At 60.4% G+C, this 55693-nt stretch carries 52 protein-coding genes and 1 tRNA gene (1 of these 53 cut by a window edge); 27 read left to right on the top strand and 26 right to left on the bottom strand.

Annotated features, from left to right (window positions below):
- Together hpt and AB4Z13_RS07945 are read left to right on the top strand one after the other, a co-directional pair.
- Window positions 1-369, top strand: the 3' portion of a protein-coding gene (hpt, locus tag AB4Z13_RS07950; RefSeq protein WP_007825075.1) for a hypoxanthine phosphoribosyltransferase. The gene continues 174 nt to the left of window position 1, outside the view; 369 of the gene's 543 nt are visible here — the last part of the coding sequence; the start codon falls outside the window, past its left edge; the stop codon is at window positions 367-369.
- A gap of 119 nt (window positions 370-488) precedes the next feature.
- The gene (locus AB4Z13_RS07945; protein ID WP_112545534.1) at window positions 489-848 is read left to right on the top strand and encodes a response regulator; all 360 of its coding nucleotides are present in this window, start codon (window positions 489-491) and stop codon (window positions 846-848) included.
- 55 nt (window positions 849-903) lie between these two features.
- On the opposite strand, the gene AB4Z13_RS07940 is transcribed toward AB4Z13_RS07945, so the two are convergent.
- From AB4Z13_RS07940 to argH, 4 genes are all read right to left on the bottom strand, one after another.
- On the bottom strand, window positions 904-3537 hold the full coding sequence (locus AB4Z13_RS07940; protein ID WP_439016722.1) for a TIGR02302 family protein: 2634 nt from the start codon (window positions 3535-3537) through the stop codon (window positions 904-906).
- Window positions 3538-3705: 168 nt separating this feature from the next.
- Complete coding sequence (gene lysA / locus AB4Z13_RS07935; RefSeq protein WP_439016721.1) at window positions 3706-4974, bottom strand: diaminopimelate decarboxylase; 1269 nt, start codon at window positions 4972-4974, stop codon at window positions 3706-3708.
- A 12-nt stretch (window positions 4975-4986) separates the two neighbouring features.
- Entirely contained in the window at window positions 4987-5181 is a 195-nt protein-coding gene (gene lptM, locus AB4Z13_RS07930) for an LPS translocon maturation chaperone LptM (protein ID WP_113319692.1), read from the bottom strand.
- Window positions 5182-5321: 140 nt separating this feature from the next.
- Window positions 5322-6725: an argininosuccinate lyase gene (gene argH / locus AB4Z13_RS07925; RefSeq protein WP_439016720.1), complete on the bottom strand. Its 1404-nt coding sequence runs from the start codon at window positions 6723-6725 to the stop codon at window positions 5322-5324.
- Window positions 6726-6751: 26 nt separating this feature from the next.
- On the opposite strand from argH, the gene tlpA reads away from it, so the two are divergent.
- Window positions 6752-7414, top strand: coding sequence for a thiol:disulfide interchange protein TlpA (gene tlpA / locus AB4Z13_RS07920; RefSeq protein ID WP_439016719.1), 663 nt, complete (start codon window positions 6752-6754; stop codon window positions 7412-7414).
- 181 nt (window positions 7415-7595) lie between these two features.
- Here tlpA and AB4Z13_RS07915 read toward each other — a convergent pair whose 3' ends face one another.
- The 7 genes from AB4Z13_RS07915 to AB4Z13_RS07885 form a co-directional block, all read right to left on the bottom strand.
- Window positions 7596-8477 carry a 3-hydroxybutyryl-CoA dehydrogenase gene (locus tag AB4Z13_RS07915; RefSeq protein ID WP_310384840.1) on the bottom strand — a complete coding sequence of 294 codons (882 nt, stop codon included), beginning with the start codon at window positions 8475-8477 and terminating at the stop codon, window positions 7596-7598.
- 147 nt (window positions 8478-8624) lie between these two features.
- Window positions 8625-9554 carry an electron transfer flavoprotein subunit alpha/FixB family protein gene (locus AB4Z13_RS07910; RefSeq protein ID WP_113319689.1) on the bottom strand — a complete coding sequence of 310 codons (930 nt, stop codon included), beginning with the start codon at window positions 9552-9554 and terminating at the stop codon, window positions 8625-8627.
- A gap of 24 nt (window positions 9555-9578) precedes the next feature.
- Window positions 9579-10340 (bottom strand): electron transfer flavoprotein subunit beta/FixA family protein, encoded by a 762-nt coding sequence (locus tag AB4Z13_RS07905; protein ID WP_439016718.1) that lies wholly within the window; start codon window positions 10338-10340, stop codon window positions 9579-9581.
- A 183-nt stretch (window positions 10341-10523) separates the two neighbouring features.
- Window positions 10524-11309, bottom strand: a complete 786-nt coding sequence (locus AB4Z13_RS07900; RefSeq protein WP_113319687.1) for a rhomboid family intramembrane serine protease — start codon at window positions 11307-11309, stop codon at window positions 10524-10526.
- 37 nt (window positions 11310-11346) lie between these two features.
- Window positions 11347-11925, bottom strand: a complete 579-nt coding sequence (locus tag AB4Z13_RS07895; RefSeq protein ID WP_439016717.1) for a cob(I)yrinic acid a,c-diamide adenosyltransferase — start codon at window positions 11923-11925, stop codon at window positions 11347-11349.
- Window positions 11926-11939: 14 nt separating this feature from the next.
- The gene (locus AB4Z13_RS07890; RefSeq protein WP_112571731.1) at window positions 11940-12143 is read right to left on the bottom strand and encodes a twin transmembrane helix small protein; all 204 of its coding nucleotides are present in this window, start codon (window positions 12141-12143) and stop codon (window positions 11940-11942) included.
- An 18-nt stretch (window positions 12144-12161) separates the two neighbouring features.
- Complete coding sequence (locus tag AB4Z13_RS07885) at window positions 12162-12995, bottom strand: SDR family oxidoreductase (RefSeq protein ID WP_439016716.1); 834 nt, start codon at window positions 12993-12995, stop codon at window positions 12162-12164.
- A gap of 68 nt (window positions 12996-13063) precedes the next feature.
- Here AB4Z13_RS07885 and AB4Z13_RS07880 point away from each other — a divergent pair, with 68 nt between their 5' ends.
- Entirely contained in the window at window positions 13064-14035 is a 972-nt protein-coding gene (locus AB4Z13_RS07880) for a YihY/virulence factor BrkB family protein (RefSeq protein ID WP_439016715.1), read from the top strand.
- On the opposite strand, the gene gluQRS is transcribed toward AB4Z13_RS07880, so the two are convergent.
- On the bottom strand, window positions 14000-14881 hold the full coding sequence (gene gluQRS, locus AB4Z13_RS07875; protein WP_439016714.1) for a tRNA glutamyl-Q(34) synthetase GluQRS: 882 nt from the start codon (window positions 14879-14881) through the stop codon (window positions 14000-14002). The genes AB4Z13_RS07880 and gluQRS overlap by 36 nt on opposite strands.
- Between gluQRS and AB4Z13_RS07870 the strand changes: the two genes are divergently transcribed.
- Together AB4Z13_RS07870 and AB4Z13_RS07865 are read left to right on the top strand one after the other, a co-directional pair.
- Entirely contained in the window at window positions 14880-15566 is a 687-nt protein-coding gene (locus tag AB4Z13_RS07870; protein WP_439016713.1) for a DNA-3-methyladenine glycosylase family protein, read from the top strand. The two genes, gluQRS and AB4Z13_RS07870, sit on opposite strands and share 2 nt — an antisense overlap.
- A 112-nt stretch (window positions 15567-15678) precedes the next feature.
- Entirely contained in the window at window positions 15679-16236 is a 558-nt protein-coding gene (locus tag AB4Z13_RS07865; protein ID WP_007825539.1) for an HNH endonuclease, read from the top strand.
- 70 nt (window positions 16237-16306) lie between these two features.
- Here AB4Z13_RS07865 and AB4Z13_RS07860 read toward each other — a convergent pair whose 3' ends face one another.
- Together AB4Z13_RS07860 and AB4Z13_RS07855 are read right to left on the bottom strand one after the other, a co-directional pair.
- Window positions 16307-16822, bottom strand: coding sequence for a disulfide bond formation protein B (locus AB4Z13_RS07860; protein ID WP_439016712.1), 516 nt, complete (start codon window positions 16820-16822; stop codon window positions 16307-16309).
- A gap of 22 nt (window positions 16823-16844) precedes the next feature.
- Window positions 16845-17435, bottom strand: coding sequence for a YqaA family protein (locus tag AB4Z13_RS07855; RefSeq protein ID WP_113183918.1), 591 nt, complete (start codon window positions 17433-17435; stop codon window positions 16845-16847).
- Between the two features lie 199 nt (window positions 17436-17634).
- On the opposite strand from AB4Z13_RS07855, the gene AB4Z13_RS07850 reads away from it, so the two are divergent.
- Window positions 17635-17934 carry a hypothetical protein gene (locus tag AB4Z13_RS07850; RefSeq protein ID WP_439016711.1) on the top strand — a complete coding sequence of 100 codons (300 nt, stop codon included), beginning with the start codon at window positions 17635-17637 and terminating at the stop codon, window positions 17932-17934.
- 21 nt (window positions 17935-17955) lie between these two features.
- Here AB4Z13_RS07850 and AB4Z13_RS07845 read toward each other — a convergent pair whose 3' ends face one another.
- On the bottom strand, window positions 17956-19701 hold the full coding sequence (locus AB4Z13_RS07845) for a cation:proton antiporter domain-containing protein (RefSeq protein ID WP_439016710.1): 1746 nt from the start codon (window positions 19699-19701) through the stop codon (window positions 17956-17958).
- A 158-nt stretch (window positions 19702-19859) separates the two neighbouring features.
- On the opposite strand from AB4Z13_RS07845, the gene AB4Z13_RS07840 reads away from it, so the two are divergent.
- Window positions 19860-20156 (top strand): hypothetical protein, encoded by a 297-nt coding sequence (locus AB4Z13_RS07840; RefSeq protein ID WP_442205954.1) that lies wholly within the window; start codon window positions 19860-19862, stop codon window positions 20154-20156.
- Between the two features lie 119 nt (window positions 20157-20275).
- Here AB4Z13_RS07840 and AB4Z13_RS07835 read toward each other — a convergent pair.
- Together AB4Z13_RS07835 and AB4Z13_RS07830 are read right to left on the bottom strand one after the other, a co-directional pair.
- Window positions 20276-20360 (bottom strand) — tRNA-Leu (locus AB4Z13_RS07835).
- Window positions 20361-20445: 85 nt separating this feature from the next.
- Window positions 20446-21741 carry an MFS transporter gene (locus AB4Z13_RS07830; RefSeq protein WP_439016708.1) on the bottom strand — a complete coding sequence of 432 codons (1296 nt, stop codon included), beginning with the start codon at window positions 21739-21741 and terminating at the stop codon, window positions 20446-20448.
- 126 nt (window positions 21742-21867) lie between these two features.
- Between AB4Z13_RS07830 and AB4Z13_RS07825 the strand changes: the two genes are divergently transcribed.
- On the top strand, window positions 21868-22440 hold the full coding sequence (locus AB4Z13_RS07825; protein WP_439016707.1) for a TetR/AcrR family transcriptional regulator: 573 nt from the start codon (window positions 21868-21870) through the stop codon (window positions 22438-22440).
- 59 nt (window positions 22441-22499) lie between these two features.
- On the opposite strand, the gene AB4Z13_RS07820 is transcribed toward AB4Z13_RS07825, so the two are convergent.
- Entirely contained in the window at window positions 22500-23294 is a 795-nt protein-coding gene (locus AB4Z13_RS07820; protein WP_439016706.1) for a class I SAM-dependent methyltransferase, read from the bottom strand.
- 247 nt (window positions 23295-23541) lie between these two features.
- Window positions 23542-24522: an aldo/keto reductase gene (locus AB4Z13_RS07815; protein ID WP_439016705.1), complete on the bottom strand. Its 981-nt coding sequence runs from the start codon at window positions 24520-24522 to the stop codon at window positions 23542-23544.
- A 223-nt stretch (window positions 24523-24745) separates the two neighbouring features.
- Between AB4Z13_RS07815 and AB4Z13_RS07810 the strand changes: the two genes are divergently transcribed.
- Window positions 24746-26383 carry an AMP-binding protein gene (locus AB4Z13_RS07810; protein WP_439016704.1) on the top strand — a complete coding sequence of 546 codons (1638 nt, stop codon included), beginning with the start codon at window positions 24746-24748 and terminating at the stop codon, window positions 26381-26383.
- Here the strand turns inward: AB4Z13_RS07810 and AB4Z13_RS07805 are convergent.
- The 3 genes from AB4Z13_RS07805 to secA all read right to left on the bottom strand — a co-directional run bounded on the left by AB4Z13_RS07805 (window position 26380) and on the right by secA (window position 31948).
- On the bottom strand, window positions 26380-27657 hold the full coding sequence (locus tag AB4Z13_RS07805) for a GNAT family N-acetyltransferase (protein ID WP_439016703.1): 1278 nt from the start codon (window positions 27655-27657) through the stop codon (window positions 26380-26382). The genes AB4Z13_RS07810 and AB4Z13_RS07805 overlap by 4 nt on opposite strands.
- Window positions 27658-29073, bottom strand: coding sequence for an oligosaccharide flippase family protein (locus tag AB4Z13_RS07800; RefSeq protein ID WP_442205953.1), 1416 nt, complete (start codon window positions 29071-29073; stop codon window positions 27658-27660).
- A 157-nt stretch (window positions 29074-29230) separates the two neighbouring features.
- Entirely contained in the window at window positions 29231-31948 is a 2718-nt protein-coding gene (secA, locus tag AB4Z13_RS07795) for a preprotein translocase subunit SecA (protein ID WP_113319667.1), read from the bottom strand.
- Window positions 31949-32196: 248 nt separating this feature from the next.
- On the opposite strand from secA, the gene AB4Z13_RS07790 reads away from it, so the two are divergent.
- The 6 genes from AB4Z13_RS07790 to AB4Z13_RS07765 all read left to right on the top strand — a co-directional run bounded on the left by AB4Z13_RS07790 (window position 32197) and on the right by AB4Z13_RS07765 (window position 36453).
- Window positions 32197-33081, top strand: a complete 885-nt coding sequence (locus AB4Z13_RS07790; protein ID WP_113319666.1) for a peptidylprolyl isomerase — start codon at window positions 32197-32199, stop codon at window positions 33079-33081.
- 231 nt (window positions 33082-33312) lie between these two features.
- Window positions 33313-34554, top strand: a complete 1242-nt coding sequence (gene argJ, locus AB4Z13_RS07785) for a bifunctional glutamate N-acetyltransferase/amino-acid acetyltransferase ArgJ (RefSeq protein WP_113319665.1) — start codon at window positions 33313-33315, stop codon at window positions 34552-34554.
- The gene (locus tag AB4Z13_RS07780; RefSeq protein ID WP_439016701.1) at window positions 34535-35341 is read left to right on the top strand and encodes a GNAT family N-acetyltransferase; all 807 of its coding nucleotides are present in this window, start codon (window positions 34535-34537) and stop codon (window positions 35339-35341) included. The genes argJ and AB4Z13_RS07780 overlap by 20 nt, the downstream gene beginning before the upstream one ends.
- Window positions 35338-35751, top strand: coding sequence for an 8-oxo-dGTP diphosphatase MutT (gene mutT / locus AB4Z13_RS07775; protein ID WP_439016700.1), 414 nt, complete (start codon window positions 35338-35340; stop codon window positions 35749-35751). The genes AB4Z13_RS07780 and mutT overlap by 4 nt, the downstream gene beginning before the upstream one ends.
- Before the next feature lie 126 nt (window positions 35752-35877).
- Entirely contained in the window at window positions 35878-36216 is a 339-nt protein-coding gene (locus AB4Z13_RS07770; RefSeq protein WP_007825505.1) for a hypothetical protein, read from the top strand.
- Between the two features lie 69 nt (window positions 36217-36285).
- Window positions 36286-36453 carry a Flp family type IVb pilin gene (locus AB4Z13_RS07765; protein WP_007825504.1) on the top strand — a complete coding sequence of 56 codons (168 nt, stop codon included), beginning with the start codon at window positions 36286-36288 and terminating at the stop codon, window positions 36451-36453.
- A 13-nt stretch (window positions 36454-36466) separates the two neighbouring features.
- Here the strand turns inward: AB4Z13_RS07765 and AB4Z13_RS07760 are convergent, their stop codons facing one another.
- A complete protein-coding gene (locus AB4Z13_RS07760) occupies window positions 36467-37351 on the bottom strand; it encodes a methyltransferase domain-containing protein (RefSeq protein WP_439017283.1) in 885 nt (294 codons plus the stop codon).
- Window positions 37352-37443: 92 nt separating this feature from the next.
- Here AB4Z13_RS07760 and AB4Z13_RS07755 point away from each other — a divergent pair, with 92 nt between their 5' ends.
- From AB4Z13_RS07755 to AB4Z13_RS07740, 4 genes are read left to right on the top strand one after another with little or no spacing between them, the layout of a single operon-like run.
- A complete protein-coding gene (locus AB4Z13_RS07755) occupies window positions 37444-38205 on the top strand; it encodes a ComF family protein (protein WP_439016699.1) in 762 nt (253 codons plus the stop codon).
- 32 nt (window positions 38206-38237) lie between these two features.
- Window positions 38238-38495, top strand: coding sequence for a glutaredoxin 3 (grxC, locus tag AB4Z13_RS07750; protein WP_007825499.1), 258 nt, complete (start codon window positions 38238-38240; stop codon window positions 38493-38495).
- A 9-nt stretch (window positions 38496-38504) separates the two neighbouring features.
- A complete protein-coding gene (locus AB4Z13_RS07745; protein ID WP_113319663.1) occupies window positions 38505-39362 on the top strand; it encodes a carbon-nitrogen hydrolase family protein in 858 nt (285 codons plus the stop codon).
- Window positions 39359-39787, top strand: a complete 429-nt coding sequence (locus tag AB4Z13_RS07740; protein WP_037101528.1) for a DUF1178 family protein — start codon at window positions 39359-39361, stop codon at window positions 39785-39787. The genes AB4Z13_RS07745 and AB4Z13_RS07740 overlap by 4 nt, the downstream gene beginning before the upstream one ends.
- 43 nt (window positions 39788-39830) lie before the next feature.
- Here the strand turns inward: AB4Z13_RS07740 and ubiG are convergent, their stop codons facing one another.
- Window positions 39831-40577: a bifunctional 2-polyprenyl-6-hydroxyphenol methylase/3-demethylubiquinol 3-O-methyltransferase UbiG gene (ubiG, locus tag AB4Z13_RS07735; protein WP_113319729.1), complete on the bottom strand. Its 747-nt coding sequence runs from the start codon at window positions 40575-40577 to the stop codon at window positions 39831-39833.
- A gap of 168 nt (window positions 40578-40745) precedes the next feature.
- Entirely contained in the window at window positions 40746-41246 is a 501-nt protein-coding gene (locus AB4Z13_RS07730) for a BA14K family protein (protein ID WP_310384776.1), read from the bottom strand.
- 408 nt (window positions 41247-41654) lie between these two features.
- On the opposite strand from AB4Z13_RS07730, the gene AB4Z13_RS07725 reads away from it, so the two are divergent.
- The 7 genes from AB4Z13_RS07725 to clpB all read left to right on the top strand — a co-directional run bounded on the left by AB4Z13_RS07725 (window position 41655) and on the right by clpB (window position 53174).
- The gene (locus tag AB4Z13_RS07725; protein ID WP_007825494.1) at window positions 41655-42929 is read left to right on the top strand and encodes an aspartate kinase; all 1275 of its coding nucleotides are present in this window, start codon (window positions 41655-41657) and stop codon (window positions 42927-42929) included.
- A 90-nt stretch (window positions 42930-43019) separates the two neighbouring features.
- Complete coding sequence (gene ptsP, locus AB4Z13_RS07720) at window positions 43020-45287, top strand: phosphoenolpyruvate--protein phosphotransferase (RefSeq protein ID WP_439016698.1); 2268 nt, start codon at window positions 43020-43022, stop codon at window positions 45285-45287.
- Window positions 45288-45315: 28 nt separating this feature from the next.
- The gene (gene prfA / locus AB4Z13_RS07715) at window positions 45316-46395 is read left to right on the top strand and encodes a peptide chain release factor 1 (protein ID WP_439016697.1); all 1080 of its coding nucleotides are present in this window, start codon (window positions 45316-45318) and stop codon (window positions 46393-46395) included.
- Window positions 46392-47261 (top strand): peptide chain release factor N(5)-glutamine methyltransferase, encoded by an 870-nt coding sequence (gene prmC, locus AB4Z13_RS07710; RefSeq protein ID WP_439016696.1) that lies wholly within the window; start codon window positions 46392-46394, stop codon window positions 47259-47261. The genes prfA and prmC overlap by 4 nt, the downstream gene beginning before the upstream one ends.
- 345 nt (window positions 47262-47606) lie before the next feature.
- Window positions 47607-48314: a DUF4167 domain-containing protein gene (locus tag AB4Z13_RS07705; protein ID WP_439016695.1), complete on the top strand. Its 708-nt coding sequence runs from the start codon at window positions 47607-47609 to the stop codon at window positions 48312-48314.
- 192 nt (window positions 48315-48506) lie between these two features.
- On the top strand, window positions 48507-49913 hold the full coding sequence (locus AB4Z13_RS07700) for a DUF1214 domain-containing protein (protein WP_439016694.1): 1407 nt from the start codon (window positions 48507-48509) through the stop codon (window positions 49911-49913).
- Between the two features lie 657 nt (window positions 49914-50570).
- Window positions 50571-53174, top strand: a complete 2604-nt coding sequence (gene clpB / locus AB4Z13_RS07695; protein WP_439016693.1) for an ATP-dependent chaperone ClpB — start codon at window positions 50571-50573, stop codon at window positions 53172-53174.
- A 70-nt stretch (window positions 53175-53244) separates the two neighbouring features.
- Here clpB and AB4Z13_RS07690 read toward each other — a convergent pair whose 3' ends face one another.
- A complete protein-coding gene (locus tag AB4Z13_RS07690) occupies window positions 53245-55188 on the bottom strand; it encodes a M23 family metallopeptidase (protein ID WP_439016692.1) in 1944 nt (647 codons plus the stop codon).
- Window positions 55189-55693 lie beyond the last annotated feature (505 nt).

Raw genomic sequence — 55693 nt, 5'->3', positions numbered from 1 at the left:
GATACCGGCCTTGCTCCCGAGGTCGAATTCATCACGCTCTCGAGCTATGGCGCGGGCACGGTTTCGCAGGGCGTACGGATCGTCAAGGACATCGACAGCGACGTGAAGGACCGTGATGTCCTGCTGATCGACGACATCCTCGAATCCGGCCGTACGCTGCGGTTTGCCAAGGAATTGCTCTATGAGCGCGGCGCGCGCAACGTGACGATCGCCGTACTGCTCGACAAGCGGGTCAAGCGCAAGGAAGAGCTGGAAGCGGACTATGTCGGCTTCGAATGCCCCGACTATTTCGTCGTCGGCTACGGTATGGACGTTGCCTATGCTTTCCGCGAGCTGCCCTTCGTCGGCGTGGTTACCGGTGACGCGTAAGGCGTCCTGCTTCAAGACGGCTTGTTAACCATTCCGTCGATCCGCCGCGCGTGTTTACCGATCGCTAGGGAACGGCGTGCGATCTCGGTCGCGGGGCATGACGACGGAGCAATGCACAGATGGCAAAAATTCTGATCACGGAAGACGAGGATTCCCTTCGTACTTTCGTAGCCCGGGCACTACGCCTTGACGGTCATGAGACCGATGAAGCCGCCGACGGGGCGGAAGGGCTGGAAAAGTTGAAGGGCGGCAGCTACGACCTGCTGCTTTCAGATATCCGTATGCCGGTCATGGACGGCATCGAACTGGCGCATCAGGCGAAGGACGCCTTTCCGGCGCTGAAAATCCTGCTGATGACGGGCTATGCCGAACAGCGCGAACGGGCCGACGACCTCGCTGAAAAGATCATCGATGTCGTGCCGAAGCCGTTCGCCTTGCCAGACATCCGCAAGGCCGTGGCACGGGCGCTAGTGGCCTGACGTTTATGGCCCGGGCGTGCCTCCGAGGCACGCCAAAAGCCTCATCCTCCCAGCATCACTGAATATCCAGCAGCCGTTCGAGATATTGTCGCTCAATCGCCTGGGTCGGATTGTTGCCGAGCTTTTCGCGGATAGCGTCCAGAATCTCTCGGGCGCGCTGAACGTCGATCTCGTCGGGTATCTTCACATCGTTGTTCATGTCCGGCCCGAGGTCGGTCTGGCGCGGGCGGCCGAGCGGATCGCGGCCGTTCTGGTTGCCCTGGCCGAGTTGGCCGTTCGGGCCCTGCTGTCCTTGTTGACCCTGCTGCGCCTGCATCATCTGGCTCATCATGTCACGTGCGCCCTGTCGCAGGGCTTCGAGAGCCCGGCCCTGGCCTTCCACGGCGCTGCTGCCGTTGCCCTGGCCGAGGTCACGGCCGGCACCTTCCATCTCGCGCTGTGCCTGACCGAAGCCTTCGCCTGGCTTCATACCCATATCGCCAAGGCTCTTCTGCAGTTCCTGCAACTGCTTGCCGAGTGCATCCTGCTGGCCACGGAGCTGCTTTAACGCTTCGCGCAGTTGCTCGGCCGTCATCTGGTCGCCGGGCTGTTGGCCTTGCTGCTCCTGCTGGCCCTGCTGTTGTTGCTGCTGGCCTTCCTCGCCCGGCATCATGTCGTCCATGTTGGGATCGCCGCGCTGCATGCGGTCGCGAAGCTGCTGGTCGAGGCGGAAAGTCTCGTCCATCAGCTTCTGCTGGTCGCGCAGGATCTGGCCGAGCTTGTTCATCTGCTGCGTCAGCTGGCTGTTTTCCTGCTGCTGGCCGCGCTGCGGACGGGCCGTCTGCAGGTTGTTCATCAGCCGCTGCAGGTCGGAGAGCATCTGCTGGGCGGCATCGCGATTGCCGGAGCGTGCCAGGTTTTCGATCTGGTCCATCATGCGCTGCAGATCCTGCTGGCGCAGGAAATTCTGGGCATTCTGGTTCGGCTGCATTGGCATGTTCTGCAGGCGCTGGGCGAGCTCGTTCATATAATCCTGCATCGCCTTGCGCAGCTCATCCATCAGTTTCTTGATTTCGGCATCAGGAGCATTGCGGTTCAGCGCATCGGCAAGGTTCTGCTGGGCGTCGCGCAGTCGCCGTTCGGCCAGCGAAAGATCACCTTCCTCGATGCCGAGGGCGATGTCCCAGAGATATTGGGCTGTATCCTTGAGCTGCTCATCACCCTTGGCGAGCTTCATGCGGGTCAGCGCGGACTCGATCAGCAGGTAATGGGTGGTGTTCGGGATCGTCTCCTCGGGCCGGATTGTCAGGGCTTCGTTGAGCGCGATCGCCTCGGGCATCTTGCGGGTATCGAGAGCGAAGGTCTGGCGCTCTTCGGCGACAGCCGCAGCCAGCGGCTCGCTGAACGGACGCGACGGCATGATCATCTCATAGGGCGGGCTGCGGCCCGTCTGTCCGGCAGCATCCTTGGCGACGAGGGTGATGCGCACGCGTTTGCCGGCCAGCGGATGTTCGGTCAGGTTCTTGCTCGTCAGGCCCTTGCCGTCACGCGCGTTGCGGCGGGGAATGTCCAGCCGGAACTCCGGCAGCGGGTAGAGCGGTGTTGCGGCCGGATCGGATTCGACCGGCACGATCTCGGCATGAGCCTCCTGCACGCCGTAATCGTCCTTCACCGTGAAGCCGATTTCCAGCGCGCCGTTGACGGCGCGGCGCGGCATGCCGTCGAAGGCGATTTCCGGCGCCTTGTCGGGCAGCACGTCGAAATTCCAGGTGCGGTCGTTTGCCTGCAGTGCGCCATTCTCCTCAAGCTTCATGATGTGCGTCTGCGCCATCAACTGAGGTGCGACTGGAGCGCCCGAAACCTGTTGGGCATCGGCATTTGTGGCTGGCTGCTGCGGCCGGGTGTCTTCCTGAACAGCGATTTCCTGGCTTTCGCCATTGGCCTTCCTGAACAGCACCTTCTCGGCCGATTGGCCGCCGCTGACGCGCACCGTCAGGCTGGAAAACTGCGGAACACCGATCGGCGCCTGTTCACTGCCATCGGCCGTCAGATAGATCGGCGCGCGGCCAGTATAGGAGGGCGGGGTCACCCATGCGTCGACACGCACGGCCGGATTGCTCGTAACCTGTGCAGGTGCAGGCTGAAATGCATCGGCGACAGAGCCGCCGTTGATGGACAGCGAATAACCGAAGGCGGTGACAACAAGCAGCGCTGGAATTGCACGCAACGCGAAGCGGTCGTGCCGGGCGATATCGGGTCGCGGCAGGCCGGCGTCCAATGTCGCGATCTTCCGCGCCATGCGCGTCTGGTGTTCACGCCACAGGGCGCGGGAGAAAGGCGTATCGAAGGCGGGCTCATCCCCCTGCACCATGACTGGCTGGTGCGGCAGGCCGTTACGCTCTTCCAGCATGCGGTCGGCATCGACAACCTGTGGCCAGCGAAGATTACGGAACGGCAGCAGGGAAACAAGGAAGCCAGCGGCAAAGGCGATCAGCAGGAGGATGCGCAGCCAGTCCGGTACAAAGCGGAAGAAGCCGAACCAGGAGACCGAGAGATAAATCGCGATGACGGAAAGGGCGGGCACCAGCAACGGAAGGACCTGCTCGGCAAAAAGCACGATCCGGGCCAAGAAACGCTTTGCCGCCACCAGCCGCGCAAGAGAGGGTTGAAGCGCGAATGCGCCTTTCTTCTGCCTTGCGGGGCTTGTCATCAATCCGGTCTCCGCGATCTGGTGTTCAGGGAACAGAGGGCGCTTCCGGCGATTGCTGGGCAATACGCTCACGAAAGAAAAGGATAACACTCTTTGTGGCGAAGGCGAGGGCGAGCACCGGTCAATACCGGTTTTTCGCGTGTGGTCGCCAAAAAGTGATTGCGACTTTTAGTCCAGCCAAGCCGGAACGGAATCGAGACCGATCAACTCCGAATAAGTGCGGCGAGGACGAACCACATGGAATTCGTCACCCTTGACCAGTACTTCAGGCACCAGAAGGCGGCTATTATAGGTGCCAGCCTGGACCGCGCCATAGGCGCCGGCCGTGCTGACGGCCAGGAGGTCGGCCGGCTTCGGGGTCGCCATTTCCCGGTCCAGAGCGAGGTAATCGCCGGTCTCACAGACGGGGCCGACGACATCGGCGCGGATGCGCGGCGCGTTGGCGGCCGAAATCACCACGGGGCGGATCTCATGATAGGCCTCATAGAGTGTCGGGCGGATAAGGTCGTTCATCGCGCCGTCGACGATCACAAAGGTCTTCTCGCCGCCATCCTTCACGTAGATGACTTCGGTCACGAGGATACCGGCATTGCCGACGATCAGGCGGCCAGGCTCGGTAATGATCTTACAGTTCAGCGCGCGAAGCTGGTTCTTGACGATCGCGGCATAGGCGTCCGGCAGTGGCGGCGGGTTGTTGTCGTCCTTGTAGGGAATGCCGAGGCCGCCGCCGATATCGACGTGGTGGATGTTATGGCCGTCGGCGCGCAACGTGTTGACCAGATCGTGCAGCAGCTTGAAGGCATCGTCGAAGGGCTGCAGCTCGGTGATCTGGCTGCCGATATGCATGTCGATGCCGGTTACTTCGATGCCGGGCAGGCTGGCGGCGCGGGCATAGATGGCGCGGGCGCGCTCCCAGGAGATGCCGAACTTGTTTTCCTTCTTGCCGGTCGAAATCTTCGCATGGGTGCGGGCATCGACATCGGGATTGATGCGGAAGGAAACGGGCGCCTTCTTGCCGGCGCGCACGGCACGCTGATTGAGGACTTCGAGTTCCGGTTCGGATTCGACGTTGAAGCAGTAGATGCCGGCTTCGAGTGCGTAATCCATCTCATTCGGTGTCTTGCCGACGCCGGAGAACATGATGCGATTGGCGGGAATTCCGGCGGCAAGCGCGCGGCGCAACTCGCCCTCGGAAACCACGTCGATGCCGGCGCCGAGCCGGCCGAGCGTCTTCAGCACGGCCTGGTTCGAATTGGCCTTCATCGCGTAGCAGACCATGGAATCGACATCGCCGAAAGCCTCGGAGAAGACCCGGTAATGGCGCTCGAGCGTTGCTGTCGAATAGACGTAGAAGGGCGTGCCGACCGCCTTGGCGATCTCGGGAACGGGAACGTTCTCGGCGTAGAGAATGCCGTCGCGGTACTCGAAATGGTTCACGGTAGCCGGGCCTTAGAGAAGGGGATCGAGAATGAAGGGCTTATCGACGGTGCCAGGCTGTTTCGTCGGCTTGGAAACATCGCCACCCTTCGTCGCGTTGGCGCTCGGCGGATCGAGGTCGCCCTTGCGGCCGCATCCGGCAACGGCAAGGCCGATGACGGCAAAAACCACCGTAAGGCGGATGAAATGCGGCAAGCTCATCTGCATGAATATCCTCATATCGGGCACGGGGCACTGGCTGGCATCTTCATAGCGAAGTTTATCAGCCTTGTGCACCCCGATTGTTGAAGCTTCGGCCTGTGTGCATTTCCGGGCGGCGGACGGTCTCCATTTCGCCCGGAAATGACTTAATTGCGAGCGCGCCAATAGGCGATCTGCTTCCTGACTTCCGAAGGTGCCGTACCGCCGAAGCTTTTGCGGCTGGCGACCGAAGCTTCGACCGTCAGCACGTCATAGACCTTGTCGGTGATGGCGGGATTGATCGCCTGCAGATCGGCAAGCGGAAGCTCCGAGAGATCGCAGCCCTTGCTTTCGGCAAGTGCGACAGCACGGCCGGTGACATGGTGGGCGTCGCGGAAGGGAAGGCCCGCCTCGCGCACTAGCCAGTCGGCGAGATCCGTCGCGGTCGAATAACCGGATCCGGCAGCCGCTTTCATTCTGACAGTGTTGATCGTCATGTCGCGCACCATGCCGGTCATGGCGGCAATCGCCAGTTCTAGGTTTTCGGCGGCGTCGAAGACCTGTTCCTTGTCTTCCTGCATGTCCTTGGAATAGGCGAGCGGCAGGCCCTTCATGATCGTCAGCAGGGCGATCAGCGAGCCGTTGATGCGACCGGTCTTGGCGCGCACCAGCTCGGCCGCATCAGGGTTCTTCTTCTGCGGCATGATGGAGGAGCCGGTCGAGAAGGCGTCGGAGAGGCGAACGAAGCCGAATTGCGGCGTCGACCAGATGACGATTTCTTCGGCGAGGCGCGAAAGATGCACGGCGCAGATCGCGGCAATCGCCAGGAATTCGATGGCGAAATCGCGGTCGGAAACGGTGTCTATCGAGTTGCGGGTCGGCTCGCGGAAGCCGAGAGCCTTGGCCGTCATGTGACGGTCAATCGGATAGCCGGTGCCGGCGAGCGCTGCCGCACCGATCGGGCTTTCGTCCAGATGTTCAATCGCATGGCGAACGCGCGAGCGATCGCGGCCGAACATTTCCACATAAGCCATGCAGTGGTGGCCGAAGGTGACCGGCTGGGCGGTCTGAAGATGCGTGAAGCCGGGCATGACGCTGTCGGCATGTTCTTCGGCGCGGTCGAGGAAGGCGGCGATCAGGTTGGTCAGCATGGCCTCGGTTTTCTGCAGCTCTTCTTTCACCCAGAGGCGGAAGTCGAGCGCTACCTGGTCATTGCGCGAGCGGGCAGTATGAAGGCGACCGGCGGCGGGGCCGATCAGGGTCGCGAGCCGGGCCTCGACATTCATATGGATGTCTTCGAGCTGACGAGAGAACTCGAAATTGCCGCTTTCGATTTCTGACAGGATCGTGTTTAGCCCGTGAACGATCTTGTCCTTATCGTCGGCAGAAATGATGCCCTGATGGGCGAGCATCGTGGCGTGGGCGATCGATCCGCGGATATCCTGGGCAAACAGCTTCTTGTCGAAACCGATCGAGGCATTTATCTCCTCCATGATCGCATCGGGGCCGGAGGCGAAACGTCCGCCCCACATCTGGTTGGAGGATTTGGTGTCCGTGTTGTCCTCGGCCATGGAAGATGCCCGTCCTGGAGAATGAAATGACGACGAAAAAACCCTTCGGCCTGCCGTCGGTGAAACTGATCGCAATCGCTGCCGTTGCTGGCATTGTTGCCGGTGCGGCAGCGGTATACGTGAAGGAGACGGGCATTGGCAATGGTATCGGCGATACGGCTTCGGCCGAGTGCCCGCTGACGAAGGAGCGCGCCGCCAATCTGACGCCGCTCATGAAGGGCCAGGTTGCCGCAATGGTTGCCGCCAACCAGCCGAAGAAGCTTGGAACCGTCGCCTTCAACGGCCCTGACGGTAAGCCGATGACGCTCGATCATTTCTCCGGCAAGACCGTGCTTCTCAATCTCTGGGCCACATGGTGCGTGCCCTGCCGTGAGGAGATGCCGGCGCTGAATGCGCTGGAGAAAGAGATGGGCAGCGACAAGTTCCAGGTCGTGCCGGTCAATATCGATACCGGCGACGACGAAAAGCCGAGGGCGTTCCTCAGTGAAATCGGCGTCGATGCGCTACAGCTCTATCGCGACAACACGATCGGCGTCTTTAACAGCCTGAAGAAGGAGGGCCTGGCCTTCGGTCTTCCGGTGACGCTCCTGCTTGATGACAAGGGCTGCCTGATCTCAGCCATGAATGGCCCGGCTGCCTGGGACAGCGAGGATGCCAAGGCGCTGATCAAAGGTGCGGTGGGTTCGTAAGAGCGGCCGTCAGGAGTCGCCGGCGCCGCGAATGAGGAAGACGCCTGCAAGTCCGATCAGGACGCCGCACTGCAGCAGGAACATCGGCAATTCGCTCGACATGGCATTTTCCTTCCGTTCGACGGAAGGAAAGCATGTCTCGGGCGTTTGTTCCATTCACCCGTTCTGATGACGGACGAGCCTAGCGCGTCGGAACCGGCGTTTCGCCACGATAATCGTAGAAGCCGCGACCGGATTTGCGGCCGAGCCAGCCGGCTTCGACATATTTCACAAGCAGCGGGCAAGGGCGGTATTTGCTGTCGGCGAGGCCGTCATGCAGCACCTGCATGATCGAGAGGCAGGTATCGAGCCCGATGAAATCGGCAAGCTGCAGCGGCCCCATCGGATGGTTGGCACCGAGCTTCATGGCGGTGTCGATCGCATCGACCGTGCCGACGCCCTCGTACAGCGTATAGATCGCTTCGTTGATCATCGGCAGCAGGATGCGATTGACGATGAAGGCCGGGAAATCCTCGGCGACTGTGACCGTCTTTTCCAGCGAAGCGACGAATTCCCGGGCGGCAGAGAAGGTTGCTTCCTCGGTCGCGATGCCGCGCACCAGCTCCACGAGCTTCATGACCGGAACCGGGTTCATGAAATGGATGCCCATGAAGCGCTCGGGGCGGTCTGTCGCGGACGCAAGACGTGTGATCGACAGCGAGGAGGTGTTGGTGGCAAGGATAGCTTCCGGCTTCAGTACCGGACAGACCTGCGCGTAAATCTTGCGCTTGACACTTTCATCCTCGGTCGCCGCCTCGATCACAAGATCGGAGGGAGCGAGATCGTTGACATCGGCTGAACCGGTGATGTGCGCAAGCGCTGCGCTGCGCTCTTCATCCGTCATCTTGCCGTTCGTCACCTGACGCGCAAAATTGCCGTTGATGGTGGCAAGGCCGGACTCGATACGATCCTGCGACAGATCGTAGATGTGAACCTTGTATCCTGCGGCGGCCGAAACATGCGCGATGCCGCAGCCCATCTGGCCCGCACCAATGATACCAATATTCTTCAACACCGCGCTCATCTCCAACCCCCGCCCGGCATACACCCCCGCGCTGCCGGTATTTTTATATGAAATTGCCGGACGAAAGATCGCCCGGCAAAAGTAGTAGACCGATAGAAGACAATTTTCCAGTCATTCGCAAGTGCGAAAAGAAGGCAATCTGCCCGATCAGAGGGCTTTTTCGAGCTCCGGCAGGACATCGAAGAGATCGGCGACAAGTCCATAGTCGGCAATCTGGAAGATCGGAGCCTCCTCGTCCTTGTTGATCGCGACAATGACCTTTGAGTCTTTCATGCCGGCGAGATGCTGGATAGCGCCTGAGATGCCGCAGGCGATGTAGAGCTGCGGGGCGACGACCTTGCCAGTCTGGCCGACCTGCCAGTCGTTCGGGGCGTAGCCGGCATCGACGGCGGCGCGCGATGCACCGACGGCAGCACCGAGCTTATCGGCGACCGGCAGGATGACTTCCTTGAACTTTTCGGCTGAACCGAGCGCACGACCGCCGGAAATGATGATCTTGGCGGAGGTCAGTTCCGGTCGCTCGGAGGCCGACAGTGCGTCGGACACGAAATTCGAAAGGCTTGGACCAGAAACCGCCGGAATTACTTCGACGGTAGCCGAGCCGCCCTCGGAAGCGGAGGCGAAAGAGGCAGTGCGCACGGTGATGACCTTCTTGGCGTCGGTCGCCTGCACCGTCTGGATCGCATTGCCGGCATAGATCGGGCGCTTGAAGGTGTCGGGCGAAACCACTTCGATGATTTCAGAGACCTGGGCGGCATCGAGCAGCGCCGCGACACGCGGCATAACGTTCTTGCCGGTGGAGGTGGCAGCGGCGACGATGGTGTCATAGCTGCCAGCCAGCGAAATGATCAGGTCGGCGAGCGGTTCGGCAAGGTTGTTGGCGAGCTCGTCGCTTTCGGCGAGCAGCACCTTGGAGACGCCGGAAAGCTTGGCAGCCGCGTCGGCGGCTGCCTTTGCGCCCTTACCGGCGACGAGGATGTGAACATCTCCGCCGATCTGAGACGCAGCCGTCAGGGCCTTGGCAGTCTGGTCGGAAAGGCTCGCGTTGTCGTGGTCAGCCAGAAGAAGAATGGCCATTATCGTGTTCTCCCTTTCCAGATCTCAGAGTACGCCGGCTTCGTTCTTGAGCTTGTCGATAAGCTCGGCGACCGATTTCACCTTCACGCCTGCCTTGCGGCCGGATGGTTCTTCCGTCTTCAGCACCTTGAGGCGCGGCGCGGTGGAAACGCCGAAATCAGCCGGGCTCGTCTTGTCGAGCGGCTTCTTTTTCGCCTTCATGATGTTCGGTAGCGTAGCATAGCGCGGCTCGTTCAAGCGCAGGTCGGTCGTCACGACGGCCGGAAGCTTGACCTTGATGGTCTGCAGGCCGCCATCGATCTCACGGGTGACCGTCGCCGTTGCAGATTCTCCAGCGCCGGCGATCTCGACCTTGGAGGCGAAGGTCGCCTGGGCGGAGCCGAGAAGGGCTGCAAGCATCTGGCCGGTCTGGTTGGAATCATCGTCGATTGCCTGCTTGCCGACAATGATGAGGCCTGGCTTTTCAGCGTCTGCAACGCCCTTGAGGATCTTTGCGACTGCGAGCGGCTCGACAGCGTCATCGGTTTCAACGAGGATGGCGCGGTCGGCGCCCATGGCGAGCGCGGTTCGCAAAGTTTCCTCGGCCTTGGCCGGGCCGATCGAGACGACGACCACTTCCTCGGCCTTGCCGGCTTCCTTCAGGCGAAGGGCCTCCTCAACCGAAATCTCGTCGAACGGGTTCATCGACATCTTGACGTTGGCAAGGTCGACGCCCGATCCATCCGGCTTGACACGGATCTTCACGTTGTAATCGACAACGCGCTTGACTGGGACGAGAATTTTCATGGGGTCCTTCCTTCGAACAGAGATGGGCCTTCAACAGAGACTTCTGGGAAAATGCGCGCTTGGACGCTGCTCCGATTGTCGAATGGCGACATGGATACGCGTTTTTCCTCCAAATACAACGCTTCCGTGACGCAGCCAGCCGATTTGGATGGCAATATATTAACGTTTACGTTCACGTCAATATTAAAGCTTGTCCCGTCCCCAGGGCAGGCGCGGCGGCACGGGCATGCCGGAGGCGGTGACACGGATGGGGACCGGCCGATCGCGAACGGCACGTGGTGTGACGATCTGCCGGTCGAAGAGCGGCACGCCTGGCCGGCGCAGGATGAAAATGAGCAGGGCGCCAGCGATAATGCCGCCGACATGCGCGCCCCACGAGACATTCCCGTCAGGATCGATCAGCAGCATGAAAAACTGCTGACCAACCCAGAGCAGGAGTGGGATGAAGGCCGGTAGCGGTAGTGGCACGCGGAAGAAGACCAGCACCCAGACCCGCACGCGCGGATGCAGCATCAGATAGGCCGCCACCACGCCGGAAATTGCGCCCGATGCACCGACGAGGGGCGCTTCCGATGTCGTCGACAGCAGGCCGTGGCAAAGGGCACCGGCCGCAGCGCAGGCGAGGTAGAAGACGAGGAAGCGCAGATGTCCCATTGCATCCTCGACATTGTCGCCGAAGACCCAGAGGAAGATCATGTTGCCGGCAAGATGCCAGAAGCTCGTATGGATGAAGGAATAGGTGATGTACGTAGCGGCTTCCGGCACGATCTCCAGTCCCGGCGCCAGCATCGCATGGCCGAAGATGATAGCCGGGATATAGCCGAGGCCGATGGTTGCCGCCTGCGCGACCTGATCGCTTTCGACTGCCGTGAAGATCCAGGCGGCTATGTTTGCCGCCATCAGGCCGAGTGTGACCCACTGAACCTTAATGTGTTTCAGCGTATTGGCATCGTGCAGCGGTATGAACATGAAGGCCTGCCCCCGGGCGATCGTGACGGCTGCGAACCTACCTGTTTTTTCCGGGAACCCAAAGCACATCTGCCTTGCCACCATTATTTGCATGACGGGCGGCTACGAACAGGAAATCCGAGAGGCGGTTGACGTATTGGAGTGCTGCGGCGTTGACGATTTCTCCGTCGCTTCGGGCAAGCGCCACCATCAGCCGTTCGGCGCGGCGCGCGATCGTGCGGGCGAGGTGCAGATGGGCGGCCGCAGCGCTGCCGCCGGGCAAAACGAAGGATTTCAGCGGCTGCAGGTCGGCATTCAGCCCGTCGATATCCTGCTCCAGCCGTGTGACCTGGCTTTCGACGACGCGCAGCGGCTCGTAAGCCGGCGGCTCAGCGGTTTCAGGCGTGGCGAGATCGGCGCCGAGATCGAAGAGGTCGTTCTGGATCAGCGCCAGCATGGCGTCGAGTTCGGCCAGGTCTGCCGTATGCAGCCTTGCGACGCCGATGGCCGAATTGGTTTCGTCGATGGTTCCGTAGGCCTCGACGCGCAGGTCGTGCTTGGCGCGGCGTGGACCGGAGACCAACGCGGTCGTGCCGTCATCGCCGGTTCTGGTGTAGATCTTGTTGAGCTTTACCATCGGCGGCTCGCAGATCAGCTCGGGCGTCCGCCGCCGGTCAGCCAGAGCGTCAGCATGATCAGGACGACGGCGATCGCCTGCAGCAGCACGCGCAGCTGCATCAGCTTGTTGGAAAGGTTCGCATCGCCACCTTTCATCATGTTGAACAGGCCGCGGATCAACACAAGAGCGACGAGGCCCATGACGATGATCGCGATGACATAGGTGACTGTGGACATGGCAGTCTCTTTTCTTCTTCAGTCCGTCCAGCGCATCAGGCGGTAGAAGAGATTGGCCGGAAGCAGCCTCTTCAACAATATGCCCTGTTTAGCCGGAATCGTTACGGGATAATGTGGCTTCGGATTTTTCGAGTTCAATGCACGCGTCAATACTGCATAGACCGCCTCGGGGCCAAGTTTGTGGCGGTTGACCGGACCTGAGCCTTCAAGGCGGGCAAGCTGTCTGCGGTATTCGACCGCATGGGGCGAGTTTTCCAGGTCGACATGTTCTTTGATCTTTGCCAGCGCGTTTGCCGTAAAGCGGCTGGTGATCGGTCCCGGCTCAATCAGGCTCACATGAATGCCGCTTCCCTGCAGTTCCATGCGCAGGGTGATGCTCAAGCCTTCGAGCGCGAATTTCGACGCCGTGTAGGCGCCGCGATAGCGGTAGGGCAGGAGGCCGAGAATCGAGGAACATTGCACGATGCGGCCCTGGCCGCGCCGGCGCATGAAGGGAATGACCAGCCTGGTCAGCTCGTGCCAGCCAAAAACATTGGTCTCGAACTGGTCGCGCAGCGCCTGCGTCGACAGATCTTCCACCGCTCCCGGCTGCCCATAGGCGCCATTGTTGAACAGTGCATCGATCCTGCCTCCGCTGCGCTCGGCCACTGCACCCACCAGTGCCGAGATCGTCTCAGGCTGTGTGTAGTCCATCAGGAAAGCTTCGATGCCGTCTGCTTCAAGCGACGACAGATCCTCCACCTTGCGCACTGTGGCGAAGACACGCCAGCCGTCCGCTTTCAGGGCGCGCGCGCAATAGGCGCCGATGCCGGAAGAGCATCCGGTCACGACGATGGTGCGCTGATCGGCCATTCAATGATTCCTGTACAAAGTGGGACTCGTTTCCCATATTCGCAGGAAGGATACAATTGGGAAGCTGAATGCCGAAATTCCTGCGCACGCTGTACGATGTGATCTATGATGCCATCTGCCACCTCATCGACGATGACGGTTTTGCTATGGCAAGCCATGTAGCGCTTTCCAGCCTGCTTGCAGTCTTTCCCTTCCTGATCTTCGGCACGGCACTCGCCAATTTTCTTGGTGCCGACCAATTTTCGACTTATGCGATCCACTTCATCTTTGACACTTGGCCGGAGGCAATCGCCAAACCGCTTTCGGATCAACTTATCGAAGTTCTGACAATCCCCCGTGGCGGTCTTCTCACGATCTCCGTACTGGCGGCCGCTTATTTCGCTTCGAATGGCGTAGAGGCACTGCGCATCTCTCTCAACCGCGCCTACCGGGTGCAGGAAACCAGGCCGTGGTACCTGACACGTCTTTTCAGCCTCGGTTATGTTCTTGTTGCGGTCATTATTGTAGCCGCCATCAGTATCTTGCTCGTCGCCGTTCCCGTCGGTCTCAATTATGCGCGCGATTGGCTCCTGCATAACGACACTCTCGAAGTGCTTCCAGAAGTCGTGCGCCAATGGTTGCCAACGGCCGTCGACACGCTCGAAATCGTCTTCGGCTGGCGTATTTATGGAACACTGGTGCTCCTGACACTCGGCCTTTTGGTCGTCCATCTCTGGCTGCCTTCGGGCAAACGCCGCGTGTTCGACGTCGTTCCGGGTGTATTTCTGACCCTGCTGCTTTGGCTCGCCGGCGCACTGATCTTTGCTTATTATCTCGCGACCTTCGCCAATTACACCGCCACCTATGCCGGCCTGGCATCCGTCATGATCGTGCTGATCTTCCTCTACATGGTGGGCGTCATCTTCATCGTCGGTGCGGAGATCAATGCGGCATTGATGAAGTTTAGGGTGTTGCGCAATTTCTCACGCACCTTTTCGGTGGTCGGGCGTGACCGCGTTGCCGATTCAAAGCCCGACAAGGCGGCGAATACCGGCAGCTGACAGCCCCTTCGCACGTAGTTCCGCCAGGCCGGTATCGCCCTGGCTTTTGGAAAGCTTCCGGCCCTCTCCATCCACGACGAGGCGATGATGATGATAGGCCGGTTGCGGCAGGTTGAGCAGCCTCTGCAGCAACCTGTGCACCGAGGTGGCGTGGAAAAGGTCGAGTCCACGCACGACATGGGTCACGCCCTGCAGCGCATCATCGATGACGACCGACAGATGATAGCTGGAGGGCGCATCCGAGCGCGAGAGAACGACATCGCCCCAGGCGGCAGGCTCGGCCAGGATTTCACCTTTTCTTTCGTCGCCGGTTTCCGTCCAGAACAGCGGTTCGCCGATCAGATCCATTGCCCGGTGCATGTCCAGACGCCAAGCATGTTTCAAGCCGGAGGCCAGCATTGTGCCGCGCTCGTCCTCGCTGCGGTCGCGGTCGTCAGCTGGATAATGCGGTGTGCCGTCGGGATCACGCGGCCAGGGGCGGTTGACCCGCTCGTAAGCCGCAACGCGGGTTTTGACCTCACCGCGCGTCAGGAAGGAGGGGTAGACCAGTCCGCGTTCGATCAGCGAATCAAGGGCTGCCTGATATTCGGAAAAATGTTCCGACTGGCGGCGCACCGGCTGCTCCCATTCGATCTCAAGCCATTGGAGATCGGCGTAGATGCCGGCTTCGAATTCGGGTGTGCAGCGCGTCAGATCGATGTCTTCAATGCGCAGCAGCAGCCGGCCTTCTATGGCTCTTGCCATGTCGTCGTTGAGGAAAGCCGACAGCGCGTGACCGAGATGCAGAGGCCCATTTGGGCTCGGGGCGAAACGGAAGACGGGTTTTTGACGCGGAGTCGTGATCATGCTTTCTTCTGACATGGATTTGAAGCGATCGCGAGGCAAGGTGCGGGTCATCAGCAATGGAAAGGATATTGAAGAGGGGCTTGCCGCTCTTCTTGTTCTCGATCCACGGCTCGTGGCGATTGCCAGGGAGGCCGGCCCTGTCCCACTGAGGCTGCGCGAGCCGGGCTTTGCCGGCCTTGCTCATATCATCGTTTCGCAGATGGTATCGCGCGCCAGCGCCGAGGCGATCTGGCGGCGCATGCAGCCGGCGAGCGGACTGCTAAGTGCGGAATCCTACATATTGCTTCATCCCGATGCCTGGCGCGAGTTTGGGCTATCGCGCGCCAAGGCCGATACGCTGACGCGGATTGCGCAAGCGGTCGCATCCGGACGAATCAATCTGCAGACCCTGGTCCAAAAACCGCCTGGCGAAGCGCTCGCAGAACTGACGGCTCAGAAGGGAATCGGGCCATGGACGGCAGAGGTCTATCTGATGTTCTGCGGCGGCCATGTGGACGTATTTCCGGCGGGTGATGTGGCGCTTCAGGCGGCGGTCGCTGCGGCATTCGGTCTCGCTGAACGCCCGCAAGCCAAAGTACTTACAGGGCTTGCAGAAATCTGGTCACCCTGGCGTTCGGTCGCAGCCCGGCTTTTCTGGGCTTATTACGCCGCAAAAATGCGTCGCGACGTGCTGCCGATCGGCTAACGGACACTCTCCCTCAATTTGCCTTTATCCCCTGAATTTATTGGACTTCACAATCCTGTAACAACCGGCCTAATATACAGGTGCAGATGCCGAATCGATCCAGGAGGGCTCCTTGACGATTGCAGTCTCACCACAGGCCCTGCCAGCGCTCGTCCTGAACGCTGACTACCGGCCACTGAGTTATTACCCCTTGTCGCTCTGGTCCTGGCAGGACGCGATCAAGGCGGTATTTCTCGACCGTGTGAACATTATCGCGGAATATGAGCATGAGGTTTCCTCACCGAGCTTCTCGATGCGGCTGCCGAGTGTCGTGTGTCTAAAAACTTACGTTCAGCCGTCCCGCAATCCCGCCTTCACCCGCTTCAACGTCTTCTTGCGCGACAGGTTCGAGTGCCAGTATTGCGGCGCTCATGACGATCTGACCTTCGACCACGTCATCCCGCGCGCTCATGGCGGCGAGACGACCTGGGAGAATGTCGTGGCGGCCTGTTCGCCCTGCAATCTGCGCAAGGGCAGCAAGCTTCCGAAGCAGGCAAGCATGTTCCCTGCGCAGAAGCCGTACCAGCCGACCGTGCAGGATCTGCACAATAACGGCCGGCTCTTCCCGCCGAACTATCTGCATGACAGCTGGCTCGACTACCTCTACTGGGATACCGAGCTGCAGCCGTGATGCATTGGTTCGAAGTCCTGGGTTTACGCAGTCGTTAGCTGCGCATTTCTGCGCGACGTGCTTTAAGCGCTTACGCGGTCTTCTTCACGCTCCAGAAGGCGAAGGCTGCGAGGATCAGGCTTGCGATCACATTCCAGCCCGCAAAGGACAGGCCGAGAACGCGCAGCGCCGCATCCGTGCAGGACGGCCCCTTGATCGTGTTCAGCTCGCCCAGCAGATCGCCGGCATTGGTGGTCATGCTGTTTGCGGTGGTCGAGCAGGTGGCCGGGCCTGCCCAGAAGTGCCATTCCACGCCTGCGTGATAGACGCCCATGCCGGCGCCGACGAGCATCAGGATGCCGACGGCAAGAATGATGGCGCGCGTCATCCAGTTCGGCAGGCCGATGAGGGCGGCCACCGCGCCGACGATCGCGATCGGAATCCCATAATAATAGGGCTGGCGCTGCAGCAGGCAGAGCGCACAGGGAATATAGCCGCCAATATACTGGAAGCCGAGGGCCGTTCCGACGACCACTGCCATGGCAACGGCAAGCAGCAGCGAGAGGGTGAAGCCAGGGCGGGCAAACGGCGAGGTGGTGGCATTCATGGCGGAACTCCGCGAAGTTGGCTCAGTGGGCAAAGTATCGGTAGGCGATATATAGCACGATCACGACCGCCGCGCCGATGCCCACGATCTGGCCAAGGCGCTTCTCGATGAAGTGGCGGATCGGCTCGCCGTAACGACGCAGCAGCCAGGCAAGGAACAGGAAGCGGGCGCCGCGGGCGATGATCGCCGAAACGATGAAGAGCGGCAGGCTGACATGGATGACGCCTGATAGAATCGTGACGATCTTGATCGGCGGCAGATGCGCGAGACCCGAGGTGACGAGCAGCAGCAGGATCGTCTCGTAAGTGACGTAGGATTTCATCTGCTCGAATTGATCGAGCTTTCCATAGAATTCCAGAACCGGGCGTGCCACGGTTTCGTAGGCAAAATAGCCAAGCGCCCAGCCGGCGATGCCGCCCAGCACCGATGCGACAGTGGCGACGAGTGCATAGCGATAGGAGCGTTCAGGCTTGGCAAGCGCCATCGGCAGGAAGAGCACATCAGCGGGAACCAGAAAGACGGAGCTTTCGACGAAGGCGATGACGGCGAGCCAGACTTCGGCTGATTTCTTCGAGGCCAGAGACATGGTCCAGTCGTAAAGTCTGCGGAGCATCCGTTCCCTTTCTCTGTTGCGACGCACAAAGCATTAGGGGGCGATCATGACGCTGTAAATGCTCGGGCTGTGCCTTCGCGGCGTTCGCGCTGAAAATTTTCGTGATCTGATGCAGGCATTCCCTCCCAAGATCTTGCGGGATGGCAAAAGCGCCAAACTACGTCAGGCTGGGTTGTCGTTCGACGAATCCGGGCATGTCATGAAATTCAGGGTCATAGAGGGCGGGCTGAGTTCCGCAGGGGAGCGGGATAGGCAAGCGAGCGGTCGGGGGCCGGAGCGCGAGGATATCAGGCGTGAGGCGGCTCGTCGTTTGAACGCCAGCGGCTATCACCGTTCCCGCATTATGGAAGCAGCCGGCGTGCCGATGCCACCGGCGTTCCAATATTTCGCCATGCAGATCGATTTCGCTGCAGATGCTATCTGCCGCCTCGATCCCATCCCGGCCGATTTTCGTTCTGATCTTTACTGGCCGAAGCTGGATGAAACGGCGACAGCGTGATCGAGTTTGCGCTCCGACCGCTTACGACAGGTCCATGGATTTTTCCCACTGCTGGCGCATGACGTTCATTTCGGTGCGCTTCTGCGCCATTTCGCTGACGATGGCGCGAAGGTTGGGGTGGCGAGACATGAACATGTTGAAGTCACGCCGCTCCAGCACTTCGAACTGGCAGAAATCGACGGCGATGACATCGGCCGTGCGGCGTCCGCCGCTCAGCAGCGCCATTTCGCCGAAGAAGGCGCCGGGCTCAAGCCGCACCGCGCCGCTTGCCAACCGCACCTCCACCGCGCCGGAGGAGATGAAATACATGCTGTCGCCGCGGTCGCCGCGGCGGATGACGCGTTCACCGGGCGAGGCGAGTTTGGGGTTGAACAGCAAGAGCAGTTCCTCAAGCGCATCCTCGCCAACTTCGGAGAAAAGCGGGAAGGTCTCGACCAGCTGCTGGATACGCAGATGATGCTGGCGTGCGCGCTCCTCGCCGAGCGCCCTGATCTTTTCCAATTCCCGTGCCAGGGCGTCCTGGTTTTTCCGGCCGTAGCTTTCATGTAGGCGCGGCCATTTCACCCTGATCTTGCGGTTCAGCTTCTCGGCCACGAAGATGACGAGCGGGTTCAGCGTGATGGAAAGGATTGCGGCGGCAAGGATCAGATCCTGTCCTTCATGTGGCAGGAGCCCGAGCGAAACGCCGAGGCCGGCAAGGATGAAGGAGAATTCGCCGATCTGGGCAAGGCCGCCGGCGGCCGTCAGGCCCATGCCGATCGGATAGCGCAACAGGACGACAATACCGAAAGAGATGATTGCCTTGCCGACGATGATCAGTGCCAAAGCACTGATCACAGCCAGAGGATGCTGCACAATGATCGACGGATCGAAGAGCATGCCGACGGAAACGAAAAACAGCACCGAGAAGGCATTCTGCAGCGGCAGGGAATCGGCGGCGGCGCGATGGCTGAGATGGGATTCGCTCATGACTACGCCGGCGAAGAAGGCGCCGAGCGCGAAGGAAACGCCAAAGATTGCCGCCGAACCGAAGGCAATGCCGAGCGCGATGGCGAGCACGGTGAGCGTGAAGAGTTCACGCGAGCCGGTGCGGGCAATCAGCGTCAAAAGCCAGGGCACGATGCGCGGCCCAAGGAAGATCGCCATGGCGGCAAAGGCTGCGACTTTGAGCAAGGTGAGTGCGATGGTGACCGAAAGCGGCAGGTCGAGGCCATGCGAGGCAGTGTCGCTCGCATGCCCGCCCAGAAGTTCGGCGAGGGCCGGCAATAGCACGAGCGCCAGTACCATCGCGAGATCCTCGACGATCAACCAGCCGACGGCCACGCGCCCGCCGGCGGTATTGACGAGGTTGCGCTCTTCCAGCGCTTTCAGGAGCACGACCGTACTGGCAACCGAAAGGCTGAGGCCGAAGACGATGCCGGCGCCGAGGCTCCAGCCCCAGAGTTCGCCGAGGCCGACGCCGAGCAGGGTGGCAAACAGGATCTGGCCAATCGCGCCCGGCACGGCGATGCCGCGAACGGCCAACAGGTCGGATGCGGAGAAATGCAGACCGACGCCAAACATCAGCAGGATCACGCCCATTTCGGCGAGCTGGCTCGCAAGCTCCGTGTCAGCCACAAAGCCCGGTGTGAACGGTCCCATGAGAATGCCGGCGAAGAGATAGCCGACCAGTGGCGGCAGCCGCAGCCTGTCGGCGCAATAGCCAAGAACCGCCGCAAAGACGAAGCTTATGGCTACCGTCGCAATCAATCCCGCTTCCTGATGCATCAGCCCTCTCAAAATGCCTCGCGGCCGGCACTTTAGGATGAAGCACCGGCAAAGTTAAAGAGTTGATTTGGATGGATTAGACCTAAATGGCCGGCTTTTTGAGCCGAACCACTAAGCTCCCGTGTCGTTGCCTATACATGACGACAAGGAGAAGAGAGATGCGAAAGATCATCATCAACTGTGCAATCGCTGTCCTTGCCCTGGGCTCGGCCGCAGCGCCTGCAATGGCAGGCAGCGTGACGGTCATGCGCGAGCGTGCCTATGACGGTTATGACAACTATGACCGTGACCGGGCTCGGCCCGGCGTTACCATCAGTGATCGCGGCATTACGTTCGGCGCGGTGCGCGAACGGGATCGCTGGCGCGATTGGGACCGTGACCGTTGCGTCACGCGCAGCGTGACCCGTCAGACAGATGAAGGCACTGTCACAAAAACGGTCAGACGGTGTGATTGAACAGCAGGCTGAGGGGCCGGCATCCCACTCCGCCGGAACTTCGGCATCGTCTGCCAAGGCTCATGCCCTCGCCCTCTGGGGCGTGGGCGAAGTTTAAAATCCATTTATTTAGAGATATTTGGTGCCCCATGCCGGGGTCGAACCAGCACTTCTTTCGAAACTCGATTTTGAGTCGAGCGCGTCTACCAATTCCGCCAATGGGGCAGCGAAATACGAGGCGGCTGTCTAACATGCGTTCGCCCGCGCGTGCAAGACGGCGGGCGAAGTTTTGGCGTTTGGAAATCGAGGTTTAGTGGGCGACTGCCTCACTTGGGGCAGTGAGGCTGGATTTCTTCAGTGTGATCGCGAGGACCGAGGCCAGCAGGCAGAAGGCGCCGGCAATGAAGAAGGCCGGCAGGTAGCTTTCCAGGGCCGTGCGCGACAGGCCTGCGCCATAAGCCGCGGTGGCAGCACCAAGCTGATGACCGGCAAAGACCCAGCCGAAGACGAGGCCGGCTTTTTCACGGCCGAAGCGGTCGGCGGCGATCTTGACAGTCGGCGGCACGGTGGCGATCCAGTCCAGGCCATAGAAGACGGCGAAGATGGACAGGCCGTAGAAGCTGAAATCGCTGAAAGGCAGGAAGAGCAGCGAGAGGCCACGCAGGCCGTAGTACCAGAAGAGCAGCCAGCGATTGTCGAAGCGGTCGGAGAGCCAGCCGGAGCCGATCGTGCCGAAGAAATCGAAGATGCCCATGACGGCGAGAACGCTGGCGGCTGCGACCGGCATGATGCCGAAGTCGCCGCAGAGTGTGACGAAATGCGTCTGGATGAGGCCGTTGGTGCTGAGCCCGCAGATGAAGAAGGTGGCAAACAGGATCCAGAAGGTCGAGGTCGTCGAAATGTCCCTGAGAACCGTGATCGGCGTTACAAGCGCTGCGCCGAGCGTGCCTCGGGCCGGGGCCGGCGCAACCTGGGTTTCGCCGACCGAGGGCAGGTTTACGTCCGAGGGGCGGTCGCGCATGAAGAGCAGCACGAGAAGAGCGGCGACCATGATCATGGCGCAGACGAAGAAGACGGTGGCACGCCAGCCGTAGCGTTCGGTCAGCTCCGCCATCAGTGGCAGGAAAACGAGCTGGCCGGTTGCCGAACTTGCCGAGAGCATGCCGACGACAAGGCCGCGATGCTTGACGAACCAGCGTGTGGAAATCGTGGCTGCCAGCACCATGGCCGTCAGCCCGGTTCCGAAGCCGACGACGATGCCCCAGAGCGCCAGCAGATGCCAAAGCTTGGTCATGAACAGCGAGCCAACGAAGCCAGCGCCGATGAGGGCCAGCGCAAAGACGATGACCTTGCGGACGCCGAAATAGTTCATGAAGGCTGCCGCAAACGGACCCATCAGGCCGAAGAGGATCAGGCGGATGGCAAGGGCGGAGGAAATCTGCGAGGTTTCCCAGCCGAATTCGTCCTGCAGCGGCTTGATGAGGACACCCGGCGCGCCCATTGCGCCGGCGGTTACCAGCATGGTCAGGAAGGTGGCGCCAACGACCACCCATCCATAGTGAATGTTTCGCCGGGCAAGGGATGATGCAAGGACTGCAGAGACCATGGGCAAATTCCGTTTGTGACGTGAGGACCATATAGAAGGCCGCTTTACATGACGGCCATCATATTTGTTGCGTATTGATGATGGACATCATATAAATTGTCAAGCGACCATTTCCGGAGACGAAAAATGCGGGTCAGCCGCGAGAAATTTGCAGAAAACCGCGAGAAGATCCTGACGGCGGCCAGCGTGCTCTTCCGCGAGAATGGGTTCGATGGCGTCGGCGTCGCCGACATCATGAAGGCTGCAGGCCTTACGCATGGCGGTTTTTACGGCCATTTCGAATCGAAGGACGACCTTGCTCTGGAGGTCAGCCGCAAGCTGATCGAGCGTGTGGAAGAACGTTGGCTTGAGCTGATCGCCGCTGAACCAGACAAGCCGCTTCAGGCGCTGCTCGATCACTACATCCATTGGCGCACGGTTGATGATCCCGGCGGAAGCTGCGTGTTCGCCTCGTTGATCCAGGAAGTCAGCCGCAGCGAAGGTGCGGTTCGTGCGACCTTCAGTGAGGGGTTGTCCGCGCTGGTCGATGTGCTGAAGGAGGTGGTGCCGGGTGCGACCGAGGAAGAGCGCCGCGCCAATGCGACATCGACGCTTTCATCGATGATGGGCGCCGTCATTCTTGCCCGCGCGGTCGAGGATCGGGCGCTCGCCGAGCAGTTTCTGGTCACGATGCGCCGCAAGCTCGACCCGGCGCAGTAATCCCAAAGCATTCACGCAATTCCGGACGCAAAACCGCTCCGCGCTTTTACTGGAATTGCTTAGTTTCGGAAGGCGATCATCGCATGGCCCTCGACGATTTCGGTGAAGGTGCCGTCCGGCGCCAAAGCGGCGAGCTCGCTGCGGAAAGCTGCCTCGAATTCCTCTGTCTTGTCGCCTAGCGCCTGTGGAGAGGTGACGGACATGGAAAAGGCGCGGCCGATGATATCCTCCGTCCCGATTACCCGTTCGTTGACGATGCCGATACGTTCAAGGCTGCGGAAGGGGGAGCGCAGCAGGACCGCCTCATGCGGTCCGAATTCCGGCGTGCGGCGTAGTTTACGCTCGGCGCTTTTTTCCGGCGAATAGGTCTCCGACAGCTGATGCAGCACATCACGCCAATCCGGTGTCGCTGCGATATGCCTGTCGGAGAAGAGAACGACAGCTCCGCCCGGCGCGATGAGCTCGTCGAGCGCTACCAGCGTCGCCGGGCGGTCCATCCAATGGAAGGAGCGGCCCAGGACAGCAAGTTTCAGCGGGGCCAGATCCGGGTTGAGATCGTAAGAGGAGCCCTGGATGAGCCTCATGTTCACGGCGGCTTCGGCCGCATTTTCGCGCGCGGCATCCAGCATTTCCGGCTCGGGATCGACCCCGATCACATCAGCGCCAGCGAGGCGTGCGAAGGCGACGCCGAGCGGTCCTGGTCCGCAGCCGAGATCGAGCACACGATCGCCGGGTTTCAGGCCGGTGCGTTCGGCGACGCGTTCGATCAGCCTGTCCGGATAGGGGACACGGAAGCGGTTGTAGTAGACGGCAGTGGTACGAAAGCGGGGGGCTTCGAAAGGAACGATAGTCATGCGGACGGTCCTCTGTTTGCCGCAAACCGCTAAGGCTCAACTGTGACCGGCTCGTGATGGTTTCTTGGATCGCACACGCGTGGCCTCGAACGAGGCGACGTTTTCGGCCACCCAACGCCAGAGCGGCATGATCTGCTTCAATAGGTCGCGGCCGAACTCACACAGCGGGCAATCGCCTGGAAGTCCGGATATCGGGAAAGGAATGAGCCTCCTCCACATCGGCGGAGAGAGGCTATCACGCGGCGGCTTATTTGAAGCCGGCGACGTTATGCGGGATGTAGGGTGCTTCGAGTGCGGCGATATCATCGGCGCTGAGTTTCACAGTCAGCGCGCCGACGGCGTCCGTCAGGTGTTGCGCCTTGGAAGCGCCGATGATCGGGGCGGTGACTGCGCTCTTCTGTAGGATCCACGCGGTGGCGACCTGCGCGCGGGAAACGCCATGGGCCCTGGCGATTTCGGCAACCTTTTCGACGATCTTGCGATCGGCCTCTTCGGCCTGCTTATAGAGCGTCTTGCCGAATTCATCGGTTTCGCTGCGGTTGGTCTTCTCATCCCAGTCACGGGTCAGGCGACCGCGGGCAAGCGGGCTCCAGGGAATGACGGCGATCTTCTGGTCCTCGCAGAAAGGCAGCATTTCACGTTCTTCCTCGCGGTAGAGCAGGTTTACGTGGTCCTGCATGCTGACGAATTCCGTCCAGCCATTGAGGCGCGAGGTGTAGAGCGCCTTGGCGAACTGCCAGGAATACATGGAAGAAGCGCCGATATAACGCGCCTTGCCTGATTTCACGATGTCATGAAGGGCTTCCAGCGTTTCCTCGATCGGTGTCGTATAGTCCCAGCGGTGGATCTGGTAGAGGTCGACGTAATCAGTGCCGAGGCGGCGCAGGCTGTTGTCTATTTCGTCGAAGATCGCCTTGCGCGACAGGCCGGCGCCATTCGGCCCGGGCCGCATGCGGTTGAAGACCTTGGTCGCGAGTACGATATCCTCGCGCTTGGCGAAATCCTTGATGGCGCGGCCGACGATCTCCTCGGAGGAACCATTAGAATAGGTGTTGGCCGTGTCGAGGAAATTGATGCCGAGATCGATCGCCTGTTTGAGGAGCGCGCGGCTTTCCTCTTCCGGCAGGCTCCAAGCGTGATTTCCGCGGTTGGGATCGCCATAGGTCATGCAGCCGAGGCAGATCTTCGAGATTTCGAGACCGGTCTTCCCGAGTTTTACATATTCCATGAAAGTGCTCCGCGATGATTTTCAGCGACTCCCCAGGCGCATGCACATGATGTAGCGCAGAAATCGCCGAAGTCTCAGCGAGCCTGACGGAGAATGTGTTTTGCAGTTAGCGCAATAATACCTGATGAGCGGGCCGAATGTCGTCTTATCCTTGCGGATTACACCGCTTGCGCATTCGGTCGGTGAGGTGTTAGCTGGTGCAGCATTTTACCGGATCATGCCCATGAAACTGCCGCCCGGCGATCGATATGACACGCTCTACCGCGATTTCTCCTGGCAGATATCAGAGGGTTTCAATATCGGCCGCGCCGTGTGCGACGATTGGGCCGCGCGTGATCCTGATCGCGTCTGCCTCGAACATTTCAGTCCCGACAGTCACCATCTGTCATTGACCTATGGCGAGCTTGCCGCCCGCTCCTCATCCTTCGCCAATGCGCTTTCAGCACTTGGTATCGGCCGGGGAGAGCGTGTAGCGCTGCTCCTGCCGCAATCCTTCGAGACGGTCATTTCGCATGTGGCTATTTACAAGATGGGCGCAATCGCGCTGCCGCTCGCGTTGCTTTTCGGTGTCGAGGCGCTGGAGTACCGGCTGAAGGCCGCAGGTGCGACAGCCGTCGTCACCAATGGTTTCGGGCTTGGACGCATCAACCAGATCCGCGACCGACTGCCTGACGTCAAACATGTCATCAGCGTCGATGGGGCCTCCGCGAGCACGCTCGGCTTTGCCGATCTGGTTTCCGCCCATTCTTCCACATTCGAAATTGTGCAGTCCGGCCCCGACGAGCCAGCGCTGATGATCTTCACGTCGGGCACCACGGGGCCGCCGAAGGGCGCGCTGCATGGCCACCGTGTTCTCGCCGGCCATATTCCCGGCATGCAGTTTGCCCATGAGGGTTTCCCGCGGGCCGGAGACAAGGTCTGGACGCCGTCTGACTGGGCATGGGCCGGCGGGCTGCTCAATGCGCTGCTGCCGAGCCTGCTGCTCGGCGTGCCTGTTGTTTCCTCGCCGGCACAGAAATTCGATGCGGACATGGCCTATCGCATCATGGCCGAAATGAAGGTGCGTAATGCCTTCATTCCGCCGACGGCACTCCGGCTCCTGAAATCCGTCGAGGAGCCGCGTTCGAAATACGATCTCGTGCTGCGCACCATCGGTTCGGCAGGTGAATCCCTGGGGCGCGAAACCTATGAGTGGGTGCGCCGTACGCTCGGCATTACCGTCAATGAATTTTACGGGCAGACGGAGTGCAATTTCGTGCTGTCTTCGAGCGCTGCCTTCGGGGTGACGAAGGCTGGTGCGATCGGGCGCGCTTCGCCCGGCCACAGGGTTGCTGTTGTCAGCGACGAGGGCGACGAAGTGCCGGTCGGCGAGCAGGGGCAGATCGCCATTGCCAGTCCCGATCCGGTGATGTTCCTCGGCTACTGGAACGACCCCGATGCGACCAGCAGGAAGTACGCCAAGGGATGGATGCTGACCGGCGATATCGGCCGGCAGGATGCGGAGGGCTACGTCACCTTTGCCGGCCGTGACGACGACGTCATCACCTCGTCCGGGTACCGCATAGGGCCGGCGGAGATCGAGGACTGTCTCGTCGGCCATCCGGCCGTGCAGCTTGCCGCTGCCGTCGGCAAGCCAGATGCGCTGCGTACGGAGATCGTCAAGGCCTATATCGTGCTTGCGCCAGGCTACAGCCCGAGTGCGGAGCTGGCAGCGGAAATCCGGGACTGGGTGAAAACCCGGCTTTCGATGCACGAATATCCGCGCGAGGTCGAATTCGTCGATGCGCTGCCGCTGACAACCACAGGCAAAGTCATCCGCCGGCTGTTACGGGAAAAGGCTGCGGCGGAAGCTGAAAACTAACCCCGGCCGGCAAGCGACATGATCTTCTCGCGGAGCATCTTCGCCATGTTGCGGGTACTGCGGTACATGTGAAGCTGGGCCGCGACCTGTCGCATGTCGCGGTCGCCGTTCTGGGTGAGGCCGATCACCAACGTGCCCATCTCCTCGCGTTCCTGCCAGAAGCGGCTCATGATCGGATGATCGGAGACGGCGCAGGAATCCGAGCGCACGACATTGGCATCGTCAAGATGCCATTCGGTCAATTCGCTCATCAACAGCTTGCCCGGCGAATAGCGGGAGTAGTTTTCGTCATAGGCGGTCTTCCAGGTATAGGCCTCGCCGCCCATCATAAGCACGACCACGGCGGCGATCGCCTTGCCGTTAATGTCGATCGTGTGGATGCGCACGGCATCGACTTCCGCCAGATTGGAGACGGCCTCGCGGGCGAAGGCGGTGTGATAGCGGTCGGTCACCAGCGCGCTGCGGCGCTTGCCCTTCCAGCCGCCGGCTTCCAGCGCCAGGAATTCCTCGAAACGCATGTGGATTTCGCGCGGCTGGCGGGCGACGGTGTGGACGACATTGCCGAGCTCTTCGAGCAGCCGCCACTGGCGGCGCATCTCGCGCTGGTGAGAGGAAGATACGGTGCGGCCGAGATAAACCATGGCATCGTCATCACTCTGCAGCATCGGCCGCTCATAGGGATTGGCGACGGTCAGCGGCAGATTGCGGCTGAGCGCAACGGCCTTTGCCATGCGCACGAAGATGCCGTTCAGCCGGACGTCCGGCAGCACCAGTGTGCCCGGCAGGCCGAGGTCCGGCGTGATCAGGCCTTCGAAGAGGTTGTCCAGCGTCTCCGCCGCATCCTCGGCGTCGACCAAGGGGGTACCGAGCGGACCGAAGCTGTTTGCCCAGCCGCGGATGATCGACGGGCCGACGGCGAAACCGGGTTTGTCGACAGAGAAGGGCATGAGCAGGCGCATGCGGCTGCGATGTTCGTTCTCGTCGCGGATGATCGCGAAATTGACCTGCCGGTCTTCCAGCCGCGGCATGGCAGGCGCCAGGAAACGGCCGCTGAAGAAGACGTTCGGCTCCATCGCACGGTTGGAGAGGAAGTCCAATTCTTCCTGCAGATCGTAACCCAGCTTACCGGGGTAAAGGCAGAGCTCGCGCCCCAGCCGGCCGATTTCGATCCGTGCTTCAGCCTGCGGGGCTTCGAACTTGAGAGCGGCAAGATCGTGAACCATGCGGTTCGCGTTGCTGTCGGTGCTCTCGGTGATGGGTGGTACACGCACCATCTATCGGGCTCTCATTTCTGGCGTTGCGGCGGAAGGGGTTGCGAAGGCGAAAAGCGTAAAGCCGAGTGCGCGGCGCACGAAGACATGCAGCAGGATCGCTTCCACGGCCATTGCGGAGGCCGTGGCGATCGCCGTGCCGACGATGCCGTAGTGCGGGATCAGCAGGATATTAAGGCCGACATTGGCGGCGAGCGCTCCAGCATAAAGGGCGACGCAGAGGTTCTGCTTGCCTGCCATCATCAGGAGCGTCTCGGCGGGACCGACCAGAGCCTTGGTGAGGATACCGGCCAGCAGGATCGCCATCAGCATATAACCGGCCGTGAATGCGCCGCCGAAAAGCGACAGCAGCAGATGCCCGGCCGCCAGGACCGCGAGACCGACGGCGAGAGCAGGCCAGAAGGTCCAGCGGGCAGCATCGATAGCCGCAACCGCGAGATCGGCCCGGTTGCCTTCGGCGATAATCGAGGAGAAGCGCGGGCCGGAGGCAGCTTTCACCGAGAAATTGATGAAATGCACCAGAGCCATGGTCTTGGCCGCTGCAAAATAGATCGCGACGTCATGCGGCTCCAGGAAGATGCCGACGATCACGACATCGGAATTGGTCAGCAGGAAGCTCACGCCCTCGATCAGGAAGATCGGGAAGGCAACACCCAGCCATTCCACGAAATCCACCTTGCGGGGGCCGGCATCGTAATGCTTGCGCATCCGATAGAGGGTGGCGGCATATTGGCCGAGTGCGGTGACGAAGGTTGCCGCGAGTGCCGCCTGCATGGCGGTGACTGCCGTGTGCGGTGCGCCGAAGAAGATCGCAGTCAGCATGAAAAGGATGATGAGGATCGGCCTGACAATATAGACCGGGCTGAGCGCCATGACGGGCCAATGATTGGCCCGTGACGTGCCTTCAAGGATATCGCCGAGCGCGATCATCGGCATGGCCATAAGGCCGAGGAAGATCGGCACCAGATAATAGCTCTCGATTCTGTCGCCGAAGAAATGCAGACCGAACATGCCGGCGATGAGAACGGTCGTACCCGAGAGCAGCGCGAAAACGCGCGCGGTGCCGGTGAGGCCACGGATTTCGGCGAAGGCGCCGGCGGCGCGATATTGCGGCAGGAAGCGGACGATCGCGGTGTGGAAACCGAGGCAGGAAAGATCACCGCAGAGGACGACCAGCACCCACACGAAGACGAAGATGCCGTATTCATATTCGCCCATCAGCCGGGCGAGCACGATTTGCGACAGGAAGGCGAGGGCCGCGCTCAGGATGCGGATCGAGAAGGCGATCAACGCCATGCGCTGTGCGGCTGCCTTGTCGCCCCGTTCGGTCAGCACGGCGGCGAGCATACGCAGCACGCGGCCGGCGATCGGCCGCAGCCCCGCGGGCAGCATTTTTTCCGCTGTTTCTATGACCGCCATTTTAACACGCAAAACTCTAAGGGCAGGGCATTCGCACCGGCAAGTCTTGCCAGATCAGAGTTAAGAAACGGTATGCCCAACGAGGCGGCATTGCCTGCCACTGTGATCCATAATTGGGCGGAAATACCAAGAAAAATGGCGCCCGAAGGCGCCATTCTCAGACCTGTTCGAAAGCACCATGGCAGTGCTTGTATTTTTTGCCCGAGCCGCAGGGGCAGGCCTCGTTACGGCCGACCTTACCCCAGGTCGATGGATCGTTGGGGTTGCGGTTTTCCGGCGGGACGGTGACTTCAAGCGCCTGATAGGTCGTATTTGTAAACTCATCCTCGCCGGTCGTCGGATCGAGGTGATGGGCCTGCATGACAGGCGGTTCCGGCTGCGGCGGAGCCTGCTGCACCAGCTCGACGCGCATCAGCTGTGCCGTGACGGCCTGACGCAGGTTGTTGAGCAGCGCCTGGAAGAGCTCGAAGGCTTCCGACTTGTATTCCTGCAGCGGATCGCGCTGGGCGTAACCGCGGAAGCCGATGACGGAACGCAGATGGTCGAGGTTGACGATGTGCTCGCGCCACAGATGATCGAGCGTCTGCATGACAACCTGGCGCTCAACATAGTGCATGATATCGGGACCGAAGCGCTCGACCTTCTCGTTGAAGGCGGCGTTGGTGGCTTCCGTCAGGCGTTCGCGGATATCGTCTTCGCCAATGCCTTCTTCCTTCACCCAGTCCTCGATCGGAAGGTCGAGGTTGAGGATGTTGGCGGCCTGCGTCTTCAGGCCGACGGCATCCCACTGCTCGGCGTAAGCGCGTTCCGGAATGTGGGTCGTGACCAGATCGTCGACCACTTCGCGACGCATGTCCGATACGGTCTCGGAAATGTTCGGCGCTTCCATCATCTCGACGCGTTGTTCGAAGATGACTTTGCGCTGGTCGTTCAGAACGTCGTCGTACTTCAGAAGGTTCTTGCGGATGTCGAAGTTGCGAGCTTCGACCTTCTTCTGCGCGCGTTCCAGAGCCTTGTTGATCCAGGGATGGACGATCGCCTCGCCCTCCTTGAGACCCAGCTTCTGCAGCATGCTGTCCATGCGGTCGGAGCCGAAGATGCGCATCAGGTCGTCCTGAAGCGACAGGTAGAACTTGGAGCGGCCGGGGTCACCCTGACGGCCGGAACGGCCACGCAGCTGGTTGTCGATGCGGCGGCTTTCATGGCGCTCGGTGGCGACGACGTAGAGACCGCCTGCCGCAAGCGCCTTTTCCTTGAGCGCCCTGATTTCTTCGCGGATCGCCGCGACCTTTGCGTCGCGCTCCGGGCCTGGCTCGACTTCGGCAAGCTCATGGTCGATGCGCATGTCAAGGTTGCCGCCGAGCTGGATGTCGGTACCGCGGCCGGCCATGTTGGTGGCGATCGTCACGGCGCCCGGCACACCAGCCTGGGAAACGATATAGGCTTCCTGCTCGTGATAGCGGGCGTTTAGAACCTGGAAGTTGGAGAAGCCCTGCTTGCGCATCAGCTCTGCCAGAGACTCCGACTTCTCGATCGAGGTTGTACCGACGAGCACCGGCTGGCCGCGCTTGTGGGCGTCCAGGATCTCGGTGATGATCGCCTTGTACTTCTCCTCGACGGTCCGGTAGACCTCGTCGTCTTCGTCGATACGCAGGATTGGCAGGTTGGTCGGCACCTCGAGAACGTCGAGATTGTAGATGTTGCCGAATTCTTCCGCTTCCGTCTGGGCCGTGCCGGTCATGCCGGCAAGCTTGTTGTACATGCGGAAGTAGTTCTGGAAGGTGATCGAGGCCAGCGTCTGATTTTCCGGCTGGATCTGCACCTTTTCCTTGGCTTCCAGCGCCTGATGCTGGCCTTCCGAATAGCGGCGGCCCGGCATCATTCGGCCGGTGAATTCGTCGATGATGACGATTTCGCCGTTGCGGACGATGTAGTCCTTGTCGCGCTGGAACAGCTTGTGGGCCTTCAGCGCATTGTTGATGTGATGAACGATCGCCACATTCTCGATGTCGTAGAGCGAGGCGCCCTTCAGGAGGCCGGCCTGCTTCAGCAGGTTTTCCAGCTTCTCGGTGCCGACTTCGGAGAAGTTTGCCGAACGTTGCTTTTCATCGATCTCATAGTCTTCCGGCGTCAGCAGCGGAATGTAGGTGTCGATGGTGTTGTAGAGGTCGGAGCGGTCGTCGAGCGGGCCGGAGATGATGAGCGGCGTGCGCGCTTCATCGACCAGGATCGAGTCCACTTCGTCGACGATCGCGAAGTTATGGCCGCGCTGCACCATCTGGTTCGTCTCGTATTTCATATTATCGCGCAGATAATCGAAGCCGAGTTCGTTGTTAGTCGCGTACGTGATGTCGCAGGCATAGGCGTCGCGGCGCTCCTCGTCGGAAAGGCCGTGGACGATGACGCCCGTGGTCAGGCCGAGGAAGCCGTAGAGGCGGCCCATGTTCGCCGCGTCACGCTGAGCGAGGTAGTCGTTGACGGTGACGACATGCACGCCCTTGCCGGCAAGCGCGTTCAGATAGACCGGCAGGGTAGCGACGAGCGTCTTGCCTTCGCCGGTCTTCATTTCGGCGATGGCGTTGGAATGCAGGATCATGCCGCCGACGAGCTGTACGTCAAAAGGTCGCATGCCGAGGACGCGGCGGGAGGCTTCGCGCACGACCGCAAAGGCCGGGATCAGGATATCGTCCAGCGTCTTGCCTTCTGCAAGGAGCGCGCGGAACTCCACCGTCTTTGCGGCAAGCTGCTCGTCCGTCAGCGCCTTGGTCTTCTCCTCAATAGAGTTGATTGCGGCGACGTTCGGCTGGAAGGATCGCACGCGGCGATCGTTGGCTGAGCCAAATAACTTGCGGGCAATACCGCCAAAGCTGACCATATGACTGGCCCTTTCTGAATATTCTTCCCCGACGTTTCTTATTCGCTACCCAGCCGAAAAACAGGCGCACGCTTGAAAACGCCCGGAAACTGTTCTGGACGCGAGGTTGCGTGACAGATAAGAGGGGGGGCAAATGATGTCAACGGATTTGGCTGATATAGAAAGGCCACATTCCGGTGTTGAAGGCTGTTTTCGGGCTGGATTCACGAAAGCTGAAGCCGGCGGGTATAATTGTGAAGGGTTATTTGATGTTGAGCACCAACAAACTTGCTGCGCTGGCGTTTACGGCCTTCGTCGCCTTCCAGGCTCCGGCCTATGCCGATGATGCCGTCGTCGCCAAGGTCGGCAATCTGGAAATCCACCAGTCGGAACTCGATCTGGCTGTGGCCAATCTCGACCCGCAGCTTGCGCAGCTCCCTGACGACCAGAAGAAGGTAGCCGCCCTCTCTGCCGCCATCGATGTGAAGCTGCTTGCTGCCGATGCCACCGCCGAGAAGCTCGACCAGACGGACGACTTCAAGAAGCGCATGCAGTATCTGACCGACCGTGAACTTCACAACGCCTATTTCAAGAAGCATGTCGTTGACACCGTAACCGATGCCGACGTGAAGGCACGCTACGACAAGGAAGTCGCCGCCCTGCCGAAGCAGGAAGAAGTTCACGCCCGCCATATCCTCGTCAAGACCGAAGACGAAGCCAAGGACGTTATCAAGCAGCTCGACGCCGGCAAGGACTTTGCCGAGCTCGCCAAGGAAAAGTCCACCGATCCGAACAAGGATGACGGCGGCGACCTCGGCTATTTCAGCCGTGGCCGCATGGTCAAGGAATTCGAGGATGCCGCTTTCGCGCTTGAGAAGGGCACCTATTCCAAGACCCCTGTGAAGACCGACTTCGGCTATCACGTCATCAAGGTCGAGGATAAGCGCGACGCTCCGCCGCCGGCATTCGAGCAGGTGCAGGACCAGGTTCGTCAGCTCGTCATGCGCGACAAGTATCTTGCGCTCCTCAACCAGGCCAAGGCTTCCTCCAAGGTCGAGATCATGGACGAAACGCTCCGCAAGGGTTACGAAGACGCGAACAAGCAGCCTGAGCCGGGCGCTGCTCCGGCACCGGCCCCCGCGCCGCAGCAGTAATCATCAGCATCTGGGCCCGGTTCTTCCGGGCCCTTCATTAGATCCGGATGATTTTGGGCCTGATCGGCCTAAAATCTGAATCCGGATCTAAATCAAAAAATAGAGCATGACGTCGTCCGAAAACCGCTCACACTTTTCGGCATCATGCTCGAACATCGTTTGTTGTCGCATTTCCGGACGGCGGACCGGTTTCCATTTCGCCTGGAAATGCTCATTGGCAGGTCGCATCTCATGTCCGCTACCGTTTCTCCGCTTGCCCCGAAAACCTTTGCCTCGCTGCCCGCGCTTCGCGGCGTGCGCATGGCGACCGCTTCTGCCGGCATCAAGTACAAGAACCGGACGGACGTGCTGATGATGGTCTTTGATGCGCCGGCTGCCGTTGCAGGCGTCTTCACCAAATCGAAGTGCCCCTCCGCGCCCGTCGATTTCTGCCGGACCAACTTGCCGCATGGCACGGCACGCGCCGTCGTCGTCAATTCCGGCAATGCCAATGCCTTCACCGGCCTGAAGGGCCGCGCTGCGACTGAGCTCACCGCAAAGTCGGCCGCCGCTGCCGTCGGCTGCGGCGAAAATGAAATCTTTCTTGCGTCGACCGGCGTCATCGGTGAACCGCTCGACGCCACCAAATTTGCCGGTGTGCTCGACAAGATGCACGCCGATGCGACAGGCGATTTCTGGTTCGAGGCCGCCAAGGCCATCATGACCACTGACACCTATCCGAAGGTTGCGACCCGCACTGCCGAAATCGGCGGTGTGAAGGTGACGATCAACGGCATCGCCAAGGGAGCCGGCATGATCGCGCCCGATATGGCGACCATGCTTTCCTTCGTCGTCACGGATGCCGATATCGCGTCTTCCGCCCTGCAGTCTTTGCTGTCTGCCGGTGTCGAGCCGAGCTTCAACTCCATGACCGTCGACAGTGACACCTCGACCTCGGACACGCTGATGCTGTTTGCGACAGGTGCCGCAGCAGCCGACGGACAGGCCCGCATCACGAGCGCGGGCGATCCGCAGCTCGGTGCATTCCGCGCAGCCCTCAACGAGCTCCTCAAGGATCTGGCGATCCAGGTCGCCCGCGACGGCGAGGGCGCCACGAAGATGCTTGAAATCACCGTGACCGGCGCCGAGAGCGATGCTGCTGCCAAGACGATCGCCCTTTCCATCGCCAATTCGCCGCTGGTCAAGACGGCGGCTGCAGGCGAGGACGCCAACTGGGGCCGTATTGTCATGGCCGTCGGCAAGGCCGGTGAAATGGCCGATCGCGACCGGCTCGCCATCTGGTTCGGCGATGTGCGCGTTGCCGTCAACGGTGAGCGCGACCCCTCCTATTCCGAGGATGCGGCCTCCGCCGTGATGAAGAAGCAGGATATTCCTGTCAAAGTTGATATTGGCCTCGGCTCCGGCAAGGCTACGGTCTGGACCTGCGACCTCACCAAGGAATATGTTGCGATCAATGGCGACTACCGGAGCTGATCGTTCGTTGATGCAGGCATCCCTTCCGAAGCAGAACCTGCCGCTAGTCCGGCGGCTGGAAGCCGTGGGCTTTCGCGCCTGGCCGGCCGCTTCCGTACAATATGACGGAAGCTGGCAGGTTCGCCTGACGGCGGGCCATCCCTCCAACCGCCTGAACTCCATTGTGCCGCTCGATCCCTCCGACCATCGCGATGTCGAGATCAGGCTGGAGAAGGCAAGCCGCAAATTCGAGGCCTATGGCCGTCCTGCCGTCGTGCGTGAGACTCCACTTGCCTCGCCTGTTCTGATCGACCTGATTAGGGAGCAGGGATGGAAGCGTTTCGATGAAACGGCCGTCATGGTCTGCGATCTCTCGCAGGCCGATCTGCCCGATACGCTCGATCATCTTCCGACCCACGATGTTGGCCGGTTCGTTGATGCCAATCTCGCCGTCGATCAGGCGCAGCTTTCTCTGAAACCGGCGCTTGCCGAGATCATCTCGGCAATCAAGCCGCCATCCGGCCTTTTCATGATCGAGGATACCGTCCAGGGCTCGCTGGCAACGGTCCTTTGCGTGCAGGACAACGATCTTGCGGGCATCATGTCGCTTTCGGTCGCTGACAGCCATCGCCGCAAGGGGCTCGGCATCGAGATCCTGACTTCGGCACTGCGCTGGGCGCGGATGCGCAGCGCCCGTACCGCCTGGCTGCAGGTGAAGCTCTCCAACGCACCGGCGATTGCTCTCTATGAGCGTCTCGGCTTCCGTGATGCCTATCACTATTGCTATTGGCAGGAGCGCTGCGAATGAGCGACGCCGGAAGGAAGCTGCTCCTGGTCGCAGCCTGTGCGCTGATCGATGCGGACGGGCGTATCCTTCTGGCACAGAGGCCGGAAGGCAAGTCTCTTGCCGGCCTGTGGGAATTCCCCGGCGGTAAGGTCGAACCCGGCGAGACGCCGGAGGAAACGCTGGTGCGTGAACTGAACGAAGAGCTCGGCATTTCGACGAAGGTGGCGTGTCTTGCGCCGCTGACCTTCGCCAGTCACAGCTATGATACGTTCCACCTGCTGATGCCGCTTTATGTCTGCCGCCGTTACGAAGGCGTTCCGCATGGCCGTGAGGGCCAGGCAATCAAATGGGTGCGCCCGCAGGCGCTGCGCGATTATCCGATGCCGCCGGCCGACGAGCCGCTCATCCCGGTACTGCAGGATCTACTTTAGCTTTTGCTGATTATTGAGGCGAAACGTCGATTTCGCCTGTGGATATTAATCGATCATTTAGCACCTTCTGGCAATGATCGGCCTCACTCAAGCAACTGGCGTGTGTGTATTTAAGGGCTTGACGTCATGGACGACGATTTCTGGAAAGCTGTGCGCGAAAAGGAACGTGCTTCTTCGTCTGCTTCACGCAGGACGGGGGCGCTCAATATTGCCCTTCTCTTCGGTACAGCCGTAGTGGCGCTGACCCTTATCCTGACGCCGATGCTGGCGGATTCTTCCAAGAAGAGCGTGCTCGCCAGCGCGCCGGCGGATTTCGACACGATCACCACCGGCTCTATCCCGAAGACCGAGAATGGCCCGAAGAGCGAGAACGGCAAGCGCTATACAATCCGCCGCAGCGTGCTCCAGGATACGCCTGGTTCGGTCTGTGTCGTCCAGGGCTACGGCGTCGGCGCCGGCTGCTGAGGAAATGAAGCTCCCGTCCCTGGGGGCCATGAGTTTCATTGCAGTCTTGCGCGCAGAAGGGTTGGGTTGATGAATTTGCTGAAGAAATTTCTGGCAGACAGAAGCGGTGCGACGGCGATCGAATATGGATTGATTGCAGCGCTGATGGCGGTTGCCCTCATTGGGGGCCTGGGTGTGTTCACCAATGGCCTGCGCGGCGTGTTCAACACCGTCGAGAATAACCTGACGATCAACTGAGCTATTCGTTAGCTCACTGCCTGAGCTTCTGCTCTTCCACCTTCAGTGCGTCAGCAAGCCGCGCCTTGGCCGTTCCTGGCTTCAGCGGCTGCTGCTGGCTTTCATGCGGTGCCCATCCCGACACATAGATCACTGAAAATGTCGCGCGGATGCGGCCGTCGGGGTCCGAATAGCGCTCGGCATAGATTTCAGCGGTGCGCAGGAAGAAGGCGCGCGTCAGCGGCTTGCGGCTGCGCGCAACGAGCGGATTGGCCATGCCCATCGCTCTCAGGTCGCGCATCAGCGGAAAAATTGAATCATAGCGTACCGTATAATTCTCCGCGTCGATGACGGGCAGCGCAAAGCCTGCGCGCTGCAGCAGACCGCCCACATCGCGGACATCGGCGAAGGGGATGACGCGCGGGCTTGCACCGCCGGTCATCTCGATCTCGGTCGCGAGCAGCGCCTCGCGCAGTTCCTGCAGCGTACCGGCGCCCGGAATGGCGGCCAGGAACAGGCCGTCCGGCTTCAACGCGCGGCGGATCTGGATGAAGACGCCGGGTGTGTCGTTGGTCAGGTGCAGGTTGAGCGGTGCAATTACCAGATTGGCCGATTGGGGCGCGAGCGGCACGTCTTCGAGCGGTGCTTCGAGAAAAGGTTCGCCCGGCGCGACATAGTGCATGTCGCTTTCCACGCGGGTGAGGCTGCCGACCTTGCCGGTCGCGATCGCCGCACGGGCGGCCGCGCCCGTGGTGCCGTGCAGTTCCACCGCGTGTTCGAAGCTGCGCTCCACGACGGCCAGGCGATCTGCCAGTTCCTCGGCGGCGATATCGAGCAGGAAGCCCGCTTTCGGGTCGTTATTTGCGAGCGCGCGCCGACGGTTCGCGGCGATCTGCGCCTTGTCGAAGATGATATCCATGGCGATGTCCATATTCCCCTGTCCGGCAGGCGGCAAGGCGATTTTCCTTTGGCTCGCGACGCGCTAGTCTGCCTCATATGGGGACGAGCGAGATGAAAAGTGAGACGGGGCGGATATTCGCGCAGCTTCTGCGGCCCGTTTCCATGCTTGCCGATCTTGTCTATCCGCCGTCCTGTGCGGCTTGCGGTGTTTCGACAGGCGGCCATCGCGGGCTCTGTGCCAAATGCTGGTCCGAGGTCCGCTTCATCGAGCGGCCCTATTGCGAGGTGCTCGGCCTTCCCTTTTCCCATGATCTCGGGGCCGGCATTCTGAGCGCAGAGGCGATCGCCAATCCGCCGCCCTTCGATCGGCTGCGTTCAGCAGCCGCCCTCGACCATGCCGTTCGCACTCTTGTACACGGCCTCAAATACCGCGATCGAACCGATCTCGCGCCGATGATGGCCGGCTGGATGCTGCGCGCGTCGGACGGCATGGTCGAACGCTGCGATGCCGTCATTCCGGTTCCGCTTCATCGCACCCGCATGGTCTCGCGCAAATTCAACCAAGCCGCGGAGCTTGCCCGACATTTGGCGGGGCTTGCAGGAAAACCGCTGTTGCCGGGGACGCTTCTGCGTGTGAAGCGTACCAGCCAGCAGGTTGGTCTTGGTATACGGGCGCGCGAGGACAATGTCCGTGGCGCTTTTGCGGTCGCCGCGGGCAGGGAAAGCGATGTCTTCGGTAAACGCATCGTGCTTGTCGACGACGTCTTTACGACAGGGGCGACGGTTGGTGCGGCAACGCGCGCGCTGCGAAAGGCGGGGGCTGCCGATATAACGGTTTTGACCTTTGCAAGGGCTATTGCAGAAACTATATGACAGAAAGAAAACAGCACTGTCTGGAGACCTTCATGGTACCCGTTGCCATCTATACGCGTCAATTCTGCGGCTATTGTGCACGCGCCAAATCTCTTCTTGAAGAGAAGGGCGTCGACTATGTCGAACATGACGCGACCTTCTCGCCCGAGCTTCGTCAGGAAATGCTTGGCAAGTCGAACGGCCGCACCACCTTTCCGCAGATTTTCATCGGCAGCACGCATGTCGGCGGTTGCGACGATCTCTACGCGCTCGATCGGGCAGGCAAGCTCGATCCGCTGCTGGCGGCCTGAGGAAGAGCGATGAGCTTCACAGCCGCCGCCATCCAGATGTGTTCCGGTGTCGATCCGGAGCGGAATGCCGCTTCGATGGCGCGCCTCGTCCGAGAGGCTGCTGCAAAGGGCGCAACTTACGTGCAGACGCCTGAAATGACCGGCATGTTGCAGCGTAACCGCGCTGCGGCAAAGGAAGTGCTGCGTGACGAGAGCAATGACATCATTGTCAAAACCGGCTCGGCGCTTGCGGCCGAACTCGGCATCTTCATGCATGTCGGCTCGACGGCGATTGCGCTCGACGATGGCAAGATGGCCAATCGCGGTTTCCTCTTCGGACCTGACGGCAAGATCCTGAACCGTTACGACAAGATCCACATGTTCGATGTCGATCTCGACAATGGCGAGAGCTGGCGCGAAAGTGCGGCTTACAGACCGGGTTCGGAGGCGCGCGTTCTGTCGTTGCCGTTTGCCGAGATGGGGTTCACCATCTGTTACGACGTGCGTTTCCCGCAGCTTTTCCGAGCGCAGGCGGTTGCCGGTGCCGAAGTGATGACCGTTCCGGCCGCTTTCACGAAGCAGACAGGCGAGGCGCATTGGGAAATCCTGCTGCGGGCGCGCGCCATTGAAAATGGTGTCTTCGTCATCGCCGCAGCGCAGGCGGGCCTGCATGAAGACGGACGCGAGACATTCGGCCATTCGATGATCATCGACCCCTGGGGCAAGGTGCTGGCGTCCGCCGGTCCGACCGGCGAGGCGGTCATTTTGGCGGAGATCGATCCGGCGGCTGTGAAAGCCGCCCATGACAAGATTCCGAACCTTAAGAACGGCCGGGAGTTTTCCATCGAGAGGATTGCGGGGGAAATTACAGGAGGCGTAGCAGCTTGATCCGCTATTCCCTTATTTGTGAGAATGCCCACGAATTCGAAGGCTGGTTTTCTGAAGGCGCCGATTTTGACCGGCAGGTCGCAAGCGGCTTTCTGACCTGCCCTGTCTGCAATTCCGCTTCCATCTCCAAGTCACTCATGGCTCCCTCCGTCTCGACCGCGCGCAAGAAGGAAGAGATGCAGACAGTCGCGATGGACACGGCCCGCCGCGAAGCCTTCCTGAAGCTCAAGGAAGCTGTCGCTGCGATCAAGGCGAATTCCGAGGATGTCGGAACCCGATTCCCCGAGGAAGCTCGCAAGATCCACTACGGTGAGGCGGATGCCCGCGGTATCATCGGCCAGGCAACGCCCGACGAAGCTGAAGCGCTGGTGGAAGAAGGCATCGAGATCGCTGCCCTGCCGGTCTTGCCCGAAGACGTGAACTGATATGCGGGCGGCCGGTCTTTTATAATTTTGGCCTGCGGCGCGATCAGGCCGGCCGTTTTGCCAGCAGCATGTAATTCACATCCATGTCCTTCGACAGGTTCCACTGGTTTGCCAGCGGATTGAAGAAGACGCCCGTGCGATCGACAATCTCGAGACCGCTTGCGGCAAGCGGCTTTTCCAGTTCTTCCGGGCGTACAAGCTTCTCATACTGATGCGTGCCGCGCGGCAGCCAACGCAGGACATTTTCGGCAGCGAAAATGGCAAGTGCTGCCGCCTTCATGGTGCGGTTGATCGTGGCGACGAACATCAGGCCGCCCGGCCTGACCATGCTGGCGCAGGTATTCATGAAAAGCTCGACATCGGCCACATGCTCCACCACTTCCATGTTGAGCACGATATCGAAGGTCTCACCTGCCTCGGCAAGCTGCTCGGCGGTGACGGCGCGATAGTCGACCGCAACACCCGATGCCTTGGCATGGGTGGAGGCGATGCCGATATTCTTTTCCGAGGGATCGGCGCCGACGACTTCAGCGCCCATACGGGCGACCGGCTCCGACAAGAGGCCGCCGCCGCAGCCGATATCGAGCACGCGCAGGCCTTCAAGCGGCTTGGCACTCTTCGGACTGCGCGAAAAATTCTCTGCTGCCCTGTCGCGGATATAGGCCAGGCGAACAGGATTGAACTTGTGCAGCGGCTTGAACTTGCCCGTCGGGCTCCACCACTCGGCTGCCATGGCGGAAAAGCGATCGACTTCGCTCTGGTCGATGGTGGTCTTTGCCGCTTCGTTCATCTGCCGCTCCTTCATGTCCTTTCAGTGAAGTCGGACGATCGAGGCGATAAGTCAAGGGCGCTCAGGTCGCACCGGGGGGCTTGGCAAGGACCGTAAAAAATAGAGTAAGTCTGAAGGCAATAAAAACCCCGCGTCTTCGCGGGGTTTCGGATCCAAGATGATGCCGATTTAGCGGCACTGACGGCGCGGGCCGTACGTGGGCTGGTATGTGTTATCGTATGCGCGGTACGAGCGATAACGGCTGTAGCAGTATTCGGCATGCGAACTGCCCGCACTCACGCGCGGCTGCGAGGCTATTATACCACCGATGATCGCGCCGGCGGCCAGGCCACCGATAATGGCGCCAGTATTGTCATGGCGGCGATAGTAGCGGTCGCGGTAGTAGCGGTCCCCATTATAGCGGTCGCCGTAATAGCGGCGGTCCCTGTCCCACCCGCGGTCGTAGCGATAACGGTCCGAATAGCGGTAATTGCGGCCCCAGCCTTGGTTATAACGAGGGCATTTCGTGAAGTTGTTGCAGCCCACCTGAAGAAGCTCGGCCTGGTCGCCGGCGGTTTGGGGTTGCGCTGCCGACTGAATCGGGTTTGCCGTGTAGGCCGGCCCTGCCCAGGCAGGAATTCCGGAGAATGCGGTCGCTATCGACAGTGCAATTATCGCTAATCTTCTCATTCTACTCACCAGCTTTCTTGACACATCTATTCCGGTTTAAACGCATTTGGCGCCTTTAAGTTCAACGCCTCCATGCCCTCGCGTTACCGACATGGTAGATAGGGCGCTTTGCAGCAGTCGCAGGGACCATTTCTGACGAAATCCTGCCACTTCCACTTCACCCTTTGCCCGCCCTTGCCACCCCCTGTCAAACTCGCTAAGAGACGCGCCAACTTTCGTCCTTGGTTGGCGGGGCTTTAGAAGCGTTCCAGAAACCAGTATTTCCGGGCTCTTCGGCCATTTGACAGCTGGGGTTTTCTGATGTCCGGGAGGGCAACGCGTCTCCCGGCGGTTTGTGAATGGCGCGTGGCGTGCCGGGGAAGCAAATCCCGTTTTCCGGCAATCGCGCGCGGGTCGTGGTAGAGGCTTATGGCACGCATCGTTATGAAATTCGGCGGAACCTCCGTCGCTGATCTGGATCGCATCAAGAACGTTGCCCGCCATGTGAAACGTGAAGTCGATGCCGGCCATGAGGTGGCGGTCGTCGTTTCCGCCATGTCCGGCAAGACCAACGAACTGGTCGGTTGGGTCCAGAATACGCCGAAGGTGATCGGCGCCAACTCGCCCTTCTACGATGCGCGTGAATACGACACCATTGTCGCTTCCGGCGAGCAGGTCACGTCAGGCCTTCTGGCGATTGCGCTGCAGAGCATGGGCATCAATGCCCGTTCCTGGCAGGGCTGGCAGATCCCGATCCGCACCGACAACGCACATGGCGCGGCGCGCATCATGGAAATCGACGGCGCCGATATCATCAAGCGCATGGGCGAGGGGCAGGTTGCTGTCGTCGCCGGCTTCCAGGGGCTCGGTCCTGATAACCGTATCTCGACGCTCGGACGCGGCGGATCAGACACGTCGGCAGTGGCGATTGCGGCCGCCGTGAAGGCCGATCGTTGCGACATCTATACCGATGTCGACGGTGTCTACACGACCGACCCGCGCATCGAGCCCAAGGCACGGCGCCTGAAGAAGATCGCTTTCGAAGAAATGCTGGAAATGGCGTCGCTCGGCGCCAAGGTTCTTCAGGTGCGCTCGGTCGAGCTTGCCATGGTGCACAAGGTACGCACCTTCGTGCGTTCGTCTTTCGAGGATCCCGATGCTCCGGGCATGGGCGACCTCTTGAACCCGCCCGGAACGCTGATTTGTGACGAGGATGAAATCGTGGAACAGGAAGTAGTCACCGGCATCGCCTATGCCAAGGATGAGGCTCAGATCTCGCTTCGCCGTCTTGCTGACCGGCCGGGTGTTTCCGCCGCGATCTTCGGGCCGCTTGCCGAGAGCCACATCAATGTCGATATGATCGTCCAGAACATTTCCGAAGACGGTTCGAAGACCGATATGACCTTCACCGTGCCCTCGGGCGATGTGGAGAAGGCCATCAAGGTTCTCTCCGACAATAAGGACAAGATCGGCTACGACGTCGCGCAGAGCGAATCGGGTCTGGTAAAGGTCTCGGTCATCGGCATCGGCATGCGCAGTCATGCGGGCGTTGCAGCGACTGCCTTCCGGGCACTTGCCGAAAAAGGCATCAACATCAAGGCAATTACAACCTCAGAGATCAAGATTTCGATCCTGATCGATGGTCCTTATGCAGAACTCGCTGTCAGAACTTTGCATTCCTGCTACGGTCTGGATAAGAATTGATTCCCAGCGGGCGGTCTGCCCCTTCAGGTTGAAGATGTGGCCGGTTTTTCTGGCCGCATTAAGCGTTTGTTTCGGGGAGCTTGAGACGCAATGAGAGACCTTTCCGGCGGTCCGCGCGTGCTGCTCAAGCGGCTGCGCGAATTGATGGCGGAACCGCTGGAGCCGCAGGAGCGACTCGACCGGATCGTGCGCCAGATCGCCAGCAACATGGTGGCGGAGGTTTGCTCCGTTTACGTGCTGCGCGCCGATGGCGTTCTCGAGCTTTATGCTACCGAAGGTCTCAATAAGGAGGCCGTCCACCTCTCGCAACTGAAAATGGGACAGGGCCTCGTCGGCACGATCGCCGCATCGGCCCAGCCGCTCAATCTCTCCGACGCGCAGTCGCATCCGGCGTTCCGCTACCTGCCGGAAACGGGCGAAGAGATCTATCATTCCTTCCTCGGCGTGCCGATCCTGCGTACGGGACGCTCGCTCGGCGTTCTCGTCGTGCAGAACAAGGCGAGCCGCAATTATCGCGACGAGGAGCTGGAAGCGCTCGAGACGACGGCTATGGTTCTCGCCGAGATGATCGCGACCGGTGAACTGAAGAAGATCACGAAGCCGGGCCTGGAGCTCGATCTTACCCGCTCGGTCACGGTCGATGGCGATACGTATAATGACGGGATCGGCCTTGGTTACGTCGTGCTCCACGAGCCGCGCATCGTGGTCACCAATCTGCTCAACGAAGATGCGGAGAAGGAAATCCGGCGGCTGGCGGAAGCCATGGGCTCGCTTCGGATTTCCATCGACGACATGCTGTCGCGTCGCGATGTGTCGATGGAAGGGGAGCATCGCGAGGTACTCGAAACCTATCGCATGTTCGCTCACGACCAGGGCTGGGTGCGCAAGCTGGAAGAGGCGATCCGCAACGGCCTGACGGCGGAAGCAGCGGTCGAGAAGGTCCAGAGCGACACCAAGGCGCGCATGATGCGCCTGACCGATCCCTATTTGCGCGAACGCATGCACGATTTCGAGGATCTGGCGAACCGGCTGCTGCGTGTGCTGACGGGTTATACCGGCCGCACGACGGCCGAGGGTTTCCCGACCGACGCCATCATTCTGGCGCGGGCCATGGGTGCCGCCGAATTGCTCGATTATCCGCGTGCCAATGTGCGCGGGCTGGTGCTGGAAGAAGGCGCGGTGACGAGCCATGTGGTGATTGTCGCGCGGGCCATGGGCATTCCCGTCATCGGCCAGGCGGCGGGTGTCGTGGCGCTTGCCGAAAACGGCGACGCCGTCATCATCGATGGCGACGAAGGGCATGTGCATATCCGGCCGATGCCGGAGCATCAGCGCTCCTACGAAGAAAAGGTCCGCTTCCGCGCCAGGCGGCAGGAGCAGTTCCGGGCGCTGCGCTCCGTCGAGCCGGTCACCCGGGACGGGCAGCGCATCCAGCTTCTGATGAATGCCGGCCTGTTGGTCGATCTGCCGCAGCTGGCGGAATCTGGCGCCGAGGGTATCGGCCTATTCCGCACCGAGCTGCAATTCATGATCGCATCGACCATGCCGAAGGCGGAAGAGCAGGAAATGTTCTACCGCAATGTGCTGAAGCAGGCAGGCGGCCGTGTCGTAACCTTCCGTACGCTCGATATCGGCGGCGACAAGGTTGTTCCCTACTTCCGCGGCCATGAGGAAGAGAACCCGGCGCTCGGCTGGCGGGCAATCCGTCTGTCGCTCGACCGGCCGGGATTGTTGCGCACGCAGCTGCGCGCCATGCTGAAGGCTGCGGCGGGCGCCGAGCTGAAGCTGATGGTGCCGATGGTGACTGAGGTTTCTGAACTCCGGCAGGTGCGCGAACTCCTGCAAAAAGAAGTGCAGCATCTTTCGCGTTTCGGCCACGGTCTGCCGCGCAAGCTGCAATTTGGCGCGATGCTGGAAGTGCCGGCGCTGCTCTGGCAGCTCGATGAGCTGATGGATGCGGTCGATTTCGTCTCCGTCGGCTCCAACGATCTCTTCCAGTTCGCCATGGCTGTTGATCGCGGCAATGCACGGGTTTCCGAGCGCTTCGATCCGCTGGAACGGCCGTTCCTGCGTCTCCTGCGCGATATCGTGCGCGGTGCGGATCGCAACAGGACGCCGCTGACGCTCTGCGGCGAACTGGCAGGCAAGCCGCTTTCGGCCATGGCGTTGCTTGGCGTCGGGTTCCGCTCCATCTCCATGTCGCCGGCTTCGATCGGACCTGTCAAAGCGATGTTGCTCGGCCTTGATGCCGAGGCTCTGACGAAGGCTGTCAATGAGGCGCTGGACGACCGGAATGCGACCGTGCCGATGCGCGAGGTGCTTGCCCGCTTCGCCGAGAGCCACAATATTCCCCTTTAGACATACATAAGAAGAATTGGAGTAAGGGGTGGCGAAGCTTCCCATTGAAAAGATGCGCGAGCTTGAGCGCCGCTTCGGCGAGATCGAAGCGCGCATGTCGGCCGGCCCTTCGGCCGACGTCTATGTAAAGCTCGCGTCTGAATATTCAGAACTGCAGCCCGTTGTCACCAAGATCCGCGCCTATCAGAAGGCCGTCGGCGAGCTTGCCGATCTGGAGGTGCTGCTCGAGGACAAGTCCGTCGATCGCGACATGCGTGAGCTTGCCGAACTCGAGCTGCCTGACGTGAAAGAGCGGATCGAGGTGCTGGAGAACGAAATCCACATCCTGTTGCTGCCGAAGGATGCGGCCGACGAAAAGAGTGCGATCCTGGAAATCCGCGCCGGCACCGGCGGCAATGAGGCGGCCCTTTTCGCTGGCGACCTTTTCCGTATGTATGAGCGCTATGCGTCAACGCACGGATGGAAGGTGGAAGTGCTGTCGTCAAGCGAAGGTGAAGCCGGTGGCTACAAGGAAATCATCGCGACGATCACCGGCAAGGGCGTCTTTGCCAAGCTGAAATTCGAATCCGGCGTGCACCGTGTGCAGCGCGTACCGGAGACGGAAGCGGGCGGGCGCATTCACACCTCGGCTGCGACGGTTGCCGTTCTTCCCGAAGCGGAGGAGATCGATATCGAAATCCGGCCGGAAGATATCCGCATCGATACGATGCGCTCCTCGGGGGCGGGCGGCCAGCACGTCAATACGACGGACTCGGCGGTGCGTATCACCCACCTGCCTACGGGTATCGTTGTCACCAGCTCGGAAAAATCGCAGCATCAAAACCGCGCCAAGGCCATGCAGGTGCTTCGCTCGCGTCTCTACGATGCCGAGCGGCAGAGGGCCGATAGCGAACGTTCGGCCGACCGTAAAAGCCAGGTTGGTTCCGGCGACCGTTCGGAGCGCATCCGAACCTACAATTTTCCGCAGGGGCGCGTGACCGATCATCGCATCAATCTGACGCTCTACAAACTCGACCGGATGATGATCGGCGAGATCGACGAAGTGGTGGATGCGCTGCTTGCCGACTACCAGGCGAGCCAGCTGGCGCAGCTTGGCGAACAGCAATGACCGCATCCGGGCCGACGGTTTCCGAGCTGCTTGTCGAGGCTCGGCGCCGCTTCACGGAAGCCGGCATTGCCGATCCACAGACCGATGCGCGGTTGCTGATTTCGGGACTGCTGAAGCTTTCGCCGACCGAGATGCTGACGGCGGGTCGCGAGCCGGTTTCGGAGGAGCAGGCAGGCAGTATCGGCCGCGCTATCGAAAGGCGGCTGAAGCACGAGCCGGTGCATCGCATTCTCGGAGAGCGGGAATTCTACGGCCTGCCGCTTTCGCTGTCCGCCGGCACACTGGAGCCGCGGCCCGATACGGAAATCCTCGTCGATACGATCATTCCTTATCTGCGCGATCTTGCAAAGACGGAAAGCAGTATCCATATCCTCGACATAGGAACCGGGACTGGAGCGATTTGCCTTGCGCTCCTCAATGAATGTCCGGAAGCATCAGGCATCGGCAGCGACATTTCGACCGATGCACTTGAGACGGCAAGATCAAACGCAGAAAGAAACGGATTGCAGGACCGATTCACGACGATTCGATCGAACTGGTTCGAGAACATCCACGGGACGTTTCATGCGATTGTCTCAAATCCGCCCTATATTGCTTCCAATGTCATTCACGATCTCGCTCCCGAAGTGACGAAATTTGATCCGGCTGCAGCTCTGGACGGCGGCTCGGATGGGCTTGACGCCTACAAAGCCATAGCAAAGGATGCGGGAAGGTTCGTACGGCCAAATGGAATCGTCGGACTGGAAATTGGCTATGATCAACGAAGCGATGTGACGGCGATCTTCGAAGCGGAAGGCTTCAAGTGCCTCAAATCCGTGAAAGATTATGGCCAGAATGACAGAGTGCTCGTGTTCTCGCTGGCATGACCGGCGACAAATTGCAGCATCTAACTGGACATTATTGCTATTGCGAAGAAAAGGCTTGGATTTCCCGAGGAAGCAATATAGGTTGCCCTCACGCGTTGGGCGCATAGGAATGGACGAGATTCGTTCGGTACTTGCTCAGCCTCGGGGGTCTGCTCTTTTAAACGAGAGTTTCAAAGGTTGAACACGACCCAATGCGTGAATCAGTCAAACTGACTTGAAGACAAGCGGCAGGTCGGCGCGAAGGCGCACTATGCTTGCGGCACGAAGGCCCTGATCCGGATGGACCGGTCTTGGCGGTTGGTGCCATGTATCCAATCACAAACAGAGAATTCAGGTGAACGATCGATGAGGCCAGGACAGCAGAACAAGCGCGGTCGAGGGCGTGGCAATAACAACAACAATAACAATGGCGGCGGTGGAAATAACAACAATAATAATTTCAACCGTAAGGGTGGGAACCCGCTGACCCGGACCTACGACAGCTCCGGCCCAGATGTGAAAATCCGCGGCACTGCCCAGCACATAGCTGAAAAATATGCGCAGCTCGCCCGTGACGCCCAGAGCTCCGGCGACCGCGTCATAGCTGAGAATTACCTGCAGCACGCCGAACACTATAACCGCATCATTGCCGCCGCTCAGGCGCAGATGCAGGAACGCTTCCAGCGTGACGACCGCAACGATTACAATGATCGTGACAACGCGGACCGTGACGGCGACGAAATGGATACGGGTGACAATGACGACGTCGTCATCGTTCAGCCGCCTCATCAGCAGCATCAGCGCGAACAGCAGCAGGCTGCTCCGGTAGCGGCGCCGGTGCAGCAGTCGGAAGCGATTGACGGAAGTGGCCCGCAGCCGGAAATCGACGGTATTCCCGCCGAAGTCGCGATGGAAGACGAAGGCTCTGCTGCACCGCAGCGCGAGCGCCAGCCCCGCCGTCGCAATGCCGGCAGCCGCCCGCGCCGTCCGCGTCGCGGTGCTGAAGGTGAGGCCGCCGGTGAGGAAGGCGCTTCCGCGGAAGCCCCTGTTCTCGCTGAAGCTGCTTCCGAATAAGATTACTTCAATCGTAGAATTTGAAAGGCCGCCTTTCCGGGCGGCCTTTTCTTTTGCGGGGCGCCTGCTGCTTTCGGTTGCTGCGACTATTGCCAGAGCGCGTTTACACGCGAATTTACAGTAACGTACTTCCGCATTCAGCCCTCGAGGCATTCACTCCAGGACACCTGTCGGGACCGGAGGAACGCCATCATGAAGTATCTTATGTTCTTGTTCATGCTGCTGGTCGCAGCCTCCGCCCATGGCGCGGAGAAGGCAGCACAGCAAGCCTTCGACAATGAGATCGAGCGGAAGGCCGTCCAGGCTGTCGTATGGGGAATTCCTGTCGTCAATTATGACCTGATGCGCCAGGAGATGCTGACCAAGACGCCAGGCAAGGTTGGGCAGGTCATCTATTGGGGCCGGCCACTGGATTGGAAGAACCAGACGCTGACGCCCAATCCCGATGCTCTCTATTTCATGGCTTTCTTCACCACGAGGGATGGTCCCGTTGTTCTCGATCTGCCGGCTGCAGAGAGCGGCGCCTCTTTCAACGGCAACATCGTCAATGCCTGGCAACTGCCGCTCGAGGACGCCGGCTTGCTCGGAATCGATAAGGGCAAGGGCGGAAAATTCGTGATCCTGCCGCCCGGCTACAGGGACAGAGTGCCGGACGGATTCATTCCGCTGCAGTCGGAAGTCTATGGCGGCTACATGCTCTTTCGTTCGAATCTGAAGAGCCACGGCGACGCCGATGTGCAGGCATCGATCGACTATGGCAGGAAGCTGAAAGTCTATCCGCTTTCGGCGGCAGGCAATCCGCCGGAAACCGTCTTCACCGACGTGAAGGACATTCTGTTCGATTCCACCATCAAATGGGATGCGAGCTTTTTCGACAATCTGAACCGCATCGTCCAGGAAGAACCGTGGATCACCCGCGATCGGGTGATGATCGATCAACTGAAATCTCTCGGTATAGAGAAGGGCAAGCCCTTTATGCCGGATCAGCATGTGAAGTCACTGTTGACCGTGGGCATCAAGGAGGCGCAGGCGCTTCTGGAGGCGAAATACGATGCCGGGCTGCCGCCCTTCTTCACTGACAAGAGCCGCTGGACCTTCCCGGCCTATCCCGATCTCATCAAGGCCGCCCAATTCAATTTCGATGAGCCGGGCGCCTATCCCGTCGATCATCGCGGCGTTGCCTATAGCTATGCCTATATCGGCATCAAGCGGCTGGGCGCAGGCCAATTCTATTCGATCTCGATCCGCGACAAGGACGGGGATGATTTTGACGGTGGCAAGACCTATCGCCTCAACGTTCCGCCAAATGTGCCCGTCGAGCAGTACTGGTCGGTGACGGCCTATGACCGGCAGACGCATGCGCTGATCAAGAATGTTTCGCGCGCGAGCCGCTCATCGCAGATTTCTGAGCTCGTTAAGAACGAGGACGGCTCCATTGACCTCTATTTCGGACCAAGCGCGCCGAAAGGTAAGGAGGCCAATTGGGTACCGACCGACCCGAAGCGGAAGTTTGAGCTGATGTTCCGCGCTTATGGTCCAACCAAGGACTTCTTTGACAAGAAATGGGTGCTGCCGGATGTCGCGCCGATGAGCAAGTAAGGCTGAGAGGCAATCTGCTCTCACAAGCGGGCAATCAAAGCTACCCTGGAGATAGGTCGATGATTAGCGGACTACATTTGGCGAGATGCGGGATTGGGCTTTTCCTGTTCGGGTCTTTCCGAGCTTCGGCGTCATCGCTCATTACTGCGTGGGTGCGCGATGGCCGACCGGCGAATTGTTCATGCAGAATATTACGCTCTGGTGGGCATGCCCATGGACATTGTCGATCGCGGCGGTCCAGGCCGGTGGCCTTGGCATGGTCGCGATCGGGCTGACCATGACGGTGATGGAGCGTGCATCCCTACCGCTTCGAGCATCCGGCTTGCCGCCTCTTCTATGTGTGGTGGGTCTGCTCAGCTTTTTGATGGGACGTCAAATTGGATGACGGCGCGGAACACTTCAAGGCGTCATCGGCTGTTCTTTCGGGAGAAACCGATGGGGAGCCAGGAAGACATGGCTGCAGGGGGAGGCCGCTTTGAACTGCTGGTTTTTCCCTTGCCCGCCCCTTTAAACTATTGGGATTCTCCACCATATCCTGCCCAGGTTGTTTGCCGCAAATCCCAATGGCGACAAACAGGGGCTTGCCTTTTGAGGGAGCTCAATCTCAATCATCGGTCTGTGCCTTATGAAGGGCAGGGCGATTCATGGAGGTAGCATATGAATATCGAAAAATACTCCGAGCGGGTGCGCGGTTTCGTTCAGTCCGCCCAGACCTATGCGCTTGCGCAGGGGCACCAGCAATTCACCGCAGAACATGTGCTCAAAGTCCTGCTCGATGACGATCAGGGGATGGCCGCTTCGCTTATCGAGCGCGCCGGCGGCGATGCAAAGGCTGCGCGGCTCGCCAATGATGCCGCACTTGCCAAACTGCCGAAAGTTTCCGGCGGCAACGGCAACATCTATCTTGCCCAGCCGCTCGCCAAGGTCTTCTCCACTGCGGAAGAGGCCGCGAAGAAAGCCGGCGACAGCTTCGTGACGGTCGAGCGTTTGCTGCAGGCACTGGCGATCGAAACCTCTGCCTCGACTTATCAGTCGCTGAAGAATGCCGGGGTGACAGCACAGGCGCTCAACCAGGTCATCAACGAAATCCGCAAGGGTCGCACCGCCGATACGGCGAGTGCTGAGCAGGGTTTCGACAGCCTGAAGAAATATGCGCGCGACCTGACGAGCGATGCCCGCGAAGGCAAGCTCGATCCGGTTATCGGCCGCGACGACGAAATTCGCCGTACGATCCAGGTTCTCTCGCGTCGCACCAAGAACAATCCTGTCCTGATCGGTGAGCCGGGCGTCGGTAAGACGGCGATCGTCGAAGGCCTTGCGCTGCGCATCGTCAATGGCGACGTACCGGAAAGCCTGAAGGACAAGAAGCTGATGGCGCTCGACATGGGTGCCCTGATTGCCGGTGCGAAGTTCCGCGGCGAGTTCGAAGAGCGCCTGAAGGCTGTGCTGAACGAGGTTCAGTCGGAGAACGGCGAGATCATCCTCTTCATCGATGAAATGCACACGCTTGTCGGTGCCGGCAAGGCGGATGGGGCAATGGATGCCTCCAACCTGCTGAAGCCTGCGCTTGCCCGCGGAGAGTTGCACTGCGTTGGCGCAACCACGCTCGACGAATACCGCAAGCATGTCGAGAAGGATCCGGCCCTTGCCCGCCGTTTCCAGCCGGTCATGGTCGAAGAACCGACGGTCGAGGATACGATTTCGATCCTGCGCGGCCTGAAGGAAAAGTATGAGCAGCATCACAAGGTGCGCATCGCCGATGCTGCGCTGGTTGCTGCTGCAACGCTTTCGAACCGTTATATCACCGACCGGTTCCTGCCGGACAAGGCGATCGATTTGATGGACGAGGCGGCTGCCCGCCTGCGCATGCAGGTGGATTCGAAGCCGGAAGAACTCGACGAGCTCGACCGTCGCATCATCCAGCTGAAGATCGAGCGCGAGGCGCTCAAGAAGGAAACCGACGTGGCTTCCGCTGACCGGCTGAAGCGGCTGGAAGGCGAGCTCGTTTCTCTCGAGGAAGAAGCCGATGCGCTGACGGCCCGCTGGCAGGCGGAAAAGCAGAAACTCGGCCTTGCCGCTGACCTCAAGAAGCAGCTCGACGATGCCCGCAACGAACTGGCAATCGCCCAGCGCAAGGGTGAATTCCAGCGCGCCGGTGAGCTCGCCTATGGCGTGATCCCCGATCTCGAAAAGCAGCTGACCGAGGCTGAAAGCAAGGAAGACAACAGCCGCAACGCGATGGTGCAGGAGGTCGTGATCCCTGACAATATCGCCCATGTCGTCTCCCGCTGGACCGGCATTCCTGTTGACAAGATGTTGGAGGGCGAACGCGACAAGCTGCTCCGGATGGAAGACGAACTGGCGAAGTCGGTGATCGGCCAGGGCGATGCGGTTCAGGCCGTATCCCGCGCCGTGCGCCGTGCCCGCGCAGGCCTTCAGGATCCGAACCGGCCGATCGGCTCGTTCATCTTCCTCGGCCCGACCGGCGTCGGCAAGACGGAACTCACCAAGGCGCTCGCCCGCTTCCTCTTCGACGACGAGACGGCGATGGTGCGCATGGATATGTCCGAGTACATGGAGAAGCACTCCGTTGCCCGGCTTATCGGTGCCCCTCCCGGCTATGTCGGCTATGATGAAGGTGGTGCGTTGACGGAAGCTGTCCGTCGCCGGCCCTACCAGGTCGTTTTGTTCGACGAGATCGAGAAGGCGCATCCCGATGTCTTCAACATCCTGCTGCAGGTGCTGGACGACGGTCGCCTGACCGACGGGCAGGGCCGGACGGTCGACTTCCGCAACACGATGATCATCATGACCTCGAACCTCGGTGCTGAATACCTGACGCAGCTGCGTGAGGGTGAGGACAGCGAGACCGTTCGGGAGCAGGTGATGGATGTCGTTCGCGGTCATTTCCGGCCGGAGTTCCTGAACCGTATCGATGAGATCATCCTCTTCCACCGCCTGAAGCGTGAGGAGATGGGCGCGATCGTCGATATCCAGCTGAAGCGGCTGATCTCGCTGCTGTCCGAGCGCAAGATCACACTCGATCTCGACGAGGATGCCCGCAATTGGCTGGCGAATAAGGGATACGATCCAGTCTACGGCGCTCGTCCGCTGAAAAGGATGATCCAGAAGTTCGTCCAGGATCCGCTCGCCGAGCAGATCCTCTCGGGTGAGGTACCGGACGGATCGACGGTGACGATCACCAGCGGCTCGGACCGATTGCTGTTCCGGTCGAAACAGACGGTCAACGAAGCGGCATAAGGCTGCGCAGACGAGAATTGAAAATGGCGGCCATCGGGCCGCCATTTTTGTTCTCCGCAGAAGGGGAGAATTATTTGCTCGCGACCTGATCCGTGGCAGGCTGGTTGTTCAGCAGCGTATCGATGCGCTTGCGCTCGTCCTCGAATTTGGCGAGCGCATCACCCTGGAGCGACTTGCCGCCAGGCAGGCGGATGCGCAGCGGGTCGACCTTGGTGCCGTTGACGATCAATTCGTAGTGCAGGTGCGGGCCGGTGGATTCACCCGTGGTGCCCACCCAGCCGATGACCTGGCCCTGTCGCACCTTGGCGCCCGGCATGATGCCCTTGGCGATGGCGCTCTGGTGGTTATAGGAGGATTCATAGCCATTGGCGTGGCGGACGATGGTCTGGTTGCCGTAGCCGCCGGAATCCCAGCCTGCCTTTTCAACCGTACCGTTGCCGGCCGCAATGATCGCCGTGCCGCGGGGGGCCGCCCAGTCGACACCTGTATGCATGCGCGCGAAGCCGAGGATCGGGTGGCGGCGCATGCCGAAGCCGGACTTGAAGATGCCGTTCGGGACAGGATTGCGCAGCAGGAACTGGCGAATGCTCTTGCCGTCCTGATCGAAGTAATCGATCGTGCCGTCTTCCGGGTCCTGGAAGCGATAGAAGCGCGTCAACGTATCGCCAAAGCGGGCGTTGACATAGAGAAGATCGGAATCCTCCGTCGCCTGGCCGTTGCTGTCGGTGACGGAGAAGAAGGCTTCAAGATAATCCGTCGGCTTCAACTGCGCCTGGAAGTCGACATTGGCCGCGAGCAGCTTGATGATCAGCGCCGTCATGTCCTTGGTCATGCCATAGGAAAGAGCTGCGCGGTAAATTCCATCGTAAACGCGAGGCAGATTTTGGCCGGCCGGCGGAGCGAAGGAATTGTCCTCAAAGGCGGTGGCGACCGCATCCAGCATCGGCGGTTCGCTGCCGGCCACGAAACGGCCCTTGTCGTCGAGCGCGACGGTAATCAGATGCCGTGTACCGCGATAGATGCTGGCGCGAATGATCTTCGCCTGCTCGCCCTTCTGAATGATACCGATGCGCAGGACGTCGCCCTTCGAAAGCGTATCGGTGCCGAACAGGGGAGCGATATAACCGGACATGCCGTCTGCCTGCGGCTGCGGATAGCCGGAATCGGCGAGCGCCTTGGCGATTGTCGTATCCTGGCGCACCGGCAGGATGTCGTCGGCGAACTCTTCGGTCTGCGGTGTGATGGATTCCGGTGCCGAGACCGTCATGTTTTGCTCGAGTACGCGCGCGGCAAGGCCGGCGGTCAGGTCGACGTCATTGTCCTCGGCGGAGAAACGGCGCGGGTCCACATAGTAGAGCGCGGCAAGCTGGGCATTTCCGTCCGTTAGAACGGAGCCGTTGGAGCGGACGTTTTCCTCGACCTCGTCGAGCGACAGGCCAGGGGCCATGTTGAGGTCGGATTTGTTGGTTGGGAAGGGAATGGTCTTCAGCGCCACTTCGGATTCGACATCGGATCCGTAAATTGCGCCGGTGCGGCTTTGCGGTGCCGGCTGGGGCTCGTCGGCCGAGAAGATCGCCAGTGGATCGAAGTCCGGATAATCCTCAGTCGCGACGTGATTGGCAGCCAACATCATCTTCACATGGGAGAAGGGCTGGCGGCGCACGACTTCCTTCTCGCCGTCATGGACGACGGTCGAGACTTCCATGATGGCACGGTCGGATGGCTTGGCGGCGATGACTGGGGCGATCAGACGACCGCCGCGGGTAACAGACGTATCCTGATGCGCGTCTGCCGACGCGCTTGCATAGGCCTCGGCCGGGATTGCCAGCTGCTGCCGGCCGTCCAGGGCAGCAAAAAGCGCAACACCCATGAGGATCGATGAGGTTATGCCTGTGAGGAACGTGCCCGAAAGCCAGCGAAGCGAAACTTCGCGCCGGTCGGGCGCACGTCTCCCATCTGCCAGAAGCGGAGGCTCGCTGCCCAGCGAGCGGATCATCATTTTCTCCGTCATCATGGCAGTGGAGTTCGCATCCTTACATTCGATGTCGTTATAGGCATCCGCGAGCCGTCCTGGCTGGGGCGAAAGATGTGCATATTTTGGGCACTCAAGTCAAATCACACCAGAATAGGCACCCTACGTGCACATGCCTGCGTGAATCATGCGTGTTTCCTCTGACCAGCAGAATGTGATGATGTCGGGGCGAAGAGGATCAAAATCGTATCTTCCACAGCAAAACCGACAAACAGTCATGTTTTCCGGGCTTCTCCGGTGAGATCGGAATCCGGGAAACGAGCGGATTTTAGAAGCCGATATAAAATCTCTTTTAGAAACAACAGGATGGAAGAAAAGCGATTTTTTTGAAAAAGGCCTGTTGACTGTTTCGATGTGTGAGGATTATAAGCCCACTCACTGAACGAGGGCGGCGGCGCTGCTGGCGACGAAGTCTTTCGTTCTAAAGAAACTCAAGCGGATTGGCGGAATGCTGGTTTGTTGCTCTTGGCTTAGGTTTGGAGCGGGT

It is taken from the genome of Rhizobium sp. YAF28, assembly GCF_052113285.1.
GTDB lineage: Bacteria > Pseudomonadota > Alphaproteobacteria > Rhizobiales > Rhizobiaceae > Rhizobium.
This window is presented reverse-complemented; position numbering and strand designations above follow the sequence as displayed.

Excerpts from the sequence above, each read along its gene's own strand:
- AB4Z13_RS07945 (WP_112545534.1), top strand. The coding sequence starts at position 489 with ATGGCAAAAATTCTGATCACGGAAGACGAGGATTCCCTTCGTACTTTC.
- AB4Z13_RS07940 (WP_439016722.1), bottom strand. The coding sequence starts at position 3,537 with ATGACAAGCCCCGCAAGGCAGAAGAAAGGCGCATTCGCGCTTCAACCC.
- lptM (WP_113319692.1), bottom strand. The coding sequence starts at position 5,181 with ATGCAGATGAGCTTGCCGCATTTCATCCGCCTTACGGTGGTTTTTGCC.
- argH (WP_439016720.1), bottom strand. The coding sequence starts at position 6,725 with ATGGCCGAGGACAACACGGACACCAAATCCTCCAACCAGATGTGGGGC.
- tlpA (WP_439016719.1), top strand. The coding sequence starts at position 6,752 with ATGACGACGAAAAAACCCTTCGGCCTGCCGTCGGTGAAACTGATCGCA.
- AB4Z13_RS07915 (WP_310384840.1), bottom strand. The coding sequence starts at position 8,477 with ATGAGCGCGGTGTTGAAGAATATTGGTATCATTGGTGCGGGCCAGATG.
- AB4Z13_RS07910 (WP_113319689.1), bottom strand. The coding sequence starts at position 9,554 with ATGGCCATTCTTCTTCTGGCTGACCACGACAACGCGAGCCTTTCCGAC.
- AB4Z13_RS07905 (WP_439016718.1), bottom strand. The coding sequence starts at position 10,340 with ATGAAAATTCTCGTCCCAGTCAAGCGCGTTGTCGATTACAACGTGAAG.
- AB4Z13_RS07900 (WP_113319687.1), bottom strand. The coding sequence starts at position 11,309 with ATGTTCATACCGCTGCACGATGCCAATACGCTGAAACACATTAAGGTT.
- AB4Z13_RS07895 (WP_439016717.1), bottom strand. The coding sequence starts at position 11,925 with ATGGTAAAGCTCAACAAGATCTACACCAGAACCGGCGATGACGGCACG.
- AB4Z13_RS07890 (WP_112571731.1), bottom strand. The coding sequence starts at position 12,143 with ATGTCCACAGTCACCTATGTCATCGCGATCATCGTCATGGGCCTCGTC.
- AB4Z13_RS07885 (WP_439016716.1), bottom strand. The coding sequence starts at position 12,995 with ATGGCCGATCAGCGCACCATCGTCGTGACCGGATGCTCTTCCGGCATC.
- AB4Z13_RS07880 (WP_439016715.1), top strand. The coding sequence starts at position 13,064 with ATGCCGAAATTCCTGCGCACGCTGTACGATGTGATCTATGATGCCATC.
- AB4Z13_RS07870 (WP_439016713.1), top strand. The coding sequence starts at position 14,880 with ATGCTTTCTTCTGACATGGATTTGAAGCGATCGCGAGGCAAGGTGCGG.
- gluQRS (WP_439016714.1), bottom strand. The coding sequence starts at position 14,881 with ATGATCACGACTCCGCGTCAAAAACCCGTCTTCCGTTTCGCCCCGAGC.
- AB4Z13_RS07860 (WP_439016712.1), bottom strand. The coding sequence starts at position 16,822 with ATGAATGCCACCACCTCGCCGTTTGCCCGCCCTGGCTTCACCCTCTCG.
- AB4Z13_RS07855 (WP_113183918.1), bottom strand. The coding sequence starts at position 17,435 with ATGCTCCGCAGACTTTACGACTGGACCATGTCTCTGGCCTCGAAGAAA.
- AB4Z13_RS07850 (WP_439016711.1), top strand. The coding sequence starts at position 17,635 with ATGAAATTCAGGGTCATAGAGGGCGGGCTGAGTTCCGCAGGGGAGCGG.
- AB4Z13_RS07845 (WP_439016710.1), bottom strand. The coding sequence starts at position 19,701 with ATGCATCAGGAAGCGGGATTGATTGCGACGGTAGCCATAAGCTTCGTC.
- AB4Z13_RS07840 (WP_442205954.1), top strand. The coding sequence starts at position 19,860 with ATGCGAAAGATCATCATCAACTGTGCAATCGCTGTCCTTGCCCTGGGC.
- AB4Z13_RS07830 (WP_439016708.1), bottom strand. The coding sequence starts at position 21,741 with ATGGTCTCTGCAGTCCTTGCATCATCCCTTGCCCGGCGAAACATTCAC.
- AB4Z13_RS07825 (WP_439016707.1), top strand. The coding sequence starts at position 21,868 with ATGCGGGTCAGCCGCGAGAAATTTGCAGAAAACCGCGAGAAGATCCTG.
- AB4Z13_RS07820 (WP_439016706.1), bottom strand. The coding sequence starts at position 23,294 with ATGACTATCGTTCCTTTCGAAGCCCCCCGCTTTCGTACCACTGCCGTC.
- AB4Z13_RS07815 (WP_439016705.1), bottom strand. The coding sequence starts at position 24,522 with ATGGAATATGTAAAACTCGGGAAGACCGGTCTCGAAATCTCGAAGATC.
- AB4Z13_RS07810 (WP_439016704.1), top strand. The coding sequence starts at position 24,746 with ATGAAACTGCCGCCCGGCGATCGATATGACACGCTCTACCGCGATTTC.
- AB4Z13_RS07805 (WP_439016703.1), bottom strand. The coding sequence starts at position 27,657 with ATGGTGCGTGTACCACCCATCACCGAGAGCACCGACAGCAACGCGAAC.
- AB4Z13_RS07800 (WP_442205953.1), bottom strand. The coding sequence starts at position 29,073 with ATGGCGGTCATAGAAACAGCGGAAAAAATGCTGCCCGCGGGGCTGCGG.
- secA (WP_113319667.1), bottom strand. The coding sequence starts at position 31,948 with ATGGTCAGCTTTGGCGGTATTGCCCGCAAGTTATTTGGCTCAGCCAAC.
- AB4Z13_RS07790 (WP_113319666.1), top strand. The coding sequence starts at position 32,197 with ATGTTGAGCACCAACAAACTTGCTGCGCTGGCGTTTACGGCCTTCGTC.
- argJ (WP_113319665.1), top strand. The coding sequence starts at position 33,313 with ATGTCCGCTACCGTTTCTCCGCTTGCCCCGAAAACCTTTGCCTCGCTG.
- AB4Z13_RS07780 (WP_439016701.1), top strand. The coding sequence starts at position 34,535 with ATGGCGACTACCGGAGCTGATCGTTCGTTGATGCAGGCATCCCTTCCG.
- mutT (WP_439016700.1), top strand. The coding sequence starts at position 35,338 with ATGAGCGACGCCGGAAGGAAGCTGCTCCTGGTCGCAGCCTGTGCGCTG.
- AB4Z13_RS07770 (WP_007825505.1), top strand. The coding sequence starts at position 35,878 with ATGGACGACGATTTCTGGAAAGCTGTGCGCGAAAAGGAACGTGCTTCT.
- AB4Z13_RS07765 (WP_007825504.1), top strand. The coding sequence starts at position 36,286 with ATGAATTTGCTGAAGAAATTTCTGGCAGACAGAAGCGGTGCGACGGCG.
- AB4Z13_RS07760 (WP_439017283.1), bottom strand. The coding sequence starts at position 37,351 with ATGGATATCATCTTCGACAAGGCGCAGATCGCCGCGAACCGTCGGCGC.
- AB4Z13_RS07755 (WP_439016699.1), top strand. The coding sequence starts at position 37,444 with ATGAAAAGTGAGACGGGGCGGATATTCGCGCAGCTTCTGCGGCCCGTT.
- grxC (WP_007825499.1), top strand. The coding sequence starts at position 38,238 with ATGGTACCCGTTGCCATCTATACGCGTCAATTCTGCGGCTATTGTGCA.
- AB4Z13_RS07745 (WP_113319663.1), top strand. The coding sequence starts at position 38,505 with ATGAGCTTCACAGCCGCCGCCATCCAGATGTGTTCCGGTGTCGATCCG.
- ubiG (WP_113319729.1), bottom strand. The coding sequence starts at position 40,577 with ATGAACGAAGCGGCAAAGACCACCATCGACCAGAGCGAAGTCGATCGC.
- AB4Z13_RS07730 (WP_310384776.1), bottom strand. The coding sequence starts at position 41,246 with ATGAGAAGATTAGCGATAATTGCACTGTCGATAGCGACCGCATTCTCC.
- AB4Z13_RS07725 (WP_007825494.1), top strand. The coding sequence starts at position 41,655 with ATGGCACGCATCGTTATGAAATTCGGCGGAACCTCCGTCGCTGATCTG.
- ptsP (WP_439016698.1), top strand. The coding sequence starts at position 43,020 with ATGAGAGACCTTTCCGGCGGTCCGCGCGTGCTGCTCAAGCGGCTGCGC.
- prmC (WP_439016696.1), top strand. The coding sequence starts at position 46,392 with ATGACCGCATCCGGGCCGACGGTTTCCGAGCTGCTTGTCGAGGCTCGG.
- AB4Z13_RS07705 (WP_439016695.1), top strand. The coding sequence starts at position 47,607 with ATGAGGCCAGGACAGCAGAACAAGCGCGGTCGAGGGCGTGGCAATAAC.
- AB4Z13_RS07700 (WP_439016694.1), top strand. The coding sequence starts at position 48,507 with ATGAAGTATCTTATGTTCTTGTTCATGCTGCTGGTCGCAGCCTCCGCC.
- clpB (WP_439016693.1), top strand. The coding sequence starts at position 50,571 with ATGAATATCGAAAAATACTCCGAGCGGGTGCGCGGTTTCGTTCAGTCC.
- AB4Z13_RS07690 (WP_439016692.1), bottom strand. The coding sequence starts at position 55,188 with ATGATGACGGAGAAAATGATGATCCGCTCGCTGGGCAGCGAGCCTCCG.